This is a genomic window from Hyphomonas sp. NPDC076881, from assembly GCF_050269995.1.
In the GTDB taxonomy this organism is placed as follows: Bacteria; Pseudomonadota; Alphaproteobacteria; order Caulobacterales; family Hyphomonadaceae; genus Hyphomonas.
In genome coordinates, this window is sequence record NZ_JBNNJJ010000010.1 from 113,012 (window position 1) to 170,682 (window position 57,671).

General features: G+C 60.7%; 40 protein-coding genes and 1 riboswitch (2 of these 41 running past the window's edge). Of the genes, 16 read left to right on the forward strand and 24 right to left on the reverse strand.

Annotation, left to right across the window (positions count from 1 at the left end; all coding sequences use genetic code 11):
* The 7 genes from cobN to ACQKI2_RS12630 form a co-directional block, all read right to left on the reverse strand.
* Positions 1–347, reverse strand: partial view of a cobaltochelatase subunit CobN gene (gene cobN, locus ACQKI2_RS12600; RefSeq protein WP_427380012.1) — the start only. The gene continues 3,421 nt to the left of window position 1, outside the view; 347 of the gene's 3,768 nt are visible here — the first part of the coding sequence; its start codon is at positions 345–347; the stop codon falls past the left edge of the window.
* A 4-nt stretch (positions 348–351) separates the two neighbouring features.
* Positions 352–1,404 (reverse strand): cobalamin biosynthesis protein CobW, encoded by a 1,053-nt coding sequence (cobW, locus tag ACQKI2_RS12605; RefSeq protein WP_427380013.1) that lies wholly within the window; start codon positions 1,402–1,404, stop codon positions 352–354.
* A 288-nt stretch (positions 1,405–1,692) separates the two neighbouring features.
* Positions 1,693–1,906, reverse strand: a riboswitch (cobalamin riboswitch).
* A gap of 66 nt (positions 1,907–1,972) precedes the next feature.
* A complete protein-coding gene (locus ACQKI2_RS12610) occupies positions 1,973–3,517 on the reverse strand; it encodes a CRTAC1 family protein (RefSeq protein WP_427380014.1) in 1,545 nt (514 codons plus the stop codon).
* A 21-nt stretch (positions 3,518–3,538) separates the two neighbouring features.
* Positions 3,539–5,683 carry an acylase gene (locus ACQKI2_RS12615; protein ID WP_427380015.1) on the reverse strand — a complete coding sequence of 715 codons (2,145 nt, stop codon included), beginning with the start codon at positions 5,681–5,683 and terminating at the stop codon, positions 3,539–3,541.
* Positions 5,684–5,762: 79 nt separating this feature from the next.
* A complete protein-coding gene (locus ACQKI2_RS12620) occupies positions 5,763–8,618 on the reverse strand; it encodes a TonB-dependent receptor domain-containing protein (RefSeq protein WP_427380016.1) in 2,856 nt (951 codons plus the stop codon).
* A gap of 184 nt (positions 8,619–8,802) precedes the next feature.
* A complete protein-coding gene (locus ACQKI2_RS12625; RefSeq protein ID WP_427380017.1) occupies positions 8,803–9,822 on the reverse strand; it encodes a FecR family protein in 1,020 nt (339 codons plus the stop codon).
* Between the two features lie 37 nt (positions 9,823–9,859).
* Complete coding sequence (locus tag ACQKI2_RS12630) at positions 9,860–10,435, reverse strand: RNA polymerase sigma factor (protein ID WP_427380018.1); 576 nt, start codon at positions 10,433–10,435, stop codon at positions 9,860–9,862.
* A gap of 396 nt (positions 10,436–10,831) precedes the next feature.
* Here ACQKI2_RS12630 and ACQKI2_RS12635 point away from each other — a divergent pair, with 396 nt between their 5' ends.
* The 4 genes from ACQKI2_RS12635 (at position 10,832) to ACQKI2_RS12650 (ending at position 17,824) form a co-directional block, all read left to right on the forward strand.
* Complete coding sequence (locus tag ACQKI2_RS12635) at positions 10,832–13,123, forward strand: TonB-dependent receptor (RefSeq protein WP_427380019.1); 2,292 nt, start codon at positions 10,832–10,834, stop codon at positions 13,121–13,123.
* The gene (locus ACQKI2_RS12640) at positions 13,120–13,698 is read left to right on the forward strand and encodes a hypothetical protein (protein ID WP_427380020.1); all 579 of its coding nucleotides are present in this window, start codon (positions 13,120–13,122) and stop codon (positions 13,696–13,698) included. Before ACQKI2_RS12635 ends, ACQKI2_RS12640 begins: the two co-directional genes overlap by 4 nt.
* Positions 13,698–15,236: a PepSY-associated TM helix domain-containing protein gene (locus ACQKI2_RS12645; protein WP_427380021.1), complete on the forward strand. Its 1,539-nt coding sequence runs from the start codon at positions 13,698–13,700 to the stop codon at positions 15,234–15,236. Before ACQKI2_RS12640 ends, ACQKI2_RS12645 begins: the two co-directional genes overlap by 1 nt.
* A gap of 386 nt (positions 15,237–15,622) precedes the next feature.
* Entirely contained in the window at positions 15,623–17,824 is a 2,202-nt protein-coding gene (locus tag ACQKI2_RS12650; RefSeq protein ID WP_427380022.1) for a TonB-dependent receptor, read from the forward strand.
* Between the two features lie 71 nt (positions 17,825–17,895).
* On the opposite strand, the gene ACQKI2_RS12655 is transcribed toward ACQKI2_RS12650, so the two are convergent.
* The gene (locus ACQKI2_RS12655) at positions 17,896–18,897 is read right to left on the reverse strand and encodes a histone deacetylase family protein (RefSeq protein ID WP_427380023.1); all 1,002 of its coding nucleotides are present in this window, start codon (positions 18,895–18,897) and stop codon (positions 17,896–17,898) included.
* Between the two features lie 587 nt (positions 18,898–19,484).
* Here ACQKI2_RS12655 and ACQKI2_RS12660 point away from each other — a divergent pair.
* On the forward strand, positions 19,485–21,992 hold the full coding sequence (locus tag ACQKI2_RS12660; protein WP_427380024.1) for a pyrroloquinoline quinone-dependent dehydrogenase: 2,508 nt from the start codon (positions 19,485–19,487) through the stop codon (positions 21,990–21,992).
* 34 nt (positions 21,993–22,026) lie between these two features.
* On the opposite strand, the gene ACQKI2_RS12665 is transcribed toward ACQKI2_RS12660, so the two are convergent.
* From ACQKI2_RS12665 to ACQKI2_RS12695, 7 genes are all read right to left on the reverse strand, one after another.
* Positions 22,027–22,296 (reverse strand): hypothetical protein, encoded by a 270-nt coding sequence (locus ACQKI2_RS12665; RefSeq protein WP_427380025.1) that lies wholly within the window; start codon positions 22,294–22,296, stop codon positions 22,027–22,029.
* 27 nt (positions 22,297–22,323) lie between these two features.
* Entirely contained in the window at positions 22,324–22,977 is a 654-nt protein-coding gene (locus tag ACQKI2_RS12670; protein ID WP_427380026.1) for a DUF1989 domain-containing protein, read from the reverse strand.
* 3 nt (positions 22,978–22,980) lie between these two features.
* A complete protein-coding gene (gntA, locus tag ACQKI2_RS12675; protein WP_427380027.1) occupies positions 22,981–23,652 on the reverse strand; it encodes a guanitoxin biosynthesis heme-dependent pre-guanitoxin N-hydroxylase GntA in 672 nt (223 codons plus the stop codon).
* Between the two features lie 150 nt (positions 23,653–23,802).
* A complete protein-coding gene (locus ACQKI2_RS12680; protein WP_427380028.1) occupies positions 23,803–25,029 on the reverse strand; it encodes an efflux RND transporter periplasmic adaptor subunit in 1,227 nt (408 codons plus the stop codon).
* Positions 25,030–25,040: 11 nt separating this feature from the next.
* Positions 25,041–27,431 carry an ABC transporter permease gene (locus tag ACQKI2_RS12685; RefSeq protein WP_427380029.1) on the reverse strand — a complete coding sequence of 797 codons (2,391 nt, stop codon included), beginning with the start codon at positions 27,429–27,431 and terminating at the stop codon, positions 25,041–25,043.
* Positions 27,428–28,165 (reverse strand): ABC transporter ATP-binding protein, encoded by a 738-nt coding sequence (locus ACQKI2_RS12690; protein ID WP_427380030.1) that lies wholly within the window; start codon positions 28,163–28,165, stop codon positions 27,428–27,430. The genes ACQKI2_RS12685 and ACQKI2_RS12690 overlap by 4 nt, the downstream gene beginning before the upstream one ends.
* 137 nt (positions 28,166–28,302) lie before the next feature.
* Positions 28,303–31,032, reverse strand: a complete 2,730-nt coding sequence (locus ACQKI2_RS12695; RefSeq protein ID WP_427380031.1) for a cation-transporting P-type ATPase — start codon at positions 31,030–31,032, stop codon at positions 28,303–28,305.
* A 547-nt stretch (positions 31,033–31,579) separates the two neighbouring features.
* Here ACQKI2_RS12695 and ACQKI2_RS12700 point away from each other — a divergent pair.
* From ACQKI2_RS12700 to ACQKI2_RS12730, 7 genes are all read left to right on the forward strand, one after another.
* Positions 31,580–33,436: a hypothetical protein gene (locus tag ACQKI2_RS12700; RefSeq protein ID WP_427380032.1), complete on the forward strand. Its 1,857-nt coding sequence runs from the start codon at positions 31,580–31,582 to the stop codon at positions 33,434–33,436.
* Positions 33,437–33,513: 77 nt separating this feature from the next.
* Positions 33,514–34,080, forward strand: coding sequence for a hypothetical protein (locus ACQKI2_RS12705; protein ID WP_427380033.1), 567 nt, complete (start codon positions 33,514–33,516; stop codon positions 34,078–34,080).
* A gap of 30 nt (positions 34,081–34,110) precedes the next feature.
* Positions 34,111–34,614, forward strand: a complete 504-nt coding sequence (locus ACQKI2_RS12710; protein WP_427380034.1) for a tellurite resistance TerB family protein — start codon at positions 34,111–34,113, stop codon at positions 34,612–34,614.
* Positions 34,615–34,834: 220 nt separating this feature from the next.
* Positions 34,835–35,782, forward strand: coding sequence for a bifunctional enoyl-CoA hydratase/phosphate acetyltransferase (locus ACQKI2_RS12715; RefSeq protein WP_427380035.1), 948 nt, complete (start codon positions 34,835–34,837; stop codon positions 35,780–35,782).
* The gene (locus tag ACQKI2_RS12720; protein WP_427380036.1) at positions 35,779–36,990 is read left to right on the forward strand and encodes an acetate/propionate family kinase; all 1,212 of its coding nucleotides are present in this window, start codon (positions 35,779–35,781) and stop codon (positions 36,988–36,990) included. The genes ACQKI2_RS12715 and ACQKI2_RS12720 overlap by 4 nt, the downstream gene beginning before the upstream one ends.
* A gap of 104 nt (positions 36,991–37,094) precedes the next feature.
* On the forward strand, positions 37,095–37,424 hold the full coding sequence (locus tag ACQKI2_RS12725; protein WP_427380037.1) for a hypothetical protein: 330 nt from the start codon (positions 37,095–37,097) through the stop codon (positions 37,422–37,424).
* The gene (locus ACQKI2_RS12730; RefSeq protein ID WP_427380038.1) at positions 37,405–39,222 is read left to right on the forward strand and encodes a PHA/PHB synthase family protein; all 1,818 of its coding nucleotides are present in this window, start codon (positions 37,405–37,407) and stop codon (positions 39,220–39,222) included. Before ACQKI2_RS12725 ends, ACQKI2_RS12730 begins: the two co-directional genes overlap by 20 nt.
* Positions 39,223–39,276: 54 nt before the next feature.
* On the opposite strand, the gene ACQKI2_RS12735 is transcribed toward ACQKI2_RS12730, so the two are convergent.
* From ACQKI2_RS12735 to ACQKI2_RS12750, 4 genes are read right to left on the reverse strand one after another with little or no spacing between them, the layout of a single operon-like run.
* On the reverse strand, positions 39,277–40,563 hold the full coding sequence (locus tag ACQKI2_RS12735) for a DUF3526 domain-containing protein (RefSeq protein ID WP_427380039.1): 1,287 nt from the start codon (positions 40,561–40,563) through the stop codon (positions 39,277–39,279).
* Positions 40,560–41,996 (reverse strand): DUF3526 domain-containing protein, encoded by a 1,437-nt coding sequence (locus ACQKI2_RS12740; RefSeq protein WP_427380040.1) that lies wholly within the window; start codon positions 41,994–41,996, stop codon positions 40,560–40,562. The genes ACQKI2_RS12735 and ACQKI2_RS12740 overlap by 4 nt, the downstream gene beginning before the upstream one ends.
* On the reverse strand, positions 41,993–42,712 hold the full coding sequence (locus tag ACQKI2_RS12745; protein ID WP_427380041.1) for an ABC transporter ATP-binding protein: 720 nt from the start codon (positions 42,710–42,712) through the stop codon (positions 41,993–41,995). The genes ACQKI2_RS12740 and ACQKI2_RS12745 overlap by 4 nt, the downstream gene beginning before the upstream one ends.
* Positions 42,713–42,722: 10 nt before the next feature.
* Complete coding sequence (locus ACQKI2_RS12750) at positions 42,723–44,867, reverse strand: TonB-dependent siderophore receptor (RefSeq protein WP_427380042.1); 2,145 nt, start codon at positions 44,865–44,867, stop codon at positions 42,723–42,725.
* A gap of 325 nt (positions 44,868–45,192) precedes the next feature.
* Between ACQKI2_RS12750 and ACQKI2_RS12755 the strand changes: the two genes are divergently transcribed.
* Entirely contained in the window at positions 45,193–46,242 is a 1,050-nt protein-coding gene (locus ACQKI2_RS12755) for an AI-2E family transporter (protein ID WP_427380043.1), read from the forward strand.
* Between the two features lie 93 nt (positions 46,243–46,335).
* Here ACQKI2_RS12755 and ACQKI2_RS12760 read toward each other — a convergent pair whose 3' ends face one another.
* From ACQKI2_RS12760 to ACQKI2_RS12775, 4 genes are all read right to left on the reverse strand, one after another.
* Positions 46,336–47,718, reverse strand: a complete 1,383-nt coding sequence (locus ACQKI2_RS12760) for an aldehyde dehydrogenase family protein (protein WP_427380044.1) — start codon at positions 47,716–47,718, stop codon at positions 46,336–46,338.
* A gap of 43 nt (positions 47,719–47,761) precedes the next feature.
* A complete protein-coding gene (locus ACQKI2_RS12765; protein WP_427380045.1) occupies positions 47,762–49,417 on the reverse strand; it encodes an acetolactate synthase large subunit in 1,656 nt (551 codons plus the stop codon).
* Between the two features lie 279 nt (positions 49,418–49,696).
* Positions 49,697–50,683, reverse strand: a complete 987-nt coding sequence (locus tag ACQKI2_RS12770) for a FecR family protein (RefSeq protein WP_427380046.1) — start codon at positions 50,681–50,683, stop codon at positions 49,697–49,699.
* The gene (locus tag ACQKI2_RS12775; RefSeq protein WP_427380047.1) at positions 50,649–51,389 is read right to left on the reverse strand and encodes an RNA polymerase sigma factor; all 741 of its coding nucleotides are present in this window, start codon (positions 51,387–51,389) and stop codon (positions 50,649–50,651) included. The genes ACQKI2_RS12770 and ACQKI2_RS12775 overlap by 35 nt, the downstream gene beginning before the upstream one ends.
* A 219-nt stretch (positions 51,390–51,608) precedes the next feature.
* Here ACQKI2_RS12775 and ACQKI2_RS12780 point away from each other — a divergent pair, with 219 nt between their 5' ends.
* The 3 genes from ACQKI2_RS12780 to ACQKI2_RS12790 all read left to right on the forward strand — a co-directional run bounded on the left by ACQKI2_RS12780 (position 51,609) and on the right by ACQKI2_RS12790 (position 57,480).
* Positions 51,609–54,986: a TonB-dependent receptor domain-containing protein gene (locus tag ACQKI2_RS12780; protein WP_427380048.1), complete on the forward strand. Its 3,378-nt coding sequence runs from the start codon at positions 51,609–51,611 to the stop codon at positions 54,984–54,986.
* A gap of 69 nt (positions 54,987–55,055) precedes the next feature.
* Positions 55,056–56,600: an amidohydrolase family protein gene (locus ACQKI2_RS12785; protein ID WP_427380049.1), complete on the forward strand. Its 1,545-nt coding sequence runs from the start codon at positions 55,056–55,058 to the stop codon at positions 56,598–56,600.
* Between the two features lie 82 nt (positions 56,601–56,682).
* On the forward strand, positions 56,683–57,480 hold the full coding sequence (locus ACQKI2_RS12790; RefSeq protein ID WP_427380050.1) for a hypothetical protein: 798 nt from the start codon (positions 56,683–56,685) through the stop codon (positions 57,478–57,480).
* Here ACQKI2_RS12790 and ACQKI2_RS12795 read toward each other — a convergent pair.
* A protein-coding gene (locus ACQKI2_RS12795) for an IS6 family transposase (protein ID WP_427380051.1) crosses the window boundary here: on the reverse strand, positions 57,425–57,671 show its final stretch. It continues 458 nt past the right edge of the window; the window shows 247 of its 705 coding nt (coding positions 459–705); the start codon falls outside the window, past its right edge — the gene reads right to left on this strand; the stop codon is at positions 57,425–57,427. The genes ACQKI2_RS12790 and ACQKI2_RS12795 overlap by 56 nt on opposite strands.

A 57,671-nucleotide genomic window follows, 5' to 3' on the forward strand; every position in this document is an offset into this window, starting at 1 on the left:
CCGGGTATCATCGCGAGCTGGACGTTATTTTCCCGCGCGGCCCGTACAATCTCCGCAACGCCATAGGGCCAGTATGTGCGCCCGCCGAGCACCCGCACACAGACGATTTTGGCCTGGGCGATTATCTTCTGGACATAGAGATCGACGGAGAAATTGTGCTGCAGGGTCATCAAATTGGCGAGGCGGAGCGTGGGCGCGCCCTCGCCTGCCCGGCGCTGCGCCGCTTCCAGCGCCGACAAATCTGTATCTGCCGCCGAGAGGACAACGATCTCGCCGGGCGACTGGCCGAGATCAACCGGCTCTGAGCCATCGCTGACCTGACCATCCCGAATGTTCAGGAGATGCATCGGCTCAGCCGCCCTTCAGGATCCGCTCGGCATTGGCGCGGTTGAAGCCCGAAGCGCCGATGACAACCAGCCGCCCCGCGCGCGGTTCGGCTTCCTTCCAGGCCCTATCGAAGTGCCAGTTCACCCGGGGGCCGACCGCCTGCACCAGAAGGCGCATGTCACGCCCTTCCACCGGCACAAATCCTTTCACCCGGTAGACTTCCTCAGCCTTGGCGAGCGCGGCGATCCGCTGGGCGAGAACCTCCGCTGACGGAACAGACTCCATGCTTGCGACGAAGCTGTCAAAGTCATCATGATCGTGGTCTTCGCCTTCGGCGTCGTGATGCGAATGGCGGTGCTCAATCCCGTTTTCGGCGGCAATCCCCAGCCCGAGTAGGGTATCGGCCGGAAGGTTTCCTCTCTCGGCCTGAACGAAATATACGCCGGGGCGTGTATGCGCGGTCAAATTCCGGCGGACATCTTCAAGCACATCCGGGGAAACGAGATCTGCCTTGGTCAGCACGACCATATCGGCGCAATGGAGCTGGTCCTCGAAGAGTTCCTCGAGCGGGCTGTCATGGTCCAGCATTTCGTCGGCCGCGCGCTGGGCGCTGAGGGCGTCCTCATCATGGGCAAATCGCCCCTGCGCCACAGCGTCGGCATCCACGAGCGTCACCACGCCATCGACGGTCACGCGGGTGCGGACTTCCGGCCAGTTGAAGGCCTGGACGAGGGGTTTTGGCAGGGCAAGGCCCGAGGTCTCGATGACGATATGGTCCGGGGGGATGTCCCGCTCGATCAGCGCCTGCATGGTGGGCAGGAAATCATCGGCGACCGTGCAGCAGATGCAGCCATTGGCCAGTTCGATGATGTCATCTTCCCTGCAGCTTTCCACACCGCAGCCTTTCAGGATTTCGCCGTCTACGCCGACATCCCCAAACTCGTTGATAATGAGGGCAATGCGGCGGCCACCGGCGTTTTCGATCAGATGGCGGATGAGTGTTGTCTTTCCGGAACCGAGGAAGCCTGTGATTACAGTGGCCGGAATTTTGCCCGTGCGGGCAGAAGTGTCAGTCATGGCGGTGCCTTCGCAGCGATCAGATGGGAGGACCGATCAGCTGAGAGCGCACGCAGACGGCGCGGGGGCGCCGCCTGACCAAGGCGGAACATCCGATTCGCGAAGCGAACCATCCTATCCACTCTCCCCTCCGGCAGCATTGCGGCAGCCGGGCTCAGGACGCATGGCAGACGGAAGCAACCCCTTGCCGCAGGACAGCAACAGGCAACTTACCGACGCTCACACGTCAGCCAATCACTACTGCCGCCACGACGGAGTTCCGCTCTGCCGACTAGACCCGGTCGGAAGAGGGGCGACAATTTGACGGCAGGTCTCCTGGCTTCCGGTTCATCGCTTCCCTCCGCGCCTTCCCAGAACACCCTTCCGGGCGCACCAGTGGCATATCGCGGCAAAGCTCGCCGGTTACAGTTGCGGGTACAGCTGCAGATTCAAAGCTAACGCTCCTCACTGCATTCCCGTTTTAATCCCCCGATAAAGGGGAACCGTCAGAACCTTCGTGTAGGCGCGGCGCGCGCCTCTGTCCAGAGATTTCCGGAAGGCTGGTCTGGCGAAGAACCGCCTTCGCCGTTCACTGCTGTTGAACGGCGAAGGCCTTTCCGGCCCATTCGGCAGGATCGACACCGGACACGGTCTGGGTCACGCGGCCCTCGGGCGTCAGGAAGGTAACCTCGACCGTGACGGGCGAGAGGTTCTTCAGGCCGAAGTGCACCGGGATGGCGCTCTGGGCGTTGTAGCCTCCGCCTGTATGTATCAGCCGCGTGGCGAGGATGTTGCCAGCCCCATCATAAAGACGGACCTCCGCCCCCGGAACAATGCCGGTTCCGGCCTTGTTCAGTACCATGACATTGAGCGCGCGGCCGGCCGCCTTACCGGAAAGCTCGTTACGAAAGACGAAGTGTCCCCCCTCCGGGCCATAGCCGTCAGTCAGCGACAGATCGAGCGCGCCGTCCAGATCATAGTCCACCCAGATGGCGCCATGATCGCCCGCGTTCATGGGATGATCGAGGGGGAGGATATTGCTGAACCCGCCCTTGCCATCATTCAGGTAGAGATAATTGACCGGAACCTGCTCGCCAAAGGGCCCTTCATAGCCGACCACGAACAGATCGAGATGGCCATCATTGTTGAAGTCGCCCCAGTCGCCGCCAACGGCATGATCGGGCTCTGCCACGCCAAAGGCTTCAGTGACATCTTCGAACGTGCCGTCACCCTTGTTGCGATAGAGTTTGTTGGGGCCGTAATTGATGAAATAGACGTCGAGCAGGCCGTCATTGTCGAAATCGCCGACAGCGCAGCCGACGCCGCCTTCCTGCTGCGTGCGGCCTGACGTTTCGATGCCGATCTCAGCGGCAACATCGGTGAAACCTGCGCCATCATTGCGCCAGACGGCATCTTCGGCGCCCGACTGGTTGGTCAGGAAGAGGTCGATCCTGCCGTCCTGATTATAGTCGAACCAGCAGGCGCCGACCGTGGGGCGGGGGTCGCTCGGGCCCTCGCCAGTGAAGACTTCCGTGAACACGCCGTCTGTATTCTGATAAAGCTTGTTCCCGCCGGCACGGTTTGCCGAATAGACATCCAGATCGCCGTCATTGTCATAGTCGATCCAGTTGGTCTGACGGGCCGAGCGGCCGGGGATCGTCAGGCCGATCTCGGGCGCGACATCGGTGAACCCCTGCCCGGCCTCGTTGCGGAAGACGCGGCTGAGTTCTTCCGGCGAGGTGGCACCAGCCATAAGGTCAGGATAGCCATCCCCGTTGAAATCGCCCCAGCTCAGGCCACGGAATTCCGGGCCGGACATTGGCAGGCCGAGGGCTTCGCCGACGCTGGTGAAGACGCCATTATCCTGTTTATAGAGACGGATCGCGCCGCCCTTCACGGAGACGGCGAGATCAAGCTGCCCATCGCCATCGAAATCGGCCCAGGCATTGGAGAGGGAGCCAGCTTCGCCGAAGAGTTCCGGCTGGACCGAAACGAAGGGCAACAGGGGCCCGGCCTCTTCGGCCACCGGAGCGGCAAGCCCGCTCTCGGCAAGCTGAGGCGCTTCAGGCGTTGCCGCGCAGGCAGCCGCCAGCAGCGGAAGCACAGCCGGCAGGTATTTCAGACGATATCGCATGATTTCTGTTCCGTTATCGGATTAACGATTGAGCGGCGTGCGTTCGGAAAGATTGGCTTCCACCTGATCGCGCTGCAGCCAGAGCTCACGGTATTTTCCTTCCGAGAGCATATCCAACTGGTCGCTGTAATGACCGGTGCCGGGCTGGCGGGAGTTGCCATAGCTCATCAGGCCGTAAGCCTTCACCGGCGTCGAAAACTCGATCATCGCCACCCAGGTTTCCCCATGCGTGGGCGTGCGTACGCCTTCGCCGTTCGGGTCCGACCAGGTGATGACATGGAAGGCGCCGAGATTTCCAAAGCCGCCATGGCCAGGCACATCCACATCCTCAAGGATGAAGCGTGAAACTTCGCCATAGACCGGATCGATCCGCCCATATTTCTCCTTGGTGGCGGCAATTGCCTTGCGCAGCTGCCCGACGGCAGCGGCAGGGTCTTTGAGACCCGAAGGCGTGTTGACCGGATCATCCGCCGACCAGGGCACGGCAAATCCTGCCTGCCCCGTCATGCGCGGGCCGGAAAAGAGTTTTGCCCATTCCTCGAAGAGGACACCGGCGCGGTTATCGCTGGAGAAGGTGCGGTCCCAGTCCGACAGGACCTGGACGGCAGCCTGCACATCCGGGTCCGGATCATTGGCGGCAGCGGCCAGAAGATCGGGCAGCACGCGGTCTGCCATCAGCGCATTGGCGGAGAGCTTCAGCTCGACGAAATCGTCCAGGGTGAGGTTTTCTGCCTCCGCCATCATCCGGATGGATTCCTGGGCCCGCATGGAGAGCGGCGTGCGCGGAGCGAGATAGGGCGGGAAGTCTTCCGGCTTGTAAGCGACAGGATAGGTCGCCTCCCATGGCGGATCGTTGGAGTTCTGAATGAATCCGGTCGCAGGGTCTGTCACGCGCGGAAGATCCTCGAAGGGGTGAACCTCCGTCCAGAGATATTCGGACGTATCGCCCGGCACGAGGCCCTGCCAGAAGGCAAGATCGCCCGAAGCGCGCTTGGGCGCGATGCCATTGAAGGTGTATTCGATATGCCCGTCGCGGTCTGCGTAGGAGATATTGAAGGTCGGCACCTGCAGGCGGCTCATTGCGGCGTCGAAATCCGCGTAGCTGTCGGCGGTGACCATGTCGAAATACTGTTCCAGCATGCCGCCCCGGTCGAGGCCGGCAACGCGCAGGGCAACCGCTGTGCCATCGGGCTTGTCGAAGACCGGGCCGTGAACGGTGGAGCGCACGGAGACGGGCACGTCCAGCAGGCTGCCATCTTCCTGGCGCACCTTGTATCCAGTTTCGCGGACCTCGAAGGGCAGCACTTCGCCGTCGAAGAGATAGCCATTATCTTTCAGCGTAAGCTGATAGGTGGTGGCGCCCAGCATTCCGTTGACAGTGTTGGAGATGCCCATCTGCTGGTTGAAGGCAAAGCGGATGACCGGCAGGCCGATCTGTGTGGCGCCATAGATTTCGAAGTCAGGCCCTGTGAGGTGAGCTTCGTAATAGATGAAATATCCCGTGCCCCAGGGAAGGTGCGGGTTTTGCAGCAACATCGTGTTGCCGGATGCCGTCTTGGAGCCCGCGACAGCCCAGGTGTTGGAGCCCTGCTCGGAAAGCTCGGGCGGATCGCCCTCCCCGGCCACCCGGCCAGGGGAGGCAACGTAGATGAAGTTCATCAGGCGGTGGGCATGGGCCACAACATCCACGCCGCTGACGGGAAGAACGACGGCAAGTTCAGGGTCAATCGCTTCGGGATGAGCGGCGGCATACGCATTCATGCCTTCGGCAAAAGCATCGATCTTTGCACGGAATTCCGGTGAATAGGCATCATACCATTTCTGGGAGCGTGCGGGCACGTCGTTCATGACGAGCCATCTGGCGGTCTCTTCATACTCTGCGCCCCAGTATTCGGCGCCCTTGCCGCGCGCTTCGCCATAGAGGCGCAGCACCGTGTTGGCGTGGCTGGCGACCTGCGCCCAGCCATAGCCATAGAATACGGTTTCGGCATCCGGACCATAGATGTGCGGCACGCCATAGGTGTCCCAGAGAATCTCGGCCTGCAGGGGTGCGGGCGCGCTCTCCTCCGCGAGGGCCGACGCAGCGTTTCCGCCGCTTGCGCATCCTGCGAGCCCCAGCTGGGCCATCACCAGGAAGCCGGCCGCAGCCAACCTCAATTGTTTCATCCCTCAAATCCTCTCAATTTTTATCTGCCTGCAGAATGGATATGGCCCGGCAGCAATATGCCGGGCCATAAGCCTTACCTTACCACTTATAGACGCCGCGGACGAACCATGATCCACCCGTGAAGCCGAAGGGTGCGAACGTGTTGTACATGTTAGATCCCGTCGTTGAGCCGGGCGCCGCGATCTCCTGGGGATATTCGTTGAACACGTTGTTCGCCCCGGCAAACACGCTCAACGCTTCGCTGATCGCATAGCCGATCTCCAGATCGGTGATCCAGGCGGGGTCAACGTCATAGTCTGCCGACGGATTGGTTGCGTTCTCGACAGTGTAGGAGCCAAACCGCGTGGTCCGCGCATTGGCCGTGAAGCCGCCGAATGTCCAATCCAGCCCGAGCGTTATCTTGGAATCGGGAATGGCGGTGGTCAGGGCGTTCTGCTTGCTCCGGTCGAATATCTCGATATCTCCCAGGGCCGAGAGCGCCGCAGGATTGTCGATGATGCCGGTGATCTCGGTTTCATTCTTGTTGTAACCGGCCTTGAGGGCGAAATCACCAAAACTGTCCGTCGGCAGCGTGTAGGTCGCCACCACATCGACGCCCTCGGTGCGCGTGTCGATTGCGTTGGTATAGTATTGTCCGCTGATCTCAGCGGGCAGACCGTTGGCCGTCAGGATGTTCTGGATCTGCTGGCCGATGGTCGTCACCCCATCTGCCGACAAACGGGTGTCGAGCGGCGAGAAGGTGGTGGTTACCGCAATCCGGTCATCCACATCGATCCGGTAGGCATCGATGGTGATCGCCAGATTGTTTAGCGGCGTCAGTGTGAAGCCAAAGCTGATATTCTCCGAGGTTTCCGGCACGAGGGGGCTGGCCCCCAGGGCGATGGCCGCCGCGGAATTGACCGGCAGGTTCTTCAGCAGCAGCAGTTCGTTCTCACCGTCCCCGTCGAGATCGCGGAACTGGCTCGTGGTGGAGGAATAGGCTTGCTGGGCCAGGGTCGGCGCCCGGAAGCCCGTGTTGAAGGAGGCCCGGGCTGCCAGCCAATCGGTGAATTCATAACGGCCGTTGAGCTTGTAGATCAGCTCCTCGCCCGCTTCGTCATCGAAGCTCTCAAAGCGCAGGGCGCCGGACAGGAACAGCTTATCCGTCGCGCTCCAACCAAGTTCGCCGTAGACGGACAGGTTGTTGCGGTCAATCGATCCGGCATCATCCGGACGGAAGCCGGGTGTAGCCTGCGAGCCGGGGGTCTGCAATTGCCCGGCGAACTGCTGACCCACCGGGCGCACATAGGTGCCGGCGGCCCAGCTGGCTTCTTCGCCTTCCTCGATTTCATACTTCTCAAGACGATGCTGCAAGCCGAAAGACACCTGCAGTTCACCGGAGCTGCCAAGGTCATAGGGGCGGGTTGCGTCGAACGAATTGACCCATTCGGACGAGATCAGCCGGCCGACTTCGAAATGCGTCGGGCTCGCCGGGCCAAGGCTGGCATTGAGGCCATTGTCGTTTTCCCAATCGGTGAGGTCGATCCCGTAATTGGACGACAGATCCCAGTCCCATCCGCTGTAATTTCCACGAATGCCGCCAGCAATCTCGAAATCGTCTTCATAGATCGTGAGACGCGGTCTGAAGCCGTTGGGATAAACTTCCGGCAGGGAGGCAATGTTGTTGGGCGCCCGATAGGACCAGTCAAGTACGGACGTCCGCGCGCCATAAGTGCCAAAGGCGTAGAGTTCGAGGCCATTGGTTTCATAGCCAAGGTTCACGCCGAAGGTGTGGGAGGTCTGCGGGAAAGCGCCGTAGTTCGTCGTCACGAGCCGGTCAATGCTCGCTTCGCGGGGATCGCGTGAGCCATCTGAAAGCAGCGGATAGAGATTTACTGTATCGGCAATCGGCACTGCGCGGTTGGAAGCGTTGCGATCCATATAGCTGTAGGAAAAATGCGCGAAACCGGACTCGCCGAGGGCATAGCCCTGGTTGAGCGAGCCCGTCAGGAACTCGCCGTCCGAACGGTCGAAATTCTCGCCGAAGCTGACCGAGGCCTCGCCGCCTTCAGAGCTATCCTTCAGGATGATGTTGATGACGCCGGCAATGGCGTCGGAACCATACTGGGCCGCCGCGCCATCGCGCAGCACTTCGATACGCGCAATCGCCGAGGACGGGATCATGTTGAGGTCAACACCCGCAGCGCCGTTATAGAGCGACGAGACCGAGTTGATCAGTGCCGTCTTGTGGCGGCGCTTGCCGTTGACGAGGACCAGGGTGTGGTCGGGGTTCAGGCCGCGCAGGCCGCCCGTGGCGATCACTGTGGCCGTGCCACCGCCTGCGCGGGTCGGCAGGTTAAAGGACGGCACAAGATACCGCAGGGATTCAAACACGCCCGTGGGGCTGCCCTGCTGAATGTCATCGGCGGAAAACACATCGATCGGCGTCGGGCTGTCGATGATCGAGCGCGGCGCGCCGCGAACACCGGTCACAATGACTGTTTCCTGGACGCTGACACTATCCTCTGCGGGACTACTTGCCGGGACCGGCGTGGGTTGCGGCGTCGTGGTCGCCGCCTGCGCCATCACTAAAGGGCGGGCCGGGCTGCGGCCCTCCTCGACCGAGGCGAGTTGGAGAGTAAGAGCGCCGCTTTTGTGTGTCTGAACGGTCAGGCCCGTACCCGTCAGAAGGTTGCTCAGGGCCTGCTCGGGCGGAAACATGCCCTGAACAGCGGCAGACGTCTTGCCATTCACCAGTTCGACAGGCGCCACAATCACCATGTGCGACTGTTCGGAATATTTCACCAGCGCCTTGGCCAGCGACTGGGATTCGATCTCAAATGCCGCCGGTGAGCTGGTGGCTATCTGGGCGGAGGCCGATGCCAATTGCAAAGCAGTCACCGAGACTGCGCTCGCCAGGCTGACCCGGAGAAGTGGATGAAGCGTCTTGCGCATGTATGTGTAACCCCGATACGGGCGCCCCCTGCAGGCGGCCCTCATGAATGAGGACGAGCGTGCGGCAGCGATTATCCAAAATAAATGAGGTTCTGCGTTGAATGTTTCTTACACATGCCCGGATATGCGCATGTTTTAAGCAGGGCTCACCCAACTTTTAAGCGCGCCTGGGAGTTGGGCGGGGTTACGAGCCCCTCAGAACAATCCTGCCGGGTTCAGAATAATCCGCCACCAGACCATACGTCACCTCAAGGCCTGCGGCGAACTGGTCGATCTTTTCCACGCTGAAGGCTGCCGTCATCCTCAGGTCGCCGATACCTTCTTCGTCCAGGATGATCTGGCGGCGGCTGTAACGATTGGCGTCCGATACAATCTCGGCGAGGCTGGCGTTTTCATATGTCAGCCATCCGCGCCGCCAGGGCGCCGCTTCTGCCGGCTCTATGGCGCCGAGCATAGCCTCCACCGACCCGATGCGCGCCACGACTTCATCGCCCGCCCGCAGCACATTCTTCTCTATCACCTCGCGGGTCGCCTCGGCCTGCTCAGGCGTGTCCGCCTGCAGCACTTCGACAACCCCCTCCACCACCGCGATCCTTACCGTCTCAGGGCCCTGGCGCACATCGAAGCGCGTTCCCACCACGCGGATCAGGCGGTCCCCCACCTCGACGTAAAAGGGACGCGCCGGGTCCGACGCCACGTCAAAGAAGGCCTCCCCTTCCTGGAGCTTCACGATGCGCATCGTGTCGGTAAAGGCCGGTTCGATACGCGAGCGGGCGCCGAGCGTCACGACGCTGCCATCGCCCAGATGGATATCGCGGATTTCCGCAATCATCGTTTCATAGGCCGGATCGGCCACAGACGAACCGCGCAAGGAGGCGCCCAAGCCGATCACCGCGCCGCCCACGACCACCACCATCATGGCAATTGCCGCGATCAGCTGTTGAGGCCGGTGAACAAGCGGGCGCCAAGCAGGCGCCGGAACTGGCCCGGGGGTGATCTCGACATCGCCCAGCTCGGGGATCAGCGCCAGATCGCTCATTAATTTTTCATAGCGGCGGAAGGCTAGTGCGTGGACATGGTCTGCGGCGAGCCAGGCATTGAACTCTGCGATCTTCTCTGGCCGCGCATCGCCGGAATGCAGGTAGACCGCCCAACTGCGGGCGGCCGCCTCTATCCGGTTTTCCTTGCAGTTGTCCTGAGTCACGTCAGATAGCCCATCCCCCGGCCGGTTAGAATTTCGATCAGCTTTTCAACGCTGCCGAGAGCGAAGCAAGCGCCGATTCCATCTGACGGTAGACATCCCCATATGACCAGCCCGTTTCCCTGACAATCTGCTGGTAGGTGTATCCCCGGTGCCTATGGAGGCTGAGTACAACTTTCTGCTTGTGCGGCAACTGATCAATGGCGCGCCTTACAATCTCCAGCCGCTCCATGTCCAGCAGAGCGCGCTCGGGCGAGATATCATCCTGCCCCGCATTGAGGAGTTCAGCCTGCACCGACCGGGCATAGGCAGCGTGGCGCCCATTCCGGCGCTTGTGGTCCAGGACGATGTTCCGGGCCGTCACCAGCAGCAAGGCCCGCGGATTGCGGACCTGCACAGCCTCGCCAAGCTCTGCAAACCGCGCGAAAGCAGCCTGCGCCACATCTTCGGGTTCGGGCGGCCCGGAGCCGAATGCCCTCCGGAGCTGCTGGCAGAGATCCTTCCAATAGGTCCGGTATAGTTCCTCAATGGCAACCGCATGTGACCGGCCGCCCCCGGATGGCGCCGGCCGGCCGCTCTGGTCTATTGGCAGAGACCCCACAGGTGAATTGCTCACGTCCACGCCCGCATCTGTTCAACATCTGAATTGCGTGGCCTTGTTCCTGCTGGGCATCAAGGCTTCGCACCGGATATACTTTTGGAAGCTGCCCGCTGCGCATAATCCAGTCAATGAGCATCTCGAATGGGCGGATTCTCTACGTCTCAACGTCTTTGGGCCCAATCCGCGAAATATCACCCGTCATATTCCGGATAGAGATCAGTTTATCTGCCGGACGGCTATCGCGGGCGCTCCGGGCTTGGAGGCGTAACGGCACGCAGGACCAGCCCCCACGCGCCTCCCCGGCCTCATCCAAGCGCGGACCCGCAATGCAATTGACAATCATTATCATTCGCACTAGCTCACGTCCTTTCTGAAGCCTCTTCCGACGGAGAGGCGTTTGCGGGGACTAGGATGCTTCTGAAACTTTTCAGCGCCGCCAGCGTCGGTGCACTACTCATGACCAGCGCGGCAAATGCCGAAACGGAAGATGCGCCCGAAACCGAGACGCAGCGGACACTGGAAGCTATTATCGTCAGTGGGGAGAAGATCGACCGGTCCCTTCAGGAGACGACCACGAGCGTCTCGGTCACCACGGCGGCGCGGATTGAGGCTGAGAACATTCTCTCCCTATCAGATATCATCAACCGGACAGCCAATCTTTCGGAGACCTATGGGTCATCCGGCTTCACCATTCGCGGGATCAACAACGCAAACGTTTCAGGCGGCGGCGCCTCGGGACTGGCAACGGTATTCGTCGATGGTGCGCCCATTCCGGAGGGGGTCATCTTCAATTCGCCTGCAGACATGTGGGACATTGCCCAGGTAGAGGTTCTGCGCGGCCCTCAATCCACACTTCAGGGCCGCAACTCCCTTGCCGGGGCAATCGTCATGCGGTCTCAGGACCCGACGGACGACTGGAGCTTCAAGGCCAGAGCGCAGACGACCGATGCGGACGACACGACATTCGCTGCGGCCGGTGGCGGACCTATCATCCCCGGCGAACTCGGCTTCCGGATTGCCTATGAAGACCGCCAATCGGATGGCTTTGTCTACAACCCCACCCGTCAAGAAGACGACAATCCGCTTGATGCCCAGACACTCCGCACAAAGCTTATGTGGACACCTGGCGCCCTGCCCGGCCTGACCGCACGGCTTGGCTGGACCCACAGTGACCGCAAGTCGGGATACATGTATTCGTATAACCGGACTGACGTTCCTGATTATTACAACAACCGGGTGGACCTGTCCGACTACCCCAATTCCAGCGACATCACTTCGGACATTGTCAATCTCGAGCTTGACTATGACATCTCCGATCGCCTGACCCTGTCGGGCGTCACATCCTGGAGCAAATTCGACAAGCTGGCGAGTTATGACGGCGATTACGGGCCTGACCCTATCTCCTGGGGGAACCACGATCAGAAAACAGACTCGCTGACCCAGGAGATTCGCCTGGCCTATCAGGGCGACCGCCTGAAGGGCCTGATTGGCGGATATTATTCCGACCGGGATGAAGCCTCCCTCCTCTCATCACTGACCAATGTGAACACGCCTGTCGGAACGATTGCCGCCCTCTTGCAGATGAACGGGCTGGATGCGGCCACCGCCAGCGCCCTTGCAAGCCTTTATTATACCCAGCTGCCTGTGATTCCTGTCGACTATCATTCCGACGCGAATACCGAGATCCAAACCACAGCGTTCTTCACTGATTTTTCTTACGATCTTACCGGCAAGCTCACCTTTGTCGGTGGCCTGCGCTATGATCGGGAGACCAACCAGCTTGATCTCGTGCAGGATGCCGTCTTCGTCGGAACTTATCCGAACCCGGATGATTTCGGATCCGTGGGTTCGCCGCTCTGGACAGCAATTTACGGGATCAATCTGGGCGTCGCCGATCTTGTGGGTCAGGCGGCGGGATCTGCCCCGCCAACCGAGCGCACGTTCGAGGCTTGGCTTCCCAAGGCGGGGCTGACCTATCACTGGACGGATGATCTCAGCACCAGCTTCGTGATCCAGCGCGGCTACCGGTCTGGGGGCACCATGGTCAATGTGGCCCGCTCAACGATGGTGCCTTACGACTCCGAGTACACCTGGAACTATGAAGGGTCGGTCCGCTCGGTCTGGCTTGACGGCGCCCTTACCGTCAATGCCAACGCCTACTATGTCGACTGGACCGATCAGCAGGTGCTCGTCCAGCTTGGCCTTAATGACTATGACTACCAGACCATCAATGCTGGCAAATCCCATCTCTATGGCGGCGAGTTGGAAGCAAGCTACCGGCCCGGCGGCCAGTTCGATATGTATGCCTCTCTCGGCTATACAAAGACGGAATTTGATGAGTTTGAAGTCTCGGTCGGTGAAACCTTCGGGGACCTTTCAGGCTCGGAGTTTGCCTATGCGCCGCATTGGACTTTTGCAGCGGGCACCAATTATCACTGGGACAATGGCCTGACCGGAAACCTCAATCTGAACTACCGGACGGGGTCCTATTCCTCGACGGGAGTTGATCAGGAAGACTCGAAGGTGGACGGGCGGCTCCTCGTCAATGGGCGCTTTGGCTATGAAAGCGATCACTGGGGTGTTTTCCTGTTTGGGAACAATCTCTTTGACGAAGCCTACGTCCAATACAATCAGGACACGACCAATCGCGCGATCCTTGGCGCCCCCCGCGTTCTGGGCATCAGCCTGGAGACCCGCTGGTGACCGAAGCCGGGCTGACCTTCGCGACGGCCACCGTGATTGCCTTGGCTGGCGTAGTCTCCGGCGCGCTGCTGAAGGGCGCCTGGCAGCGGCGGAGCCCACAACGCCCATGGCTCATTCTGGCCGGCTGGGCCTTGCTGGCCGCCTCTATCCTGGGGCCGGCCTTCTGGCTCGGATCGGCGCGCGGCGTGTTCATCGCGCTGGCAATGGCCCCGCTTGGGGCCTTCGCAATCGTGTTGCTGAACCTTGAGCGGCGTCAGAGCCGGGCCCGCAAGGCCCGTGACGCCGCGCTCGAACCCTCCGACCGTCCGTCGAGTGCGTGGCGCGGCTGGCTGCGCGTGCTGCTGGCCGGGCCCCTCGGAATGGCAGCCGCCCTGGGTGTTGCGATTGCCTATACCGTCTGGGTGCCCGGTGTTCCGCAGACGAGGCTCATCACAGGGGGCCTGCTTGTACCCGTGCTCTGGGGCGCAGCCATGGCCTGGACATTATCCGATGATAGAATTCTTCGCGCGGCGGCCCTTCTTGCGGGCGTCACCGTTACCACCTTTACGGCCGCTTTCCTGAAAGGCTTCACCTGATGAATGCGCCGGAAACCCTTCCCAAGCAGCAGAAACGCTCTCAGGGGCGCGCGATCTGGCCGAAGATCCCGGCGGGGTTTGTGCGCGCGGTTCTGGCAGGACATTCCGCGCTTGGCCTAGCCTTTGCGGCCCTCATCTACCTTGTTTGCCTGTCCGGAACCGTCGCCGTTTTCATTCAGGAATTCGAGCGCTGGGAACGCCCGGCCGCCACCCCGCTCACGCAGGTGTCTCCTGATGCCATCCAGGCGGCCCTTGAAACGGCGGCAGCCGAGCTGAATGGCCCGATCGAACACGCCTATATCACCCTGCCCCGGCCTGGGTTCCCGCGGTTCGAACTGCACGCTGAAACAGAAGGGCACGCAGAAGAGCGCGGCTGGCTGTTCAACGCCGAGGGCCATATCCTCTCCGATGCCAGCACGCCATGGTCGGATTTCCTGGCGCGCCTGCATATCTATCTTCACCTGCCCCAGGCTTGGGGGATGTTCATTGTCGGATTGACGGGGGTTGCCCTTCTTTCCTCTCTGATCTCGGGCCTGTTTGCCCATCCCCGCGTCTTCAAGGATGCCTTCAGTCTACGGATCGGCGGATCAAAGCGCCTCCAGGAAGCCGATATCCATACAAGAATCGGTATTTGGGGGCTTCCCTTCCATATCATCATATCGCTGACCGGCGCGCTGTTAGGCCTCCTGACGATCATCGCCGCCGTGCTGGCGCTGGTTCTCTTCAAGGGCGACGTGAACAAGGCCTATGATTATTTCCTGCCGCCCCACCCGCCGGAAGATACTACGCCCGCCCCCTTGCCCGACCTGCCCGCGATGCTGGCGCGTGTCAGCGAAGCCGCACCCGCCACGACCCCGCGCTACATCTTTCTTGAACATCCGAACGAACGCGGCCAGTCCACCCTGATCACGGCGTCCCGCCCACACCGGCTTTCACGGGGCGACAATTTCTATTTCGATAGTTCCGGATCGCTTATCCGGGCAGACCGGCTGGACGAAGCAACCCTGGGCGAGCGTATTTTCGGCGTGCTCGCACCTCTGCATTTTGGCTGGTTCGGGGGCGTGCTGGTCAAGCTGGCCTATGGTGTGCTCGGTCTGGGCCTTACGCTTGTAACCGTCAGCAGCGTGTCTGTCTGGCTGGCCCGGCGGCGCGACAAGGGCCGGCCTGCGCCGCGCTGGGAGCGCATCTGGATCGCCTGCATCTGGAGCCAGCCTCTCGCTTACTCCGCCTCTGGCATTGCGGCGCTCCTGGCGCCGGCATCCGCCTCGGCCTTCACTATTGTTGCAGTCTGGCTTCTGGCTACCCTGCTCGCACTTGGAACAGCAGCCCTGTGGCCAGCCAAGATAGTGTCGGCGCGCCTCCGCCTTGCCAGCGGCGCGCTTCTGCTTTGCCTGCCAGCGATACATGCCGCCATGAACGGCGCACACACCAGCGACCCCATGGCCTGGATCGTCAATGCCTGTCTTGCGGCGACGGGCCTTGTCCTGATCGCGAGCGTTCTGAAGCGAGGCGCCGGAGAAACACCCCGCCCCGCCTGACAGCCATCTCTAACTGTATTGCGGGCAACAGCAGCCGTGGCACTCAATAGTAAATATATGCCGCAAGGATCGGCCCTGCATTCGCCGGGAACGCAAACAAGTTGAGCAGAAATGCCTGCGAACTTGGCACGCAGCCGGTCCAGCGCCTTTACCCGCCTGCATCGCCGGCCTATACCTCCGTTTACGGAGTTTGCGGCTAGACAGCCCTGCCAGCTCTCCGGCTTTCCTGGCTGCGCCCGGTTCCCCAGGATGGAGAGACCGGGTAGTGCCCCTGCATTCAGGGGGAAGCCCGGGATTGGCCCACCACAGTTAGCATCTGACCCCAGTGAAAGAGCCAAGAGCCGATTTGCTAATCATTGTGAATGTGTCTCAACACGGGGAAGACCATGCTCATCAAGACCTTGAAAGTACCACTCCTCGCCAGTTGCTCTGTTTTGGCAATCGGCCTGTTTCCATGCCTTGCCGCTGCCCAGGAAGCGGAGAACTCGGACTCTGCGCTGGTCAACGAAACCATCCTGGTTACGGCTTCCAAGCGGGAACAGTCGCTCCGGGAAGTTCCAGGATCCATTTCCGCGCTCTCCGAATCGGCGCTTCAGGATCTGAACGCGCAAAGCCTTTCCGATTATATCACGCGCATTCCAGGCGTCGTATTCAACGACTATCAGCCCGGGGTTTCGGAAGTAGTGATCCGCGGGGTCGCCTCAACGACGTATCATGAGGCCAACCAGACGGCGACGGGCTACTATCTCAACGAAATCCCGCTGATCGAGCCCGGCTTCCCTCTGGTTATTCCAGACGTTGACTCTTTCGATCTGAAGCGCGTCGAGGTTCTGCGCGGCCCGCAGGGTACACTGTTTGGATCGTCCTCCCTCGGCGGCGCCATCAATTATGTTGCCAAGGAAGCCGACCCCAGCGGGATGGAGGCGGCCCTGGAAGGCATGATCGCGTCAACCAAGGGCGTGGACGAACTGTCCTATGCGGCCAAGGGCATGATCAACCTGCCCGTGATCAAGGACAAACTCGCGGTCCGCCTGGTGGGGCTGCAACGTTTCGACTCGGGCTACCTTGACAATACGCTGCTGGGAGAAGACGGCAGCAACGATCTGGATGTGGATGGTCTGCGCGCCTCTGTCGTATACACACCGAACGAGACGACCCGCATCTCCGCCTTGAGCATGTATCAGAAATACAGCCTTGATGACCAGACATATGTGCTGTTCGGCGCCGATCCGGAGACCTATGAACGCGCCACCAATGTGGCAGAATATCAGAACACGGACTTCATGCTTCACAGCCTGCGCCTGGATCAGGAGTTTGATTTTGCAACCCTGACCGTCGTAGGATCCTATGTTGAAAAGTCCGCCGACCTGGCATTCGACTATTCGATTTTCGGCGGCAACGACCCGCGCACAAATACCCCTCTTCTCTCGTCCGGCTCGGGCGAGTCGACGACCGACTATCTGGAAGTCCGCCTCACTTCCCCGGATGAAGGCCGGCTGACCTGGATCGTCGGGGCCAACTATACGAAGCTCAAGTCCGAGAATACTGACGCGCTCTATCTGGAAGGCATTGCCGCCTATATCGACGCCAATCCGGCTGAATTCAACAATCAGCCCGGCAGCCTCCTGGCTCCCGGCGACTTGTCAGAGCGGACGGTCAGCTCCAATTCGGTGACCGAACAGGCATTGTTCGGTGAAATCAAATATGCGTTCTCTGATCAGCTTTCGCTTACGCTGGGAGGACGCCTCTTCGAATACGAATCCAGCCCGCGCCTGACTTACCTGCCCAACGCAAACCTTATCGACCCGTTCGACTACCAGCCTCCGGCGGGAAAAGAATCGAGCTTTGTGCCGAAGGTTTCGCTGACCTACACCCCGAACGATGACATAATGGTATATGCTCTCTATTCTGAGGGTTTCCGGATTGGTGGGGTTAACGTCTATTCGGTCGCCTCCCCCGATCTCCCGCTGGCCTTTGGCAGCGATGCCACCAAGAACTATGAGATCGGCACACGGATCGACCTGATGAATGACAGGATTTTCCTGGATGCCACCGTCTATCATATCGATTGGGAAGACGTTCAGGCCCGCCTGTTTACCAGCGATTACAGGGCTTACACCGTGAATGGCGGCGGCGCCGAAATTGATGGCGTTGAGCTGGTTGCCACGATTGCCGCCACCCAGCAGCTCAATCTGTCGACGAGCATTTCCTATAATGATGCCCGCCTTTCCAGCCTGCTGCCCGGCGAGAATGCGCCCGCTGGAACCCGTCTTCCGGGCGCGTCGGAATGGACCATCGCGAACACAGCGTCCTACCGGTTCGACACGCTTCCCTGGCAGCCCTTCGTGTCCCTGAACCACCGCTACCTTTCCGAAGCCCCGGTGGATTTTGCCGGCAGCCTGGAAAAGGGCGACTACCATATCTTCGACCTCAATGCTTCCTTCGACGTGTCGAGCAATGTCCAGCTCAGCCTGTTCGCAAAGAACCTTCTTGATGAATATGGAATCCTGAATGCGCCCTTTGCCTTTGCTGGTTCGGTAACCCGGCCACGCAGCATCGGCATGTCTCTTCGGTACAATTTCAACTGATCTGATTATCGCCCAAGAAGGAGCGGCGGACGTTTACTCCACGTCCGCCGCTCCTTTTTTGTCCGGCGTTCCTAGTCAAATGCCCTGATGAAAGCGGCGACATTGTCTCCCAGCGCCGCCACATTATAACCGCCCTCCATGACAATAACGGTCGGCAGGCGCAGGCTGGCAATGGCCTGGCTGAGGGTGGCGAAATCCTTGTGCAGGATCCTGAAGTTCGAGATCGGATCATCCTCAAAAGTATCCGCGCCAAAAGACAGCACCAGGAAATCTGCGCCCCATCTGGAAATCGCCTCCAACGCAATGCCCAGCGTTTTCAGATAAGCGTCTATCTCTGTTCCGTGCGGCAAGGGCAGGTTCAGATTGCTGTCTCCAGCGCCCCGTTCATCTGCATGCCCCCAATAGAATGGATAGTCCGTCTGCGGGTTGGCGTGGATCGACACAAAGAGCACGCCGGGATCTTCATAGAAAATGTCCTGGGTTCCGTTTCCGTGATGATAGTCGATATCGAGGATCGCGACCCGCTTCCGGCCGAGGTGTTGCGCGTGCCGGGCCGCGATCGCGGCATTGTTGAGATAGCAGTAACCGCCCATATAATCACGGCCGGCATGGTGTCCCGGCGGCCGGCAGAGCGCAAAGGCACTCCTGGCGCCAGTTTCCTGGATATGGGCCACGGCCGCCACGGCAGACTGCGCGGACCAGTACGCAGCGCTCCAAGTATCCGCCGTAATCGGGGTTGATGCATCGAAACTGAACTGGCCCATTTTGGCATCGATGCGGACGAGATCCGCGATCCGGCGCCGGACGACCGGAAAGGTATAACCGATCGCATCGCCTGTCCTTCCGGCGGTGAGCCATTGGCTGTGCGCGGTCTGCAGAAATTCCAGATACCGCGCATCATGCACGGCGAGCAGTGGCTCCATACCCTGATCGGCCGGCACCTCGAGCGCCGGGAACTGGCCGGCGATGTGTTTCACACGCTCAGGCTTTTCATTGTAGGGAACCCATTCTCCATTGTGGAGTTCGCGCAGGGGTGCATGAAAGGTCTGGCGGGGGTCGAAATAGACGATCAAGGCGCACTCCTGCATCGTGATGGGGACAAGCAGAAGAGGTTAGCCGAGACCAGGGCGGCCCGCTATGACGGGACAGGCCAAAACTTCACTGGAAAGGGCACGCCCCGGGCCAAACCCCGCCGGCTCTTATCGGTCCAGACCGCCTGCGGGCTGAACTTGCTGATCTTTGACGCTTAAGGGCGCAGTAATCTGCAGCAAAGCCGCGCGCGTCTCGAGAAAGGCTGACCGCAATTCTCTCCTGCCCATACCGGACTGGGCCACTGACAATTCGCCGTGGGCCAACTGCATGTATTCCACGCTTTGCCTGGCGTTTACTCTACCCAACGCTGCGTTTGCCGAATTGTTCAGTAATTGTTGGGGTGAATTTTATCCGCCTACTGATTTCTTCAGGAGGGGCAATTCTGCGCTCATTCTGCGCTGACCAGAAAAATTACGCACCGTTCCGGAACCGATACAGGTTTCGTGCGCTGTTGGCAGAGCATGTAAAATGCCCTCACCGGACCCGCGGCTCGCTACCGCGTGAAGCGTGTATGTGGACAACGGCCATGCTGCCGCGAGCGACGGCGGCATTCACGGGAGACTGATCGATGGCAGCAGGGGCCGCTACCGAACGCCGCGCCTGGCACCGGGCCTATCTCTTCTTTTCGACACTTGCCGGCGTTCTGGGCCTTGCCATGTCAGGGCTCGGTCTATGGCTCGCCGTGCTTGGGGGCACGCTCTATTATCTTCTGACAGGTCTGGTCCTGCTTGCCGCGACGGCCTTCAGCTGGCGGGGAGAGGATCGCATATCCCTCCTCCTTTACGCGGCCGGGTTTGCCGGAACCGTCGTCTGGTCTTTGATGGAAATTGCCGGAAAGGGCTGGTTACCGGCCTGGGGCATTGATCTGGCAGGGCGCATTGGCCTTCTTGGGGGGCTGGTCGCTGCCATTGCCCTCAGCTGCCTCATGTGGTGCGTTCCTCCGGGCAGGCCGCTTCGCCGGTTTGGCCTGGTTTCCCTGCTTGGCGCAGCCGTCGCGGTGGCCGCACTTGTCCTGATTTATTGGGAACGGATCGAAGCGGCCGGCCCCGCGCGCCAGTTGGCCATAGCCGACGGATCCCCTGGTAATTCACAGGCGGAAGCCGGCGCAGACTGGCGCGCCTATGGCGGCACGCCCGGCGGCCGGCGCTACTCGTCCCTGAGCCAAATATCCGTCGCGAATGTAGCGGGGCTGGAAGAGGCATGGACCTTCCAGACAGGCGACCTGAATCCGAATGAAGGCCGTGTGTTCTATTCCTCTCAGAATACGCCGATCAAGGCCGAGGATTTTCTTTATATCTGTACACCTACAAACAAGGTCTTTGCTCTTGATCCGGGATCGGGCGAAGTGCGCTGGAGTTATGATCCCGGCGTTCCGCACACATCCATGGAAGCCCTTTTTTCAGCCGCCTGCCGCGCCGTGGCGTATCATGATGATGGCGAGCCAGCCGGCCGGCCCGAGGCAATCGACCACATGCCGGCGGTGGAAGGCGCCATCGGCGCCGTGCCTCGCGGCGGAAGCCAATGCCACCGGCGTGTTTACGTCTCTACCGCCGACGGCCGCCTCATCGCGCTCGACGCTGTTGGCGGGTTCCTCTGCGAGGATTTTGGCGAGGGCGGAACAGTAGATATGACAGCTGGGATGGGCCTGCGTGCGCCTGGCTTTGCGTCCAACACGTCGGGCGCAACGGTCGCTGGCGGGCTTCTGATCCTTGGCCAGCAGGTCAGCGATAATCAGCGGCGCGACGCCCCCTCCGGCGTGGTGCGCGCCTACGATGCCCGCACCGGAGAGCTTCGCTGGGCGTGGGACGCCCTGCGCCCCGATCCGCAGGCGCCGCTGGCCCCCGGTGAAATTTATCCGCGCGGCACACCGAATGTCTGGAACGTCGTTTCAGCAGATGACTCCCTCGGGCTCGCTTTCCTTGCCACCGGCAATGCGGCGGCTGACCAGTGGGGCGGCAACCGTCAGGCAGAAGAAGACCGTGTCACTGACGCCGTTATCGCCGTCGATCTGGAGACAGGTGCCGAACGGTGGGTCTATTCAACGATTACGCACGACCTGTGGGACTATGATCTGGGCGCCCAGCCGGTTCTGGTTGACGTGACCATCGAAGGGGTGGCGCGCCGGGCGATCCTGCAGGCGAGCAAAACCGGTAATCTGTTCCTGCTTGATGCTCTCACGGGCGAGCCATTGCGGCCTGTCGAACCCCGCCCCACGCCCCAGGGCCCGCCCCCTGGCGATTGGGTCGCGCCGACCCAGCCACAGTCCGTCTTTTTCCCCAATATCGGGGGCGTTCCCGGGCGCGATCCCGAACAGATCGACGCCCGGCACGCTTTCGGCCTCACACCGGTCGATGCCGCGCTGTGCCGGATCAGCTTTCACCGCCACCGCTATGAAGGGATGTTCACGCCCCCCACACCCGAGGGCGAAGGCATGCTGCTCTTTCCCGGCACGGTGGGCGGACTAAACTGGGGCGGCGTGGGCTATGACCCTGACCGCAGGTTGATTATCGCCAATAATTCCCGCCTGCCAAATCGCGTTGTGCTCCATCCCCGCGATGAGGTCAGCGATCTGCCCGTGGGATCGGGGGGCGCCCGTCCCGATCAGGCCATTGCGCCCCATGCCGGCACGCCTTTTGGTGTAACCCGGCCTATCTGGTGGTCGCCATTGAAGGTCCCCTGCATCTCGCCGCCCTGGGGCTACATATCTGCGATCAGCCTTGATACTGGTGAGATCGTCTGGTCACGGCCTTTGGGAACGGGCTTTGATACCGGCCCGCTGGGTATCCCCACCTTCCTCAAGATCCCCACAGGCACGCCGAATCTCGGCGGGCCGCTGGTCACCGCTGGCGGGCTGACCTTCATCGGGGCCGCACAGGACAACTTCTTGCGGGCGTTTGAAACAGAAACCGGCAAGCTGGTCTGGGAAGCGCGCCTGCCGGCAGGGCCGCAGGCAGGCCCCATGACCTATGAGCATGAGGGCCGCCAGTACGTCGCGGTCTCGGCCACCGGCCATGCACGGTTTGAAACGACGCCTGGCGATTATCTCAAGGTATACGCGCTTCCGGAAACCCGGTAGCGGGCACCTTCAAGGAAGAGCGCTTAGCAGAAATTCAGGGTTTGTCTTCACTGGGCGGCATGACGGAAGAGCGCACGTCTCGCAGGATCGTCCGGATTTCTGCGGTGTAGCCTGCGGCGGCCGCAAAGGCATCCACCGGAACGGCGCCAGGATCCTCTTGCGCGTCCTGGGGCGGAAACGGTTCCCACAGGTCCGCAAGCAACCGCGCGGCCTGGTCTGCCGGTAGTTCCTTCACCAGCCACATCAGCACCCGGCGCTGAGCTGTCAGCCTGGCTTCCAACTCTTCCATCCCGATCGGTTTCATCGTCCGCCCTCCATTTCCCTTGCGGCGCTATGGGTCTGGCCGCCCGTCGGCGAAAGCCGCCTGCGCCGCGCCGCCTGCCGGATCGGGCAAGCCGGCGAAATCTGGCAACACTTCATAATCTATGGGCTTATACCGGAAATTGTTGGATTGCCCGGCAGAGCAGCTGGTCAACCCGACAATCATATCCATCCGGGCCCGGAAGACAATGGAGTTGCCCGGCCGGCTCAACGGCGGCAGCACCCTGATCTCTCCACTGTCTCCGTCTACGGCCACATTCATGAAGCAGTTGAAGGCAATGGGAATCCGGTCGGGCGAAATACCCCAGGGCCTCAGAACACGCTCCAGATTCTCCTGACATCCGCCAGACGGGGACTCCTCGCCATAGATGATGCGGAACGTGTCTCTTGAGCAGGGAGTCAGGGTGAAATCGTGCCGGCCGACCTCATCGGCGACGATATCGAACATTTCCCGGCTCCTGTTCGAATAGAGGCAGTCGCCGGTCGTGAGATATAGCCGGCTGGCATAATCCAGCGATCTGCCGGAAGATAAAAACTCCCCTGTATCGGCGGCGGAAAAGGCAACCATATCGCTGACCTGTTCCCCTTCCGGATCGGTCACTTTCAGATATTGCCCCGCCTTGATCAGAAAGGCGGCGCCGGATTTCGGAGGAATGCGCTGCATGGTCTATACCTTTGGTTTGAAGGGGCAGGTCCAGTCGTCGCCGACAAGCCGCCCGGAATATTGGCGAGCCTCGGAACGCTCCCCAAAGTCAGTCAACATGGGATTTACAGACCCTGCGCTGGCTTTCTCCCGCTCGCGGATGATGGATTTCATCTGATCAAAGCGCCCATCCGTCCGTAGACGCTCAAACTGGTCGTGAGAATTGAACACCAAGGCAGGATGGCTGAACCGGCGGGCTGGCCGCGAGGCCCCCGGGTGAAGACCGATCACGAAAAATGCCTCACCACACACGCTGACGGAAAAATGAGGCGAAGAGGGATCCGGTGAGGTTCCCTCCGCCCAGGGCGCGCCGGTGACAGCATCCAGATTATGCAGACACTGCAACCGGTTCCAGAGTGCTTTTTCGAAGGCGGCCTCGGACAATGTGTCCGGCCCCCGGAAGATCGCGGTGAAAGACTGCACAACCGGGCCGGTTTTGTCGAGGTTGCGAATGAAACCGAGCAGATCTTCCCGCAACTCTATATCATGTGCGGGGGTAGTGATGTCTTCATAGAGGCCGACAACAAGCTCATTCCGGGCCAGCGCGGATTTGGCGCCGACGCAGGGAAAGCTGTCGGACCGGATGAATTCTGTAAGTTCATCTTTATACTCGTTTGTGTCCGAAAGGGTTATCATGGCAAACCTGATCTGACTTTGACATTGGGTGCACAAAAACGCTGCAGTCCCAAAGAGGTTCCTGACGCTTCTCAGACTCTCCTTCATGAGGCCCCCTTGTACCCCAACTCCTTGTTCACTGGCGGGTTCCAGGCCTGCGGATATATGTGTTTATTCGCTCTGGCTTTGGCGGGCGCGGATCGACTTGCCCGGTTCGATATCGCGGCCGGGATAGAGGATCACACGGTCGCCCTCGGAAAGACCGGACGCCACAACAGCGTAACGTGTATCCTGAGGCCCGATAGCGACGGGAGTGAGCATAGCTTTGCCATTGTCCTCGCGAAAGACGGCCCAGCCGCTGCCCTGCCGCACCAGCGCAGCGACCGGCACGCGCAATTCATGGCTGCCCGACCAGACAAGGACGAATACCTCCATCCGGTAGCCATGGCCCAGACGCTGAACCTGCGGATCGGCGCCCGTACCGGAAAAATCGATGATCACATTGACGCGCTGCTCTTCAATTCCGAGGGCCGAGACCTTACGGAAGCCGAACGGCTCCACCATCCGTACACGCCCTTCCAGAGGAGCCTCTCCGCCCCAGGCTTCGATACGGACAGGCGCGCCGGGAGCAATGCGCACGGCGTCGTCAGACAGGTATTCGGCGACAATCTCGAGGCTGGCCGGGTCGCCGATCTCGAGGATAGGCGCTCCTGCGGCAATGACCGCTTCGCTTTCCTGCATGACCCGCAGCACCCTTCCCGTGACCGGCGCGCGGATGTCGATGACGTCGGCCGCTCGCTGACCGTTGCGGGGCGGGGTGAGCCGCAACGCGGCGCCGCTTCTCTCAGCGGCTGCCCGGGTAACGCCGGCCGCCGCCGCGTTGCGCCTGGTCTGCGACGCCTCCAGTTCGGCGCGCGCGCGGTCAAGCGCCGCCTGGGAAGAAACACCCCGGGCGAAAAGTGTTTCTGCCCGTTCTGCTTCCCGCCGGGCAAGCTCAAGCGCAGCTTCGGCTTCCGCCAGACCGGCTTCGGCAGCGCTGTAGGCTGCGGTCGATGCCCTGAGGGCGGCTTCTGCTTCGCTGCGGCTGCGCGGGTCCAGCAACGCGGCCTCTCCTGGCAGAAGGACAGCAACAACTGCCCCGGCCTGCACGGTTTCGCCAACCGGATTTCCGATCCGGAGGAGGCGTCCGGCCTGGGGCGCGGAGACAAGATAGATATCGCGAACCCGCGTGCGCCCTTCCTCCCGGACCTCGACTTTGACCTCACCGCGCGTGATGTCGCTGAGCTGAACCTCCAGCGCGCGGGGCATGAAGGCAGAGACCAGCAGCAAGGCCAGAATGAGCGCGGCACCTGCCCAGAGATAGTGCCGGAACACAAGTTGCGGGAGGCGGAAGGGCATTGGTGTCTCCATCACTGAAGGCCCTTGAGGGCTTCGACGAGGTCCAGCCGGTCGATCTGATGACGCACGAGCAGGCTCGACAGGGCCGCCGCGCCCAGGATGATGAGCGTGGCAAAAGCGTAAGTCGCGGGGTTGATGACGAAAGGCAGCCGGAACAGGTCAGATGCCATGGCGTGTGAGAAATACACCGACAATCCTGCCCCGGCGATCAGGCCCAAAGGAATGGCCGCAAGGGTCAACAACGCCACTTCGCCAAGCAGTATGTAAGAGACAGCGCCGCGCGAGAAACCCAGCACGCGCAAGGAAGCCAACTCCCGCTGACGCTCAATGAAGCTGATCCGCACAGTGTTGTAGACCACGCCCAGCGCAATCACGGCGGCGAAGACAACGAACACGCCGAGCGACACGCCGAGATTCTCGTCCATCAGGTCCGACAAGCGGTCCCGCGCTTCATTCTGAAGGGTTACGCCGGTGACGAGCGGCGCCTCGCGAAGCTTGTTGTAGACTGCGGTTTCCTGTTCCGGGTCCAAGCGAAGATAGACCCCGGAGGCCAGTTGGCTTTCGCCTACAAGCCGGGCGAGATCGCCGGCTTCCATCTGGGCGCCTGATCCGAAATAGGTCTCTGCGATCGCGGAAACCGGCAGGGTCCGAACCGGGCGGCGCCCCTCCAGGACACTGATCCGAACCTCCTCGCCTGCCGATATGGAGAGGCGCGCGGCCAGATCAGACGACAGGACAAGGCCGCCCGGCGGCGGCGTCACGGGGCGCCCCTCGGCGTCCAGAAGACGGGAGAGTTCCGCGCCTTCCATCACTCCCATAATTACGGCCCGTTCGCTGCGCTGGGCGGCCTCCAGCTTGACCGGCACAGCCCTGAAAGCCTCCGCCATGGTCACCCCGGGCATACGGGCCACCTCCCGTTCGGCGCGGGCGTCCCGCGCCTCATTGAAAGTAACGGCGGCGTCGTAACGATTGGCCTCGGCGAAATGGGCCGAGATCATGTAGTGCATGGCATCGGTCATGGTCATGACCGAAATCAGCAGCGCCAGCGAAGCGGTAACGCCGCTGACCGTCAGTGCGGCCCGGCCCGGCCAACGCACGATCTGGCGCAGGATCATCCGGGTTTGCTGATCGATGAAATCAAACTTTGTGATCAAGGTTCCGGCGCCGCGGGAAAAATCCGGCGGCGGGGGCGGGTTCATGGCCTCAGCGGGGTTCAGCCGGGCGACACGCCGGACGGCGACGAGCCCGCCACCGATAACGGCGGCAGCGGACACCGCGCAGACAATCCCATAATCTGTCAGGCTGGCCCGGAAGATGAGGTAGGGAAAATCATAGTAGCGGATATACATGGCGGTCAGCCGGTGACCAAACCAGGCGCCCAGCAGAATTCCGATCAGAACCCCGATGCCGCCTATGATCATCAGCAGCCGGAAATAGTGTATCGTGACCTCAAGGTCACTGTAGCCATACGCCTTCAGAAGACCGATTGCAGGACGTTGAACCTGAACCAGGCGAGAGACGACCACATAGACAAGAAACGCCGCCACAGCGAGAAACACGGGCGGCACAACCCGCCCCAGTGTTCGCAGCTGATCGATCTCGCTGGAGACGAATGCATCGGAAACCTGATCCTTGCGCCCATAGGCGCCAAGACCTCCATAGGGCGCGAGCAGCCGGTCGATCTCGGCAATCGCCGGAGCTTCCTGCGCAAGATCGCGGAGGCGGAAGACTGCCTCGGTAAAGCTGCCCCGGCGGTCTGTAAGCTGGGCCAGAGGAAGATGGCTCATCCAGAGCACGCCGAACTCGGCTTCATCCGGCACAAGCTGGCCCGGCGCGATGCTGTATACATGTTCTGCAGACAGAACAAATCCGGTGATCGTCAGGCGAAACTTCGACCCTTGCACGATCACATCCAGAGTGTCGCCGGGCAACAAACCGTTCGCGAGCGCAAACCCTTTCAGCACCGCCGCCTCGTCGCGGCGACGGGGATCCGGCAGCCGGCCGACCTCCAGATACAACCTGTTGACCGACGCTTCCCGGCCTTCCGGCAGAGAGATCAGCTCTCCGGCAGCGCAACCGCTCCTGCCTGGCACCTCAATTCGCGCCGGCATGCGGATGCGGGCTTCAATTGCCTGGACCCCATTGATGGCGGCAAGCGCCGGGGCAATACGATCCGGGGCACGCACAACCGGCGCCCAGATATCCGCCATCAGCGATTGCTCGTAATAGACGCGCCGGGTTTCCTGCAGAGAGGTCATCAGGCCTGCTGACAGGAGCTGGATCGACACCCCGCCGGCAATCACAAACGCAATCGCAAGCACCTGTACGCGGATGTTCCAGAGGTCGCGCAGCAATTTGCGATCAAGAATGCCCAGCCAGAAAGGAAGATGAACGAAGCTCACCAGGAAATCTCACCAGGCTCGATCCGCGTCCGGTTCTCTCTCACCTCCCGGACCAATCCGTCAGAGAACTCGATCACCCTATGCGCCATCGCCGCAATACCGGCATTGTGTGTGATCAGCAGCGTCGTGGCGTTTAGATTTTCGTTCACCGTCTTGAGCGCTTCGAGCACGCGCACGCCCGTCCGGGAGTCGAGCGCGCCCGTCGGCTCGTCGCACAGCAGCACATTCGGCTGTTTGGCCACCGCCCGCGCGATAGCAACCCGCTGCTGCTCACCGCCCGAAAGCTGGGCTGGAAAATGGTTCGCCCTCTCTTCCAGACCCACAAGCGCGAGCGCCTCGTGCGGCGGCATAGGATTTTCCGCAATCTCCGTTACCAGCGCCACATTTTCCCAGGCGGTCAGGCTCGGCATCAGATTGTAGAACTGGAACACAAAACCGACATGACGGCGCCTGTAATCCGTCAGCGCACGATCCGTCGCTTTTGAAATATCCTGCCCCCGGTACAGGACCGTTCCCTCTGTCGGCCGGTCGAGGCCACCGATAATATTCAGAAAAGTGGACTTCCCGCTGCCCGAGGCACCGAGGACGACGACCAGTTCGCCCTTCGGAAGGTCAAGGTCAATTCCGCGGAGCGCATGGACCGCCGCCGCGCCGGCCCCATAGACGCGCCGAAGTCCGCGGACCTCGAAACAATTGCCCGCATGAGGAAGGGCGGGGGCGATTGTGTGCGGCATGAAACCTTCGCTCCGGTATCGGTGGGCGGCTTTTCATCGTGTTCATACTAGGACACAGGCCAGAGCAGCCCTAGGTAATACTCCCTAGGCGGGAAATCTCCCGAGAGAGAAAGTAAGCCATTTTTGGCTCCGTGAACCTATGTGCCGGCAGCCTGATGATGCCCGCCCGCGCGCAATTGGCCCGCGCGCAGCCGGATCTGCTTCTCCGTTTCGATAATAGCAAAGAAGGCTGCCCCCACAGCAATGATCACAACGCCGTCGAAAAGGGACACCGGCGCCGTGCCGAAGATCTCCTGCATCGCTGGAATGTAGGTGACGGCAAACTGCGCCGCAGCGACCGTCAACACAGCGAACCAGACGAACCTGGTTCCCTTTACGGCATCCCAGGTCAGCGACGTGCCGTATATATTCCGTATAAAGAAAAGATGGAATATCTCGAGCACAACGAGTGTGTTCAGCGCGATGGTGCGCGCCACTTCGGTAGGGTATCCCCGGTCAATGGCGTAGAGATACATGCCATAGACTGCTGCCAGGAACAGCATGGATACAAGGACGATATGCCAGACGAGCCCGCCAGTCAGCAGCGGTTCGTTCCGGGGCCGTGGCGGCCGGCTCATGGTGGATTTCTCGGTCGGTTCAAATGCGAGGGCAAGCCCAAGCGTCGTGGCCGTGATCAGGTTTATCCAGAGTATCTGGATCGGCGTCATCGGCAGAGCAAAGCCAAACACCAGCGCGACAAGGATCGTCGCAGCCTCCCCGGCATTGGTCGGCAGGGTCCAGCTGATCACCTTCTTGATATTGTCATAGACGGTACGGCCTTCCTGAATGCCCGCAACGATGGACGCGAAATTGTCATCTGCAAGCACAAGATCGGCTGCCTCCTTGGCCGCTTCCGATCCCTTGCGTCCCATAGCGATGCCCGCATCCGCCCTTTTAAGCGCGGGTGCATCGTTTACGCCGTCGCCGGTCATGGCGACGCTGAGGCCGCGCGCCTGCAGGGCCGTTACGAGACGCAGCTTATGCTCCGGGCTGGTCCGGGCGAAAATGTTCGTGCGTTCGATCAACTCCTGCAGCTGAGGATCGCTGATCATGTCGAGATCTGCACCGGTCAGCACCGTGTCCGGATTCAGCAAACCGATCTGACGCCCGATCGCGGCCGCTGTGCCGGCATGGTCGCCGGTGATCATCTTCACCGCGATGCCCGCCTTGTGACAGGAAGCAACCGCTTCAATCGCTTCCGCTCGCGGAGGATCAATCAGGCCCACCAGTCCGAGAAGAACAAGGCCTTCTCCCAAAGCAGCCGGGGCAAAAACATCCGGCACCGTATCGAGGCGCCGCTCTGCCAGCGCCAGCACCCGCATGCCCTGACCGGCTATGTCGCTGCCCACCTGTTGCCAGAATCTGGTATCGACTGGCTCAGCTATCCCGTCGGCAGCACGCTGATGGGTGGTCATCTCGACAATCCGTTCCGGCGCGCCCTTGACGCAGATCAGGGCGCCGCCGCCGTCTGCCTGGTGAAGCGTCGCCATGTAACGTGTAGCAGAATCGAAAGGTATCTCGGCAATGCGTGGCGAGGTGGCCTCTGCAGAGGCCCGGTCAATTCCAAGCTTTCCGGCAAGCGCGATCAACGCGCCCTCCATCGGATCCCCCTCCACCTGCCAGTCGCCCTCCACATCAACAAGGCTGGCGTCGTTGCAGAGGGCAGCAACCCGGGCGAGGGCCTCCAGTGTGGACGGATCACCCCCATCGACCTGGCCGCGCGGCGCGTAGCCTTCTCCTCCGATTTTCCAGACGCCTGCAGAAGTGACGACAGCGCTGACCACCATTTCGTTGCGGGTCAGGGTGCCTGTCTTGTCTGTACAGATGACCGAGACCGATCCGACAGTCTCAATCGCGGGCAGCCGCCGGACAATCGCATTTCGCCGCGCCATCGCCTGCACACCAACCGCCAGCGTGATCGTCAGCACAGCCGGCAAGCCTTCGGGAATGGCGGCCACTGCGAGGCTGACCACTGCCATGAACACGTCGATAAACGCGAAGTGATCGACGAAGTACCCAAAGATGAGAAGCACCAGCGATATCAGCAGGATCATGACCGTCAGCCAACGCGCGAAGCCGGCAATCTGGATCATCAGCGGGGTGCTCAGCGTCTGCACATCGCCCAGCAGCCCGCTTATCCGTCCGATCTCGGTATTCTTTCCGGTTGCCGTGACGACGCCGCGCGCTGTGCCGGAGGTTACAAGCGTTCCACTGAACAGCATGGACTTCCGGTCGCCCAGCGGCACATCGGCGGCCACAGGCTCGATCTGCTTGCTCACCGGCAGGGATTCGCCGGTGAGAAGCGCTTCCTGTACCTGAAGATTGTTCGCTTGAATCACGCGCAGGTCAGCGGGCACCTTGTCGCCCGCTTCGAGCAATACAATGTCGCCGGGCACCAGCGCTTCGCCTTCCACCGTCAGCCTGTGTCCGCCGCGCAATACCGAAGCATGAGGCGAGAGCATGTTGCGGATCGCCGCCATCGCCTGTTCGGCGCGCCCTTCCTGAATGTAGCCGATCAGGGCGTTGACGATCACGACGGCGAAGATAACTGCAGTATCAATCCAATGCTGCAGCAGCGCCGTGACCAATCCGGCGCCGATGAGGACATAGATCAGCACATTGTGGAAATGCGAAAGAAACCGGAGCACGGGATGGCGCCCTTTGGGAGCGGGCAGACGGTTCGGGCCGTACTTCTCCAGGCGGAGGGCAGCTTCCTCATCCGTTAGCCCCAGGACGGCATCAACCTGTAAAGCCGTCAGGCTCTCTGAGGCAGGGGCGGCGTAATGCGCGGCTGCGCCAAGGATCTGTTCCAAGGACTGGTTGGTCATGGGGGCCTCCAAATTGACGGCTATGCGCAAGCACGGTCTGCAATCTGTTCCCGGCGAACCTGCCGCTACGAACCCGTCCCTTTGCGTCTTACGCTCTGCATGTGTCGCCAATATTCATGACGACCCGGGGAGGAGCCCGCAAGTTCGGCTTTTACGTATTCGTTCAGGTCGCAGGCTGCCCGGCACTCACAGAACGGCTTTCGATGCAGATGCAGTTTAACTTCCGCAGACGCACAAATCCAGGTCTCGCCTCTCTGCCGAGGCGCGCAGAGCTTGAAGGCGGTTAGGTAGTTCTCCTGATGGGAAAACTGCGAAGCTGCTTCCAATAATTAACCATAAGGCGGAGACACAGGCGGACCAGAAGATGGGCGTGGGGGAAAATCAATCGAGCAATCCCAAGGGATGGGCAGTTGCCATGCTTCTTGCGTTTTCCGCTGCCGGCTGTGCATCGATGCCCGCTCCTTCAGAAACTGGCTTTGACCATTGGTCGGGCCTACAAGACTGTTTTCGCCGAGACGTACAGCCGCAGCCCGGCACGGCAGAGCGCATGGCGCTGACCTGTTCCGGAAATCAGGCAGCAGCCGACCCCCGCAAGAGCGGCATCGATCGCGCGAGCGCCCATTTCAATGCGGCCTTGGCCTTCAATCTCCTTGCCGATCAGCAAGCCGATACCTTGGCCTGCGAGACAAGCCGCTGCACCCGCTTCGCCCTCGACCATATCGAGCGGTCTTTCATTCATCAGGAGGCACTCCCGCCTCCCGCTGCCAACATGGCCGTTACCGGAACAGATCAGCGCTTTGATATCCGGCGCCGCCTGGTGCGCGGCGCGGCGCTGAAGGGGGCGTCGAAAATGCAGGCCCCGGCCTGTGGCACGCCGGAAGCGTGCCTCCTGGCCGCGAATGAAGCGCTCGGATCATACAACTGGGAGGGGATGGCCGCCTCAGAGGATGGTGTTGTTTCCGCGCTCGCCTGCCGCGCGCTCAGTCTCCGGTCGCAGGTGAATTTCCTCCGCGATCCCGCGCAGGAATCCCTGGAGGTGACCGATCTGCGGCACATTGTTCAGCGCTGCCCGGATTTCTCCGCCGCAGCGGTGGAAAGGCTCGCACAGATCGCATTTGGAAGGGCAGAGCAGCTGCGCGCCTCCATGCTGAATTCGGGAGGAACACAGCCGGGCAAAGCCGAGGCCATTTCCCTCGGAACGTCCGCCGTGGCGAGCTATACGGATGCTCTGCAATCAGATGAACTGAAACTGCCTGCATATCGTAACATGGGTCTGGTCCATCTGAAGCTAGCCGAACTTGACCGGACCAGCGCTTCCTTTTATTTCGAGGCGGCCATAGACGCCTTCGATGCGGCGCAGGCGCTGAGCCAGGCCGGGGGAGGCACAGACCACGCAGCCGACCTTGAACGTCTGGGAGCGAGCTATCTGAGCCTCGCGGATGCCAGAGAGATCACACCACTCGAAGAGGAAACCCTGATCAACAGCGCCATCCGGGCGCTCGAAACGGCAATCCTCCAGGCGCCGGCATATCAGAGCTGGATCACGCTCGGCGGCGCCTATGTACGCGCAGGCCGCGAAAGCGATGCAGAGGCGGCTTATCGCGCCGCGCTGGCCCTTGCGGGTACGGACAATGGAGAACAAGCGTCTCTGTCACTCGCTCGCCTTCTGGAGAAAGCTGGCAAACCCGCCGAGGCACTTGCCGTACTGGAACCTCTGTATACATCCCGAAAGGCTGGACCTGATCTGGAGTATATGGTCGGGCGGCTGCGTTTTACCCGGGCAGACCATGCCGGCGTCCTTGATGCGCTTACCCGGGTTATCCCCCGGCTGCAAAGCCCTCTGGACGCCGAAGCGCACTATATGGCCGGTATCTCCGAGTCCATCCTCCGCCGTCCGGGCTGGCAATCCCGTATGCTCACCCACGGGGACGCTGCTGCCCAGTCCAACAGCTTTGCGGTCAAGTATATCCGGCTCGATTGCCTCGCGCACATCCTCGCCGGAGGCAAGGATGTGAGAACAGCCGCGTCACTGCAGCGCTGCCCGTCTGGAACTACTCCCGAAAGATACCTGCTCCGGGGCATGTATTTCCTGAAACAGGCCCAGCTTATGGATGTTTCCGCCTACAATGCGGCATCGCAGGATTATTGGAGAAGCGTCCTGCGTCTTGCCGAAGAATCCTTTCGGGCCGGCCAGCAGGCGGCGAAAGCACAGCCCGGCGCCAGCACCAAGGTCGGGTTCGACGACCTGCAGCGCGAAGTCAATGTCGAAGACATGCTCGCAAGCGGCCTGACCGTTATCAGCCGGTGCCGCCGGGAAGTCACGATCCCACCAGAGTCCGGCACATGGACCGAACTGGACTCCTTCTTCGGTCACTATGGAGTCCTCAAATGCTCTGCATCTTGATTATCCGGCCCGGCATTTCCTCCTCCCGCCAGAAGCAGCCCATTCGCCCTCTCGCTCTCTTACTGGAAATCTGAACCATGCAGCCGACAAACGACCCTGACCGCACCGAAGGACTCGTCTTCCAGCCTGTGCCGACCCAAGAAGACATGCGCGCCCTTTCCGAAGAAGCCAGCAAGGCCAGAAGCGGCCGGGCGCGCCTGTTTGTTGCCGTGGTCTTCCTTACCGGCGTTATTGTCGCGGCCGGCCTCGGGATGGCGATGGTCAAGCAGAATGCCGCCGCCGCGGCCGAACAGGCAGAAGTTCAGATCACAAAGCTGACTGAGCAGATCAAGGCGAAGGACACGCAACTCAATTCGCAAGCCGAAACCATCCGGCAGCAGAAGAAAGAAATCGACAGCTATGCGCCCTTTCAAAGCATTGTGACGCTGCAGCAGCAATCTGACCGGCTCGAAGAAGAGATTGCAGCGCTTCTTGCCCAGCCCAGCCGGGCCGGCGCGCCCAAGCACCTCACAGAGCTGCCAGCCCAAGTCGAGTGGCTGGACCAGACGGTCAACGCCCTGCGCGCCCGCCGCGACCGCTTGCAGCAGATAAAGACCCAGATTGAAGCTTGGCCGCCCGCTCCAGTTGCTCCGCGTCCGGACTGATTGCCCACCTCCTTACAGAAAGCCCAAACCATGACCGACCTGATCCAAACCCCTGGCGAATTGTTCATCCCTGTTACAGTCGAGGTGAAGCCCGCGTTCAGCCTGAAAGAACTGGTATCGGAGTTTCCGGACCGTCAGACAGACTGGACCATTCCGGAAGCCTTTCTTTGTCTTGTCCTGTCGGCGGCGCTGGCAGACGGCCGTATGGCGCAGCAGGAATCAGAAGAACTGATGGCCCTGGCACATCGCTCCCGCGTCCTGCGCAATCTTGATCCCAACGAACTCGCCGCCATCAACCGGACGGCTATCAAGCGCCGCGCCGACCGTCCGGAATGGCAGGCGGAAGCCTGCCGGGCACTTCCGCACGACATGCACCTATCGGTCTTTCTGCATTGCCTGGATCTCTGCCTGGCAGACGGTGTCATGGTCCCGGCAGAAGCCGAATATCTTGAAACGCTCCTGGCAAATCTCAGCATCACCCCGGAAGATGCGCGCCAGGCCGCCCACATCCTGTCAGTCAAAAACCGCTACTAGAAGAGATCGGCGTTTCTATCCGTAGACGGCGCACACTCTGACGGTCTGTCCTCTTTCGGCTTTGATCGAAGGGAACTTTCTGCGCTCCGGTTGCGCTCTGCGCGCTGCTGCGTGAAGGTAGTCGCGTTCAAGCGGTGCTAGTGGGGGCCGGTCGCGGCAGTGAGCCATAGGCTTCAAATCGGCCCGGCCCTGGAGGCCGAAGCAGTATGAAGGGAACACAATGCTGAAAGAAGTTTCTGAATACAAGGGTGACCCCGAAAACGCTTTCTCGGACCTTATTGCCAAAGTGGGACGCCCGGGAATCCGGACCGCGATCGTCCATCCTATCGACACCCTGTCCCTCTCAGGCGCCATGGCCGGACGCGAGGCGGGCCTGATCGAACCCGTCCTGATCGGACCCGCCGCTCGCATTGCGCAGGCCGCAAAGGCAGCGGGCATAGACCTTTCGGGGATCGAAATCGTCAATACGCCGCACAGCCACGCGGCCGCCGCAGAGGCTGTGAGCGTGGCTGCGGCCGGAAAGGTTTCGGCGCTGATGAAGGGCGCGCTCTCCACAAGTGAACTCATGGGCGCATGCGTGGCGGCCGGCGCGGGCCTACGCACCGAGCGGCGGATGAGCCATATCTTTGTCATGGAAACGCCGGCCTGGCCGACATGGCTTCTGATTTCGGACGGCGGCCTCAACATTGCGCCAGACCTCATGACGAAACGCTGGATCGTGCAGAACGCAATCGACCTTGCACGTGCCATCGGTATCGATCCACCGCGCACGGCCATTCTGTCTGCCACCGAAGTCGTCGATCCGAAAATGCCTTCGACAATAGATGCCGCCGCCTTGTGCAAAATGGCAGACCGTGGGCAGATTAAAGGTGGCCCCGTCGATGGACCGCTCGCCTTCGATCTGGCGATCTCGAAGGCATCTGCAGAGGCAAAAGGTCTTGTCTCCCCAGTCGCGGGTGCCGCCGATATCCTGATCGTCCCGACTATCGAGGCGGGCAATATGCTGGCCAAACAACTCGACTATCTCGCAGGCGCGGCGGCAGCCGGACTTGTGCTGGGCGCAAAGGTTCCCATCATCCTCACCAGCCGCTCCGACACCGCGCAAGAGCGGGTGGCTTCCTGCGCGCTGGCGGCCGCGTATCTGAACTGGTCTGAGGCGGCAAAATGAACGGCGTTCGTATTGCTACGCTGAACTCCGGCTCTTCCAGCATCAAGGTTGCCGCTTACAGTTTCGGCGCGAAGAACGGGGCCGGAGCGGAGCTGTTGCGCGCCAACCTATCGGGATTGCCAGCGGCGCCGCATTTGTCGGCAAAATCGGCAAACCCGGAAACTGCAGAACGATTTCTCGCCGCTGCCGATATTTCGAACCTCGACCCGAAAATCCTGGCGCCGCGCCTGCTGGCGGCAACAGAAGCCTCTCTGGGCGCACCGGTGCATGCGCTGGGACACCGTGTCGTTCAGGGCGGGGCCCGCATTGTGGACTCGCGCCGGGCCACACCGGACATGCTGGACCATCTGGACACCCTGTGCCCGCTAGCGCCCGATCACCAGCCCCACAATCTCAGCGCGGTGCGCGCCGTAGCTGCGGAGCGGCCTGACCTGTTCCAGACGCTATCCTTCGACACGGCCTTTCACAGGAGGCAACCGCGGCTCGCACAACTCTATGCAATCCCGCGCGCCCTGAGTGACACAGGCATCATCCGCTACGGCTATCATGGCCTGTCTTACGCCAACATCGCGCGGCGGCTGCCGGACCTTTTCCCTGATCGCCCCCATCGGCGGACCCTCGCCCTGCACCTGGGCAGCGGCGCCAGTCTTTGCGCGATACTGGACGGCCGCAGCATAGCCACCTCCATGGGGTTCTCCGCGATCTCCGGCGTGCCCATGAGCACGCGCGCCGGCGACATTGATCCGGGTGCTATTCTTTATCTGCTGAGCGAAAGGCAGATGAGCCCGGAGGACGTCTCGATCATGCTGCGCAAGCAGTCAGGGTTACTCGGCGTCTCCGGCGTGTCAGGCGATTTGCGAACGGTCGAGGCGAGCGGGACGCCGGAAGCCGAAGAAGCAATCGGCCTCTTTATCTACCGGATCGTGCGGGAATGCGGCTCCCTGATTGCGGCGCTCGGCGGGTTGGACGCCATCGTTTTCACAGCTGGCATTGGAGAGAACTCACACCGGGTGCGGGCAGGCATTGCCGACGGCTTGTCATGGGCCGGTGTGGCTATTGATCCGGCAGCAAATATGGCTGGCGCGCCCATCCTGTCCCCGCCAGACGCACCAATCGGGGTTGCTGTCGTGCCTGCGGACGAGGAAGCGGAGATCGCTCTCGGCTGTCTGTCTGTATACGAAGTAGCCCGCCAAGATTCGTCAACCTGAAGATGCCATTGCGGCAACTACGTATAGGTTGATTGTGTCTTTGCAAGCATATTCAAAAAAGGGGGAAAACTGGAATCCTGACCTGGAAGAAGGAGTGCATCATCATGGCACGTGCATCCACCCAAGCTGAAAACGTCAAGGCCGCACCGAAAGCATTTTCCGCTGTCGATCCATTTATGTCAGCATGGCCGATGGCCAGTTCGGGCGCCAGCCCGCCAGCAGCCCTGGAAAGTTTCCGCCGGATGAGCGAGATTCAGATGGAAATGACACGGTTCTACGTCGATCGTGCCCGCAAGAATGCAAGTGCGCTTACCGCTTTCATAACCTGCCGCTCGCCGAAGGATTTCCTGGAGATCTGGCGCAATGCCGCCATTGAAGCGGTGACCGATTATGCCGACGAGGCGGCGCGTCTCCTTGACCGCACCCAGAAATAAGCGGCCACGCTCGGCGCCGTTGAAGGTGCATTCGGAAGAGGCCCTCCGGCGCCCGGCGGCGGAAGGGGATGCCGAGGGGTGCGCCCAACCTGATGCGATCCAGGACGTGTTCCGGGATCTTGACCGGCGCTTGCGCGGCCGCTTCGCGCAGGTGACAGGCGGCCAATCGCCCTGGGCGGCCCTTCAGGCATGGGAAGACTGGTATTTTCATCTTTCGGTCTCGCCCGCACGGCAGATCGAGCTTTGGTGGCGCTGGTCCGAAGCCCTTCGGGCGCTGACGCAAAGTGCGCGCGCCAGCGAAGGAGAGGAGTGGGCGTTCAAGCCGGAGCCCGGAGACCGGCGGTTCCGCAGTCCCGGCTGGAACCGGGCGCCCTATCGCTTTCTGGCGCAGTCGCATCTCGCAGCCGAGGCACAGTGGCGCGCCGCCACATCGTGCCTGCGCGGTGTCGCCGATCACCATGCCCGCCGTGTGGCGTTCATGGGATCTTCCTTCCTGAATGCACTCGCGCCCGTGAATTTCCCATGGTCCAATCCCGATGTGCGGGATGCGACCCTTGCAAGCCACGGGCAGAACTTCATGCGAGGCATGACACATCTCTGGCAGGACATCGGCGCGCAGAGCGGCCACCTCCGGCGGGACGAAAAGCAAGCCTGGCGGGTTGGTGAAACCATGGCGATCACAGAAGGCCAGGTCGTTTATCGCAACCATCTGTTCGAACTCATCCAGTACGCACCCGCGACCGGAAAAGTGCATCCCGAGCCGGTGCTGATCGTGCCCGCATGGATCATGAAATACTATATCCTGGATATCACGCCGGAAGACTCCTTCGTCCGCTGGCTGGTCTCGCAGGGGTACACCGTCTTCATGATCTCCTGGAAAAATCCGGGGGCGGATCTACGTGACACGGCATTTGATGACTATCGCCGCCATGGCGTGATGGAAGCCCTGGAAGTCGTCCACGCGGCGTGCGGTGGCACCCCGGTCCACGGCGTTGGTTATTGTCTCGGCGGCACGGTCCTGGCAATCGCCGCCGCTGTGATGGGACGCAACGGTGACAACCGGCTGGCCTCGCTGACGCTTCTTGCCGCCCAAACGGATTTTCGGGAAGCCGGTGAACTGCTGCTCTTCATCGATGAAAGCCAGGTCGCGCTCCTCGAAGACATGATGCACATTGACGGCACGCTGGACGCTCGGAACATGGCAGGCGCCTTCTCCGTGCTGCGCGCCCATGAACTCGTGTACTCACGGATCGTAGAGCGCTACATGCTTGGGCACAGTGCCGAGCCGGGCCCCATGGAAGCGTGGCTGGCCGATCCGACCCGTATGCCAGCCCGTATGCACAGCGAATACCTGCGCCAGCTTTTCATGGAAAACAGTTTCACGCATGGCGAACTCTCGATCGAGGGCGAGTTTGTTGCCGTCAAGGATATCCGGGCTCCCATCTTCGCTTTGGGAGCGGAGCGGGATCATATTGCCCCCTGGCGTTCCGTTCACAGGATCGGTCTCCACGGGTCCGCCGAGACGACATTCGTGCTCACCGGCGGCGGGCACAATACGAGTGTCGTCAGCCCGCCCGGAAAGGCCGGGGCCTACTATTATGCAGGTCCGGCGATCGGCGGGACGACTTACCTTGAACCTGATGCCTGGCTGGCCCGCGCCCATCGGAAGGAAGGGTCGTGGTGGCCCGAATGGCTCGGCTGGCTGAAAACGAAATCAAGCGCGGCCTCCCCCGTAACACCACCGGCGGCGCGTCAGGTCCTCGGCCCGGCGCCGGGAACCTATGTGCTGGAAACCTGATGATCTCCGCCCGCGCCGCTCAAGGCACCCAAGGATGGGGCGGGGACGACACCCCTACAGATCAGCCGCAGCGCTTGCGTTCGCGCCTTGCTTCCCGTCGAAGGCTGGTAATCCCCGGACGGCATCCAGGTTATAATCCTCCTCGCGGAAAAGGCGCGGATAATAAAAGGCTCGCAGCTCGGCGTGGAAGTCTCGGATGGATTCCTCATACGCCAGCGTTGCGGCGACATCCGTGCCAGCAAGGGATTGCAGCGTCCGCTCCATAAGCGCAGGCGGCGCGAGCCACGAGATCAGCGACGCAGCGCGGTCGCGCTGGTGGCGGCCCTCATCATAAGCCCTGGATAGTCCCTCCGCCGTCTGATCACCCACTTGCTGGAAAGCATAATACCACTTCCATTCAAAACCTTGCTCGATCTGGCTGTAGGCAGACCATTCCGGATGCCGCTCCAGAAACGCCTTCATCGTCGCTTCTCGCGGGCGGTCCCAGCCATCATTTACCGACTCGCGCTGAACCATCATGATATCCGCGCCGGCGGGCACGGGGATCGCGCGCTCGATAAGAACCCTGCCTGCCGCCGGAACAAGCACGGCCAGCAGCAGCCAGGTGCCCGCCATCGCGGTAAGAATGGTTGCTGGCGGCATCGTCAGCCGGCCAACGAAAGAAGTGAGCAGGCCCCAGAAAGCCAGGTGCAGAAGCACGGCGAGCCCGGCGCCCGCAATGGCCATACCGCTGGCCTGCTCCAGAACTGCGCCGATAATGAAAGGAATGAGCAGACATGCCGCGAGGCTGGCAAGCCTCACGGCGGCCCTCATCCGCCACGGTGCTGTGTCCCGGCGCGCCGTTGCTGACAGCAGTTCATACCGGCCAGCAGCGCGCTCGGCAGCCCTGAGATCATATAGCATCAGAATGACAAACAGAGGCGCGAGGAAGGCCGCCACGAATGCAAAGTCCACCCGGCCAATCACGGCAGCGTCCGGATGCTGCGGATCTGCTTCATGGATCTGGCCTTCGAGCGCCAACATGCGGACGCGATGCTTCCAGGATGCGACGTCGCGCTGACCGAGCGCCGCGAAGGCCAGCTCCGATGGCGGATCATAGGTGAGGTGAAAGGCGTAATATGCCGCCCCGCCCCAGTCCGACTGGTCAGCCAGGGAGGCTTCACGGTCGGCCCGGTCAGCCTCCAGCAATCGCTCAATCGTCTGGCGCTGGGCCCGCACTTCAGCAATCCCCGTCACGACCGAGAAAGCAGAAATCAGCAAGGCAAGGCTCAGCCAGATCATGGCTGCCCTGTCTTTTGACAGGAACCAGGCTTCGCGAAGAAAAGATGTTTTGAAATTCACGGCCTCAGCCTCCCGCCGGCATAGGCGAGCGCGGCTAAAAGCGCGGCAAGCCAGAACGCCAGCATGACCAGAAACGGCGCGGCCTGCAGCAGGCGCTCACCCGCTGGCGCCGGGTGAAAGCGGAACCTGTCCAGAACCTGCCAGTTGCCGGCACTTATTCTTGCCCGGTCAAAAGCCTCTACATCGCGATTGCGGTTGATGTCGTCCGTGTAGGACAGATCATGGGCATGGGCGCGGTTCAGGCCTTGCACAAATTCGTAGCGGACGGTTTCCGCCTCCCTGAGGAACCGGTGATGCGTGCCGAGATCTGTGCCGGAGAGTATCCGGGACGCAGAGCTGGCTGCGATGAAGGGGGAGGCCCAGCCGAACGATCCGATGACCTTCGCCTGGGCCTGTTCCCGCGCCATCTGCGCTTCGGCATATTCATTCAGAAGCTGCGTCAGCCGCTCCTCCGAATAGAGCGCGACCATGCCGCGGAAGTTCACCGGAAGGTCTTCGATCCGCTCGGCATTATATTCCGAGAGAAGGTTTGCTCTCAACGTATCGTAAGCCGACGCGCCCGCATCATGGCCATCCCCGACATCGCGCATATCGATGGCGAGCGCGAGGTCTGTCTCGATCTTCCCAGGCACCGGTTCCAACATGCCGGCAATATTGACCGCAGCGCGCGGCATTATGATCGCTGCCAACAGCCAGACGGCAAACAGGATGCCGAGGGCCATTCCACGTTGATTTACCAGCGCGGACACAAGCAACGCCGCCGCGCCCCAGAGACCGAGATAGAGCGCATAGGTGCCCGTCACGACAAGGCCCGAAAGCAAGGCCTCTCCCTGCACGGCAGCGAAGGCTGACAATCCGCAGATGGGCAACAGCATCAGGAGAATGACGCTGCCCAGCGCCGCCGCCTTCCCGGCAATCAGCACGCCGGGGCTGAGCCCCTGGGCAAGGAGCGGGGCAAGGGTGGCGCTTTCACGCTCGCGCACAATCAGCGAATGGCCGAGCACGATCAGCAAAAGCGGCGCAAAAAGCTGGTAGACCAGCGCCGGCGTCAAATCCGCCAGCCGGCCAAGGGACGCGCCCCCGCGCGACTCGGCGAACATGGCGGAGTTCTGCCGATGGCCTTCGAGGAAGATCGACTGGCCGGTCACCCGGTCCACACCGGGATCGAAGATCGCGAGCGGACCCGGAATTCGGTGAACATAGTGACCGTAATGCACCATCCGGTGGGGGTGGCGGTCAGGCTGGGCGAGGAAACGCTCTTCGGCAGCCTGCTGATGCTCTAGCCGCACGTCGCGCTCATGGCTGACCCTGGTTGCCGTGACGAAGCTCGTCACAACAAGCAGCACGGCCATCACGAGCAGTCCGGCAAGGGCGAGCCGGGAGCGGATCCAGAACCGCCATTCGTCGGCGGCAATTGTCAGGATATGCCTCATGCGGCTTGCCGCCCCACGAAGGCGGCATGGACTACCTCGGTATCAATGCGGCCGTTTTCCGGCGCCGTGAAACGGCCAACAAGTTCGCCCTTCCTCAGAAGGGCAATCCGATGCGCGACCTGACATGCTCCGTACACATCATGCGTCACCATCAGGACGGATTTGCCCGCCCCTGCAAGACGGCGCACAAGCGCGTGAAATTCGTCAATCGCGACAGGATCAAGACCGGAGGTCGGCTCATCCAGGAGCAGGATCGGCGCCTCCCGAAGCAGAGCCAGCGCAATGGCCACTTTCTGACGCATCCCCTTTGAATATTCGCTCAGCCGGTTTGCCCGCGCAGCGGTTTCAAGCGACACGCTATCCAGCGCAGTCTCTATCGCTTCCGCACTGGACGGGGTGCCGGCAAGCGACAGGAAGTAGCGCAGGTTCTCGCGCGCGCTCAAATGTCCGTAAAGGGCGGCGGCTTCCGGGAGATAGGCAATCGCCGCGCGGGCCGCCGCCACGTCATCTTGCACCGCCCGGCCGTTCACACGAACCGTTCCCGCTGCTGGCGCGAGGAAGCCGAGCAATGTGAGAAGCGTCGTCGACTTGCCTGCGCCGTTGCCACCGAGCAAGGCAAAGGCCTCACCCGCGCGGACATCAAACGTGATATCCTGCAGCACGCGCTTTCCGGATCGCTCCACACACAGCTTTTCAGCTTCCAGCACCAAGGTCATGACGTTCTCCTTAGAAACGGTAAGCAGCAGAAACCCGGAAACTGCGCGGCGTACCGGGCTGCACCCATAGCTGCGAATACGAGTTCGCATACCAGGTCTCGTCCGTCAGATTGTCGACTTCTGCCCGCAAGGTCAGGCTGGGGGTCAGATCATATGCCGCGAATGCGCGCAGCAGCGTATAGTCCGGCAACTCGAAATTCGTGCCCACTTCGCCAAGGCGTTCACCTACATAAACCAGCCCACCCCCAAAACTCAGCGGCCGCCCGGCAAGCTCGGCCTCCTGGGTAACCTGAAGGCTGAAGGCATGCTCAGGCACGTTGAGAAGCGGCGAACCCGCCTCTACCGGCAAGGCAAAATCCGGATCGAGCACATCATTCTGCAAGGACGCATCGACATAGGCATATGACATCCAAACCGACAGCGTCTGCGTCAGGCGCCCCTGAAGATCGATCTCCACCCCCTTGCTCTCGGCCTCACCACCGGCAATCGAGAAGCCTGCATTGAGCGGATCGGAAACGAGGATGTTATCCTGTTCGATCTGGAAAACACTCACCGTCCCGGCAAGATCGCCCCCAGCCAGAAGGAATTTGACGCCGCCTTCCATTGATTTGGACTTGTTGGGATCAAAAGGGTTTCCGGCAAAATCAGAACCAGAGAGCGGCCGGAAGTTTTCTCCGTATACCGCATAGAGCGAGATTGCATCGCTCGCGCTGTAAACGATACCGAATTGCGGGCTGGTCCGGCTGAAAGATTGTGTGCTGATGCTATTGGAAAGGCGGTTTTCAAGCGTCTGCGAATAATCATCATAGCGCAGGCCCACCCGCACCTCGAGCCGGTCTGTCAGGGCGATCTGGTCCTGGATGAAAACACCCGTGGCCTCTTGCGTCTCGACCCGGTCGGTCAGCGGTGCCGGCTCCGGCAGCGGATACTGACCATAAACCGGATTGAAGATGTTGATGGCCTGGAGCTGGGCGAGCGTCGGATTGGAGCTCAGAACCGGAGCACGCGCCCTGCCGAACACCTGATCATTCTCGAACCGGTCGGTATCAACCCCCATCAGCAAGCGGTGGCTGACCGGGCCGGTTGTCACCCGTCCGCTGACTTCGCCGCGAACGACATAATAGTTCGCGTCATAGCTGCGATAGCGCCGCTGGCGGGTCAGGGTCTCGCCATCAACCAGCAGGCGTTGGCGCGCGGCAGTCAGCTCTGCCTCGGTCGAGAAACCCTCAAGCGCGGTATCCCGCCAGTTTGCCCCCAGCATCACGCTCCAATCGTCGCTCAGATCATGCTGCAGCTCCAACTGGTGACCGAGCACATCTGCCTCCAGCGGGCCGTCCCCCGGCTCGCCGAGAAAGCGGCTTTCGGGAATGCGCCCCAGCTCACCATCGACAGCCACAACGCCGCGATCAAAAGGGATCTCCTGGCGGCTGTACTCAAGTTCATAGGTCAGCAAGGTACGATCCGTCAGCCGCAGGGCCACAGACGGAGTCGCGCCGTATTTGAGTGTTTCCACCGTGTCGCGGAAACTGCCAGCGTCCTCATAGAAACCGACGAGCCGGATGGCCGCGATATCAGACAGCGGCGCCGTCCAGTCGCCATCCACACGCCATGTGTCGAAGCTGGCCGCCGAAGCGCGCACTTGTCCGGCAGTTTCAAAAGTGGGGCGCTTGGTCACCAGGTTCACGGTGCCGCCGGGTTCGCCCCGGCCGAACAGGGCAGCACGTGGCCCTTTGAGTACTTCGACACTTTCGACGCCCGACAGGTCGCGTGGGCCGCCAAAACCGCGCCCGGCATTAAACCCGTTGACGAGGTAGTTGCTGGGCAGGTTCTGGTCGCCGATGAAACCGCGCACAGCAAAACTGTTCCACAGGCCGCCAAAATTGTTCTGCCGCGCGACAGAGGCAGAGAGATCCAGCGCCTGAGTGAGGTCAATCGCCCCGGCATTGCGCAGCACGTCTTCACCGATCAGCTGGTCGGCCTGCGGAATCTCCAGAGTGTCGAAATCCCCACGATAGGCCTGGCGGGCCCCCAGAACCACCACCGTCTCCTGGCGCATCGTCTCCTCTTCGGTCCCGGTCTCCGCGAGCGCCGGGGATGCGGCAAGGGCAAAGGAAGAAACCGCCGTCAGAAGCGAGCAGACGGAAGACCTGAACATTGTGAAGAACCCTCAATTCGAGACAAAACCTGGACGGCTGGATATGCGCATAATGTTATTACATAACGCTCTTACTTCGGTGCCTTGCGCTGTCAATCCAGGCTATGCGCCAAAGAGGGCAGATGCGCGCCCAGCAGGCAGCTCACCCCGCATCTGGCCGTTTTATCCCCCTCGCCCTCTCGAAAGGGGCTGTCTCACAGACTGAAGGAAACGGGGCCCGGTAGGAACAATGCGGGTGTCGAGGCGTTCTGGTCAGCAACGATCCTGAATAGGGTCGGGTTGATCAACCTATTGCTCTGTCAAAGCGTGCAGGAGAAGCCCAGCGGTGCCAGGAACGGGAAATCTCAAGCCCTTCACCCTACGCCTCCTCCTCTTTTTCATGGTGCTCGGCCTTGCTATGGCCCTGTGGGTGATCCGCGACGCGATCCTTCTCATCTTCCTCGCTGTCCTGATGGCCACCGCTGTTCACGGGATCGCCGATGCGCTCATGCGCTTCCTCCCCCTGCCAAGAGCGGGCGCTGTTGCAGGCGCAGCCCTGATCCTGGTGAGTGGCCTCGGAGGGGTGTTCTGGATTTTCGGATCACAGATCACCGGGCAGGTATCCGATGTCTTCAGCCGCCTTCCGGAGGCCTGGACCCGTATCAAGGAAATGATGCAGGGCAATATAACCGGCGCCGCCCTGGTGGCAGAAGTGGAGGCGGTTGCCTCGGGCGCGTCGCCAGGCGCGCTTTCAGGGGTTGTCAGCAATGCCGGCGGTTATGCCCTTCCGCTGGCGTCCGGGCTTACTTCGGCGCTTCTCGTGCTTTTCATCGCAGGCTTTCTGACGCGCTCTGCGGCCTCCGTTCGCCGCGGGGTGCTTCTTCTCCTGCCGGCCGGTATTGATGAAAAAGTCGGCGACGCGCTCGACGCCTCTGCCCGCGCCCTGAAGAAATGGCTGCTGGGCATCACGATCGACATGGTCGTCATCGCCGTGCTGATGGGAATTATTCTATGGGGATTCGGCGTGCCCGCCTTCATCGGTCTGGCTCTGATCGCCGGTCTTTCGCAATTTGTGCCAACCGTCGGTCCCCTGATTTCTTCTGTTCCCGGGATCCTCCTCGCCTTCACGGTCAGCCCCATGACGGCCCTATGGGTGACGCTGGCCTATATCGCCATTTCCCAGCTTGAATCAGCGCTGATTTATCCGCTGATTCAGGAGAAGGCCGCTTCCGTTTCCCCAGCGCTTATCCTGATTTCCATTCTCTGTTTCGGAATGCTGTTCGGTATGCTGGGCGTTCTGCTCGCGACGCCCCTCCTGGTGGTTCTCTCGGTCTTCATCATAAAGCTCTATGTGCAGGATACGCTTGGCAAGCAAGCGTCCTATCCGGGACAGTAACGCGCATCCGGCAACAATAAGTTCTCGGGGCAGCCGCCCCTGCGGGTCTGCTCCACAATGCCTCGTCTGGTCTCGCCTGGTGACCGCCCTGGTTCAGCTCTTGCGCATCAGGATCATCTTCTCCTGGGTCATGTCGCGCATGGTGTAGGGGATACCCCCCGTGCCGTACCCGGACGTTTTTCGTCCGGCGAAGGGCATCCAGTCAGTCCGGAAGGCGGTGGGATCATTGATCATAACGGCAGAGGCGTCGAGACGGTTCGCCGCGCGCATCGCGACGTCTATATCCTGGGCGAAAATGCTCGCCTGAAAAGCAGTCGGCAGGGAATTTGACCGCATGATCGCTTCATCGAGATCGCCATAGCGATACACCGCAACCACAGGACCGAACACCTCCTGCGTGGAGACTTTCGCGTCGGCGGAGGGATCGACCAGCACCGCAGGTTCAAGCATTGTCTCCGACAGGCGCTTGCCACCGGTCGCCAGGATGGCCCCGCCCTTGACGGCTTCGTCAATCCACTGTTCCACACGGTCAGCTTCTCGCGGCAGGATCAATGGTCCGACCTCGGTGTTATCCAGGGTGGGATCGGCGGTGCGTAATTCTTCAACGCGGGCAACCAATCTTTGCGTGAAATCGCTGGCGATATCTTTGTGAACGAAAATGCGCTGCGTCGACACGCACACCTGTCCGGCATGGTAGTAGCCACCCTTTACAATAGGCTCGATGACCTTGCCGAGATCGGCGCTACGGTCGATGATAGCCGGGGCGGCGCCACCATGCTCCAGGGCGGAGCGTGTGCCGGGAGCCAGCTTGCTGTGCAAATACCAGCCGACCTTTGCCGAGCCGATGAAACTGAGGAAGGCGACGCGCTGGTCCGTCGCAAGCCTTTCGGCCAGTTCGTTGTCAGCCGTGATGAAGGCCTGGCACCAGGGCTCGGGCAGACCCGCCTCGTGAACCAGGGCCACAAAGTCGAGACAGGACAAGGGCGTTGTGGCAGCCGGCTTGATGATGACGGGGCAGCCGACCGCGATGGCGGGGGCGACCTGATGGACGATCAGGTTCAGTGGATGATTGAAAGCCGAGATCGCCGCGACGACGCCGATCGGTTCCCTTGTGGTGAAGGCCCAGCGGTTTTCTGCCGCCGCCGACAGCCCCATCGGGATTTCGCGGCCGGCAAAATTGCGCAGTTCGTCGGCAGCGTTATGAACACCGTCGATGGCGCGGTTGGTTTCGATAATCGCATCTGGCAGAGGCTTGCCGCCTTCTCGCGCGATCTGCATAGCGAAGTGGTCGCGCTTACCTTCCATCAACGCGGCCAGTTTGCGGAGTACCGCAATGCGCTGATGAGGCTGGAGCCAGCCGCCTCGATCCCTGAAAATGCGCTCGGCGGCTTGCAGCTTGCGTTCCAGCGCGGCCGCATCGTCGGTCTCGACCTCCGCAATCTGTGCGCGGTCGAAGGCTTGACTGACCTTCAGCATTATTGGTTTCCTTGCATTTTCTGGCTCGTGCCGTGACATACGCTCATCTGCAATCCACGCTGGGCGTGCGGCTGCGCAACTCATCGACCAGCACGCGGGTGTTCTCGGAATAGTCGATCGGGACATCGACCAGATGGACCCCGCCGCCGGCGAAAGCGGCCTCGAGCGTTGGCACGAGGTCTTCTACTGCGGTCACGCGCGAACCCTTTGCGCCATAGGCCTGCGCGTAAGCGACGAAATCGGGATTGCCAAAGCTCATGCCGAAATCCGGAAAACCATCAACTGCCTGTTTCCACCGGATCATCCCGTAGGCACTGTCGTTGAGAATGAGCACGACGAGATTGAGCCCAAGGCGCACCGCGGTCTCCATCTCCTGCGAGTTCATCATGAAACCGCCATCGCCGCAGATCGCCATGACGCGGCGATTGGGGTGAAGCATGGCTGCCATCATCGCAGAAGGTAGGCCGGCCCCCATCGTGGCAAGTGCATTATCAAGCAACAGCGTGTTGGCGACATGGGTGCGGTAGTTGCGCGCAAACCAGATCTTGTACATGCCGTTATCGAGGCAGACGATTCCGTCTTCCGGCATCACCTTGCGGACATCGTGAACGAGGCGCTGGGGCGTGACCGGAAAGCGATCCTCCTCGGCGCGGTCGTTGAGGCGCGCCAGTATTTTCTGGCGCAGTTCCAGCATGGCATCATTGGAAGCGGTCCGGCCTTCGAGCAGCTCACCGAGCGCGTCAGCAGAAGCGCCAATATCGCCGATCACCTCAAAATCGGGATGATAGACCTGTTCAACCGTCGCTGGCTGGTAACCGATGTGAATGACCTTCGGCCCCCCTGCGCTTTTCATCAGGAAAGGCGGTTTCTCGACCGTGTCGTGACCGATGGCGACGATCAGGTCGGCGCGCTCGATAGCTTCATGCACATAATCGCCCTCCGAGAGCGCCGCAGTGCCCATGTAGAGGTTGGAGCCGCCGGTGACGGCGCCTTTGCCCATCTGTGTGTTGAAGAAGGGGAGCCGGGCTCGCCGGACAAAATCCGACAGTGGCTCCACAAGCGAAGGCCGGTTGCCCGCTGCGCCGATCATCACGATCGGCGAACTTGCGGCAATTACCATTTCCGCCGCCTTTTCAAGCGCTGCCTTGTGGGCGACGGCACGCTCCGCCGTATGGACGGCAATGACCGAAGCATTTGCAATCTCCTGGGACGCGACATCCTCAGGCAGCTCAAGGTGCACTGGACCAGGCCGTTCCTCCATCGCGATGCGGAAGGCTTCCCGGACCATTGCGGGGATACTCGCTGCGCTGACGATCTGGCGCGTCATCTTGGTCAGCGGTTTCATCGAGGCAACAATGTCAACGATCTGGAAACGGGCCTGCTTGGCACTCATCACCGGTTTTTGGCCAGTGATCAGGATCATCGGCATGGCACCGAGATGGGCATAGGCCGCGCCGGTCGACAGATTGAGCGCGCCGGGCCCCAACGTGGCGAGACAAACGCCGGGCCTTCCTGTCAGCCGCCCATGCGTTGCGGCCATGAAGGCTGCCGCCTGCTCATGCCGGGTCAGGACCAGTTCGATGCTGGAGGTTCGCAGCGACTCCAGAAAGTCGAGGTTTTCCTCGCCGGGCACACCGAAAATGCGCTCTACGCCTTCGTTCTCAAGCGCGGCGACAAACAGGTCCGATCCTTTGGGCATTGCTTGAATTCTCCTGCTGTTTGTTTTGAAGGTCCACGAACCCTAATACACGAAAGCGGCGATCGATCCGTTCTGGCCGGTTTTAATGATGGGGTATTTGGGAAGGCGTGCATAGGGCGGCCAAGGAAAGCACCGCGATGGTGCCCGATCTTCAAAGAAATCGGCCGCATGGAAACAGGATGAGTTCCGGCTGACCGCCGGAGGAACGCCCTCCCTCCCTTTGGATCCTGCGTCAAAAGTCTTCGCCGCTTTCGGACAGGACCTGCCTCACGCAGAGTCTCAAAAGCGGCCGTCTTTACAGGGCTCACTACACGCCAGCGGCTTCAGGATGATGCCGTGGGCCGTAATCTCGACATCCACATCCATCGTTTCGGCAACAACCTTCGCGAACCCGACCGGATCGTTGGCGGAGTACCACCCCACCACCTCACGCTGGGCCACCTCGGGGGTCACTTCTATCGCAATATTATTGTATCGATTGAACGCCGCTGCCGCATCCGCCAGCGTTTCACCTGTCAGCGCAATCTTTCCTTCGCGCCAGGCAAGTTCCTGGGTCAACTGCTCGCCATCGAGTGTGGTTATGCGCGGAGCCATGTCCCTGAGGTTGACTTCAGCCATAGCACCCGCCTGCAGTCTCATCGGTTCGGCATTCTTCCGGCCGATTTCGACAACCCCCTCCTGCACCACCACCAGCAGGGAATGCTCCGTCGGCTTACGCACCACAAACGCCGTGCCGATTGCCTTGACCGTGTAATCATCCGCAGAGACGACGAAGGGGCGCGTTGCATCATGCGCAACTTCAAAGAAACCCTCGCCGGAAATCAGGCGGATACTACGCTGCTCGTTCCGGAAATCCACATCCGCCTTGCTCGCCGTATTCAGCGTCATGATCGACCCGTCTTCCAGAGGCACACGCCGCACTTCTCCCCGCGCGGTCTGGAATGCCGCCTCATCAGCTGAAGGCGACTGAAGAAACATGAAGGCGAACACAAACGCGGCCGCCAAACCAGCGAGACCTGTCAGCCAATGAGACATTGCTCGGGGCGGGCGACTGGACACCGCGTCTAGTGGAATGTACCTGTCGATGCTCGCGCAAGGCAGCAACAAGGCCTGGGCGCGCACGAGCGCACCCTGATGACGACTGTTCCCGCTCAGCCAGCGATCAAGCGCCTTTTCTTCAGTCTGGCTTAATGGCCCACGATCAATTCGTGCCGCCCAACGAGCAGCCTCCTCATCGATGTCCCCGTGCTTCCCGTCTTTTTCCATTTCTTATTTCGCCAGAATTCAATCTATCAGATGCTGCAGGCGGTTCTATTCCGCTACTCTGATAAAAGTCCATTAGCTTCTTTACACCTCGTGCGAGGTGAGTTTCTACCGTGTTCTCGGATATTCCCAGCTGCTCAGAGATCTCGCGCTGGGAATATCCATGCACCTTCCTCAGCACAAAAACGATGCGACATTTCTTTGGCATCGAGTTGATTGCCAAAGACAGAATACGCATCTCCTGTGTCATTTCCAGAACACGATCCGGTGAAGGCTCCTGAGACACAAGATCAAGCGCCTCTAGGGATTCAATGGATTCAATAGACACCACGCGGTTCTGCCGGATCTCCTGGAGAAGAACTGAGTAAGCGGTTCTGAAAACATAGGCTCTCGGGTCTCGGATGTGCTCGAAAGAGGCCAGCCGAGTGAGCCTTGCATATGTTTCCTGAATAATATCATCCGCCGTCAAACCGATTCTATCAAGTCGTGCCCGCTTCTGAAGCCAGCTCCGCAATGCTGGCTCATGCGGAATGACACTCCGCGCCAACCAAGTAACGAACTCTCCTGATGGTGTGTGCATGGCCGCCAGCAGTATCCAGAAGATCGCGCCGCGACAAACGATTGGTCGGCCGGGAAGGCCAAAAAAGCACCAATGCAAAAAATATAACAAATTCGCCAAACTTGTGGCGGAAATGCAGTCAGAGTGCATCTGCCCACATGAAAGCCGACGAAAAGCTCCTCCCCGAAGAGGCGCACAAGCTTTCCGTATGAGGGGTGAAACGATCAGAGCGCGTTGCAGCCAACGGGGATCCCGGAGGCGCAGCGGGGATATTGGATGAACGCACAGGACACTGCAATCCTGTGAGACCAACTCCTCTGTGCTTGCGTGCCTCACAAGAGAGATGACGAGCGTCAATTGGAGACCGCAATGAAAAAACGAGGCCTGCGCTATACAACCGTATTGGGCATGGGCATATATCTGTCCACCCTTCTGGTTGCGCATGCGGAAGTCCGGGAGTTCAATCTTCCGGAGGGGGATGCCACCAAAACAATTCCCAGTTTTGCTCGCCAGAGCGGCGTCCAGATTGTTGTTCCTGCTGATCGGCTTCGCGGCAAGAAGACCCGCGAAATCAAAGGGAAGATGGACACCAAGATTGCGCTCGAAAAGCTGCTTGAAGGGACGGACCTGAAAGTTGTTCTTACCGAGGACGGAAAGACATTCAGCCTACGGCAGGATCTTTCCGAATTTCGTTCCCCCGCACAGACCATCCAGGTCAGCAGCTTTCAGCTGGCAGATAACGCGCCGCAAGCAGCCCCTTCCGCACCCGCAGCGGAACAAGCCCCGGAGATTGTCACGCAAGCGCCGGTGGAAGACGCTGTGAACACGCTCGACAAGGTCGTGATCGTCGGTTCTCAGATTGCTGGCGCGCGGCCGACCGGGGTTGTGCCCGTCACGGTGATGGGAGAAGACGAGATCGCCGCGTTGGGCATTTCTTCGGGAGAAGATCTTTTCCGCTCTCTTCCTATTGCAGGTGACGTCTCCTTCAATACCCAAACCCTCAGCGGCGGCAGCCAGGGCGCAGCGCGCGGCGATGTCTCCTCGATCAATTTGCGGGGCCTGGGCTCAAGCTACACGCTCCTCCTGCTCAATGGCCGCCGGACCGTTCCCTACGGATTGACGCAGGGGCGTCAGGAATCCAGCTACAATGCCAACGCAATACCGGTGTTCGGGCTTCAGCGCCTCGAAATCCTGCGGGATGGCGCTGCGGCGCTTTACGGATCAGATGCCATCGCAGGCGTCGTCAACAATGTTCTGCTCTCGAACTATAATGGGCTGAAAGCCCAGGTGCAGTATGGCGGCGCCGAAGGCACAAACCTCCGCCAGTTTCAGGCAAACCTTCTCTGGGGAAGCGACTTCGCTGACGGGCGAGGCAACTTCACTACGTATCTGAACTATGGCGGCGACACAAAGCTCTATACATCTGATCAGGAGTTCACAGCATCGCTGGATCTTCGCCCGCTGATCGCAAATACCAGCTTTGCAGGCAACACAGCTTTCGACACCCGGGGCACCTCCTCGCCCTGGGGCGGGTTTCAGGTGCTGGGGGCAACATCAGCCATCAGAGCGAACGGCGTTGCAATCACCGACTCCGTTGGCAGGTTCCACATTCAACCTGTCACCAATGCAGGGTGCCTGTACCAACTTGGAAATGGCCTCTGCATTGACGATGGCGTGGTGACTGGTGCTGCGGACCGTAACCTGCGGTTCGATTCTGCCGCTGCCATCCCCGGCATGACGGTCACGCCCTCAATTGACCGGATCAATATCTTCAATACCCTCACCTACGAACTCCCCAACAATATGGAAATCTTCGCCGAGGCCGGCATCTACTATGCCAAATCCGAGTCGATGACGACGGCTGTCGGCCCGCTGGCCCACACACCGATCACCATTCCCGCTGACAGCTATTACAACCCCTTCGGACCGGTCGGATCCCCCAACCGTATCGACGGGCTGGATATCCCCGCTGAAGGCGTGGACATCACGGTACTGAGCTATCTTCTGGCAGATGTCGGCGGGCGTCTGGCCCAGGTAGAGAGCAAACAGCACAGGCTGCTTCTGGGACTGAAAGGCGAGACCGCCGGTTGGAACTGGGAAACTGCAGCCCTCTATTCAGACTCTTCAGCAGAAGACATCGCCACCAATGTTCAGAACTCGCTGTGGCATGCATCCCTCTCCGGAACAACGCCAGCCGCCTACAATCCCTTCAACGGCGGCAACGTCGCCGAACCAAATCTCGCCGACACAACGCTGAGCACAGATCTCAGCTCCTTCCTGATTGACGCCCGCCGCTATGGCCGCGCTTCTTTAGGCCTTGTCGACTTCAAGCTTTCCCGCGGGGATATCTTCAACTTGCCTGCTGGCGGCCTTGGCCTGGCAGCCGGCGTCGAAGTTCGTTGGGAAACGTCCGAAGATGATCGCGACTCCACAGGCGATTTCACGACCAATTATTATGACACAGTAACCGGGCTCACCTATCCCAGCGACACGCTCGGCGCTTCCGCTGCCTGGGATGTCAGGGGCAACCGCACGGTTTATTCGGCATTCGCCGAACTGGCCGTGCCGATCATCTCTCCTGAAATGAACATCCCCTTGGCTCGAGCGATCGACCTGCAATTTGCCGGACGGTATGAAGACTATAGCGATGTGGGGAGTGTTGCTAAGCCAAAGGTCGCTGGCTCCTGGGACGTGTTTGACGGGCTTCGCCTGAGATCATCCTGGCAGCAGGGCTTTGTTGCTCCAACCCTTCAACAGCTTGTTCCTGTTGACCGTCCGACCTCGCAGACCCGTCTCGACGACGTACTCTGCGAGGCAGACCTGCGCGCGGGCCGCATCACGGCCTGGGGCCTGTGCTCCCAACGTCCGCAGGTGCAGGTACAGACAACCGGCAACGCAAACCTGAAACCGGAGGAGTCCGAAAGCCTCTCCTACGGACTGGTTATCGACTCAAATTTCATACCTGAAAAATTTGGGCACTTCACAATCACCTACGATAACTGGAAGATCGATCAGGAGAACAAGGTGGGCGCTCTAAGCGCCGAAAACGCGCTCACACTCGATTATCTTCTGCGCGTTCGCGGATCTTCCAATCCAAATGTCGTACGCGCGGCGCCCACACCAGCGGACATTGCCTTTGTTGAGGGTACCGGCCTCGCCCCTATTGGCGAGATTCTCTATGTCATCACCAGCTATGACAACCTCGATTCCCGGACGATCGAAGGCTACGATGTGGGCTTGACCTATGAAGCACCCGAAAGCTTCATCGGAAAGATCAATGCTTACGCAAATATCAGCATACTTACAGATTACTTCCAGAACCCATCTGCTGTTCAGCAGGAGATGCTGGATGCTCAGGCTGCGAACGAAATCAACGCCGGCGCGAACGTCGGAGGCGCGGCAAGCCTGCTACAGTCCAGCGGCAACCCCGAACTCAAATGGAATGCCGGCCTCAACTGGCGCCGTGACCGCCTCGCGGCAGGCCTCACCGCCAGCTACACGGGCGAGGTCTACCAGTATAACGTGGTCAACGCAGCAAGCGAACCGTGGGAGGTTTCTGACCAGCTCACCTTCGGCCTGTGGGGCGAGTATGGTTTCGAAGACCCGTTCGGCGGTGACAGCTCGGTTCGCCTTGGCGTGCGCAACCTGACCGACGAAGCACCTCCGCTATCCACAAACGGATACCTCGGCAATCTGTACCAGCCCTATGGCCGCTACTGGTATGCCCGCCTCCAAAAAACCTTTTGAACCGGCCCCTCCAGCCAGCCTCTCTCTCCCCGAGAGGCTGGCGCCCCATATAAATTAGGATTTCCCACGATGAGCAAAATCACCCGCAAGGACTTTCTCAACCTTTCAACAGCGCTGGTGGCAACAGCGGGGCTCAGTGCCTGCGCCAGTACCCAGACCGCTGCAGCAGCAGCGCCGGCAACCAAAGCCGCCCCATCTTCCTCCGGCAAACTTCTGATCAAGAACGCTGATATTCTCACCATGAATGCTCAGCGTGAAGAATTCACAGCGACTGACGTGCTTGTCGAAGGTGGCAAGATCACGGCCATCGGCAAGGGCCTGGCTGCCGCAGATGCCGAAGTCGTCGATGCCAGCGGCATGATCCTCATGCCGGGCATGGTCGATGGTCACCGTCACGTCTGGGAATGTATGGAAGCTGGAAGGCTCACCAAGTTTCACCCCGGTGAATACTCCACGTACCAACAATGGAAGATGCGCACCATCGTCAGCATGAATGCAGACGAGATGTATATCTCGGGCCTCATCGGCGGTCTTCTGGCGATTGACTCCGGCGTCACCACGATGCTCGACTACGCCCACGGCCAGATCAACCAGGAAATGGCGATTGCTGCCGCCAAAGGCTTGCAGGATTCTGGCATTGGCGGGTTCTTTGCTTTCCAGTTGGGCGTTTCCTCCTCCTACAAGCCCGGTGACACGGTAGACCTTGCGCGCGCCGATTCCGAACGCATTGCCACAACCACCGAAACACATTGGGCAATCGCCGACACTCTGCACAAGGAAGTGTTCAACGATCCGGGCGCCCTGCTTCAGTTCGGCCTCTGCCCGGCTTCGGGGATAGGAAACGAAATTTCTCTGATCAAGGAGGAATGGGGCCGCGCCCGCAGCTACGGGCTGCAGATTCTGGCTGCACATATTCACAAGCCGGCCACCCCGCACCCGGCCGGCTACATGGGCTATCGCGACTCCGGCATGCTGGATCTTGCCGACGCGGGATTGCTGGGGCCGGACTACCATATCTCCCATGCCAACCGTCTGACGGATGATGAATTCCGGGTTCTTCGGGACACAGGGGGCATGGTTTGTGCCACCGCAATGGGCGAATTCCCCTATATGTCGGCCGCCTTCCGTGGACCTTCCTGCCACGGCCGTGCTCGTGCCGCCGGGGTTGCCGCCGGCATCGGGATCGATGTGTCGCTCGCTCTGACGCATGATTATTTCGAACATGTCCGCGCCGGCTTCTGGAACCTCTATCTGGAGCCTGCGGGGGTGAAAATTGCCAACGCCTCTAAGTCTTATGACGCGCTGGATTTTGCCACGAATACCGGCGCAAAAGCCGTTCGCCTCGATAAGGTCGTCGGCAGCATCGAAACGGGAAAGCGCGCAGACTTTGTTCTGTTGAAGACAGACCGTCCGGGCTTTGGCCGTCTTGGTACGTTGGCGGACCGTGTTGTCACCTTCGCTGCGCGCGAAGATATTGACAGCGTATGGATCGCCGGGAAGGCACGCAAGCGCAATGGCGAAATGGTCGGGGTCGACCTGAAGGAGATCATGCAGAAAGTCTATGCGGCCCAGGATCGCTACGGCCCGCTGGCAGCCAGCATCAATTTCGTCTGATTCCTCCTTTCTCGATCCGGTTTGCCGGGTCTGCACAAGCAGATATGGCAAACCGGATCGGCCACCTGAAGGCCGGCGGCATATGAAACTTACCCGAAAAGACTTTCTCAAACTCGCCGCGTCCACATCGGCGGTTTCCATGGCCGGTTGCGCTACCGCCAGCGCTGTATCTTCCAATCGAACCCTTATCAGGGGCGCCGACATAATCTCGATGGTTGATCCTGATGCAGAGTATATGAATACCGATGTCCTGATCGAAAACGGCATCATCAAGGATATCGGAAAAGACCTCCCGGCAGATGGCGCCACTGTCGTCAACGCCGGGGGCATGATCCTCATGCCGGGCATGATCGATGGGCACCGCCATGTCTGGCAAACCTTGCTGAACGGAGCACTCCCGAAGATTTCACCGCGGTACGCCGAGTACGACCGCACCACAAACATGATCTACGCTCTGGCCTACGAACCGGAGGATATGTTTATCGCACAATTGATGGGCGGCCTCGCCTGCCTGGATTCTGGTGTCACCTCGGTGATCGACCAGATGCACGCCGCTAATGGTGATGCGATGGAACAGGCGGCCGCACGCGGACTGATTGCGTCGGGCGTGGCGGGTGTCTTCTGCTACCAGATGCGCAACGGCCCCTACTATACCGTCGGCGACACCTACACACGCGAGAAAGCCCTGGCGGACCGTAACCAGCCACCTGATGAGCGGCATTGGGCGACCGCCGAAAAAATCCGGGATCTTTATTTTAGCGGAAAGGAGAGGGTGCTGTCAGACGAATGCGAACCAGTCTCCGATATTCGCGCGCGAGCAGGTCTCAGGCGACAAGAAGTTCGCGCCACTCGCGAAGCGCGGCGTCTCGTCTGGCTTTGAAGTTAATGCGCGAGTATAGGTGCCTTTCGAGATTGAAATGATTGTGTACTGAGGAATGCGTGGACGCGAACTTCTGGAGACTTCGCATCCGCCTGAAACGCGACATCGCCCGCTCCCTTCGTCGGAGAGGAAGGTGTGAGTTCTCGGAACGATTATTGAGATGGCGCCCGGCTTCATGGCGATGTTCGTTG

Coding starts and splice junctions, on each gene's coding strand:
- ACQKI2_RS12705 (WP_427380033.1), top strand. CDS start 33,514: ATGCAGCCGACAAACGACCCTGACCGCACCGAAGGACTCGTCTTCCAG.
- ACQKI2_RS12750 (WP_427380042.1), bottom strand. CDS start 44,867: ATGTTCAGGTCTTCCGTCTGCTCGCTTCTGACGGCGGTTTCTTCCTTT.
- ACQKI2_RS12695 (WP_427380031.1), bottom strand. CDS start 31,032: ATGACCAACCAGTCCTTGGAACAGATCCTTGGCGCAGCCGCGCATTAC.
- ACQKI2_RS12765 (WP_427380045.1), bottom strand. CDS start 49,417: ATGCCCAAAGGATCGGACCTGTTTGTCGCCGCGCTTGAGAACGAAGGC.
- gntA (WP_427380027.1), bottom strand. CDS start 23,652: ATGATAACCCTTTCGGACACAAACGAGTATAAAGATGAACTTACAGAA.
- ACQKI2_RS12610 (WP_427380014.1), bottom strand. CDS start 3,517: ATGCGATATCGTCTGAAATACCTGCCGGCTGTGCTTCCGCTGCTGGCG.
- ACQKI2_RS12635 (WP_427380019.1), top strand. CDS start 10,832: ATGCTTCTGAAACTTTTCAGCGCCGCCAGCGTCGGTGCACTACTCATG.
- ACQKI2_RS12715 (WP_427380035.1), top strand. CDS start 34,835: ATGCTGAAAGAAGTTTCTGAATACAAGGGTGACCCCGAAAACGCTTTC.
- ACQKI2_RS12670 (WP_427380026.1), bottom strand. CDS start 22,977: ATGCAGCGCATTCCTCCGAAATCCGGCGCCGCCTTTCTGATCAAGGCG.
- ACQKI2_RS12650 (WP_427380022.1), top strand. CDS start 15,623: ATGCTCATCAAGACCTTGAAAGTACCACTCCTCGCCAGTTGCTCTGTT.
- ACQKI2_RS12790 (WP_427380050.1), top strand. CDS start 56,683: ATGAAACTTACCCGAAAAGACTTTCTCAAACTCGCCGCGTCCACATCG.
- ACQKI2_RS12725 (WP_427380037.1), top strand. CDS start 37,095: ATGGCACGTGCATCCACCCAAGCTGAAAACGTCAAGGCCGCACCGAAA.
- ACQKI2_RS12780 (WP_427380048.1), top strand. CDS start 51,609: ATGAAAAAACGAGGCCTGCGCTATACAACCGTATTGGGCATGGGCATA.
- ACQKI2_RS12745 (WP_427380041.1), bottom strand. CDS start 42,712: ATGACCTTGGTGCTGGAAGCTGAAAAGCTGTGTGTGGAGCGATCCGGA.
- ACQKI2_RS12760 (WP_427380044.1), bottom strand. CDS start 47,718: ATGCTGAAGGTCAGTCAAGCCTTCGACCGCGCACAGATTGCGGAGGTC.
- ACQKI2_RS12645 (WP_427380021.1), top strand. CDS start 13,698: ATGAATGCGCCGGAAACCCTTCCCAAGCAGCAGAAACGCTCTCAGGGG.
- ACQKI2_RS12740 (WP_427380040.1), bottom strand. CDS start 41,996: ATGAGGCATATCCTGACAATTGCCGCCGACGAATGGCGGTTCTGGATC.
- cobW (WP_427380013.1), bottom strand. CDS start 1,404: ATGACTGACACTTCTGCCCGCACGGGCAAAATTCCGGCCACTGTAATC.
- ACQKI2_RS12660 (WP_427380024.1), top strand. CDS start 19,485: ATGGCAGCAGGGGCCGCTACCGAACGCCGCGCCTGGCACCGGGCCTAT.
- ACQKI2_RS12785 (WP_427380049.1), top strand. CDS start 55,056: ATGAGCAAAATCACCCGCAAGGACTTTCTCAACCTTTCAACAGCGCTG.
- ACQKI2_RS12665 (WP_427380025.1), bottom strand. CDS start 22,296: ATGAAACCGATCGGGATGGAAGAGTTGGAAGCCAGGCTGACAGCTCAG.
- ACQKI2_RS12700 (WP_427380032.1), top strand. CDS start 31,580: ATGGCGCTGACCTGTTCCGGAAATCAGGCAGCAGCCGACCCCCGCAAG.
- ACQKI2_RS12770 (WP_427380046.1), bottom strand. CDS start 50,683: ATGGAAAAAGACGGGAAGCACGGGGACATCGATGAGGAGGCTGCTCGT.
- ACQKI2_RS12680 (WP_427380028.1), bottom strand. CDS start 25,029: ATGCCCTTCCGCCTCCCGCAACTTGTGTTCCGGCACTATCTCTGGGCA.
- ACQKI2_RS12620 (WP_427380016.1), bottom strand. CDS start 8,618: ATGCGCAAGACGCTTCATCCACTTCTCCGGGTCAGCCTGGCGAGCGCA.
- ACQKI2_RS12710 (WP_427380034.1), top strand. CDS start 34,111: ATGACCGACCTGATCCAAACCCCTGGCGAATTGTTCATCCCTGTTACA.
- ACQKI2_RS12615 (WP_427380015.1), bottom strand. CDS start 5,683: ATGAAACAATTGAGGTTGGCTGCGGCCGGCTTCCTGGTGATGGCCCAG.
- ACQKI2_RS12690 (WP_427380030.1), bottom strand. CDS start 28,165: ATGCCGCACACAATCGCCCCCGCCCTTCCTCATGCGGGCAATTGTTTC.
- ACQKI2_RS12720 (WP_427380036.1), top strand. CDS start 35,779: ATGAACGGCGTTCGTATTGCTACGCTGAACTCCGGCTCTTCCAGCATC.
- ACQKI2_RS12775 (WP_427380047.1), bottom strand. CDS start 51,389: ATGCACTCTGACTGCATTTCCGCCACAAGTTTGGCGAATTTGTTATAT.